General features: G+C 40.7%; 63 protein-coding genes, 2 tRNA genes and 2 riboswitches (2 of these 67 cut by a window edge). Of the genes, 17 read left to right on the forward strand and 48 right to left on the reverse strand.

Annotation, left to right across the window (positions count from 1 at the left end; genetic code table 11):
- Together MOZ64_RS00240 and MOZ64_RS00245 are read right to left on the reverse strand one after the other, a co-directional pair.
- Positions 1-322, reverse strand: the start of a protein-coding gene (locus MOZ64_RS00240) for a Y-family DNA polymerase (protein ID WP_320324616.1). 926 nt of this gene lie to the left of the window's left edge; only the first 322 of its 1,248 coding nucleotides appear in the window; it begins with the start codon at positions 320-322; its stop codon lies beyond the left edge, outside the window.
- Positions 323-428: 106 nt separating this feature from the next.
- A complete protein-coding gene (locus MOZ64_RS00245) occupies positions 429-869 on the reverse strand; it encodes a hypothetical protein (protein WP_320324617.1) in 441 nt (146 codons plus the stop codon).
- An 83-nt stretch (positions 870-952) separates the two neighbouring features.
- Between MOZ64_RS00245 and gltX the strand changes: the two genes are divergently transcribed.
- A complete protein-coding gene (gene gltX, locus MOZ64_RS00250; RefSeq protein ID WP_320324618.1) occupies positions 953-2,416 on the forward strand; it encodes a glutamate--tRNA ligase in 1,464 nt (487 codons plus the stop codon).
- 60 nt (positions 2,417-2,476) lie between these two features.
- Here the strand turns inward: gltX and MOZ64_RS00255 are convergent, their stop codons facing one another.
- From MOZ64_RS00255 to uraA, 3 genes are all read right to left on the reverse strand, one after another.
- Positions 2,477-3,079 carry a flavin reductase gene (locus tag MOZ64_RS00255; protein WP_320324619.1) on the reverse strand — a complete coding sequence of 201 codons (603 nt, stop codon included), beginning with the start codon at positions 3,077-3,079 and terminating at the stop codon, positions 2,477-2,479.
- A gap of 67 nt (positions 3,080-3,146) precedes the next feature.
- The gene (locus MOZ64_RS00260) at positions 3,147-4,814 is read right to left on the reverse strand and encodes a glutamine--tRNA ligase/YqeY domain fusion protein (RefSeq protein ID WP_320324620.1); all 1,668 of its coding nucleotides are present in this window, start codon (positions 4,812-4,814) and stop codon (positions 3,147-3,149) included.
- An 80-nt stretch (positions 4,815-4,894) separates the two neighbouring features.
- Positions 4,895-6,148 (reverse strand): uracil permease, encoded by a 1,254-nt coding sequence (gene uraA, locus MOZ64_RS00265; protein ID WP_320324621.1) that lies wholly within the window; start codon positions 6,146-6,148, stop codon positions 4,895-4,897.
- Positions 6,149-6,235: 87 nt separating this feature from the next.
- Between uraA and MOZ64_RS00270 the strand changes: the two genes are divergently transcribed.
- The 3 genes from MOZ64_RS00270 (at position 6,236) to MOZ64_RS00280 (ending at position 7,029) form a co-directional block, all read left to right on the forward strand.
- Positions 6,236-6,312: transfer RNA gene (locus MOZ64_RS00270), tRNA-Arg, on the forward strand.
- A 14-nt stretch (positions 6,313-6,326) separates the two neighbouring features.
- Positions 6,327-6,962, forward strand: coding sequence for an HAD family hydrolase (locus tag MOZ64_RS00275; RefSeq protein ID WP_320324622.1), 636 nt, complete (start codon positions 6,327-6,329; stop codon positions 6,960-6,962).
- A tRNA-Arg gene (locus MOZ64_RS00280) sits at positions 6,953-7,029 on the forward strand. Before MOZ64_RS00275 ends, MOZ64_RS00280 begins: the two co-directional genes overlap by 10 nt.
- Positions 7,030-7,085: 56 nt before the next feature.
- Here MOZ64_RS00280 and MOZ64_RS00285 read toward each other — a convergent pair.
- The 5 genes from MOZ64_RS00285 to MOZ64_RS00305 all read right to left on the reverse strand — a co-directional run bounded on the left by MOZ64_RS00285 (position 7,086) and on the right by MOZ64_RS00305 (position 10,882).
- Complete coding sequence (locus MOZ64_RS00285; RefSeq protein ID WP_320324623.1) at positions 7,086-7,238, reverse strand: hypothetical protein; 153 nt, start codon at positions 7,236-7,238, stop codon at positions 7,086-7,088.
- A 272-nt stretch (positions 7,239-7,510) separates the two neighbouring features.
- On the reverse strand, positions 7,511-8,008 hold the full coding sequence (locus MOZ64_RS00290; RefSeq protein WP_320324624.1) for a helix-turn-helix domain-containing protein: 498 nt from the start codon (positions 8,006-8,008) through the stop codon (positions 7,511-7,513).
- 121 nt (positions 8,009-8,129) lie between these two features.
- Positions 8,130-9,503, reverse strand: coding sequence for an amidohydrolase (locus MOZ64_RS00295; protein ID WP_320324625.1), 1,374 nt, complete (start codon positions 9,501-9,503; stop codon positions 8,130-8,132).
- Positions 9,496-10,176, reverse strand: a complete 681-nt coding sequence (locus tag MOZ64_RS00300) for a hypothetical protein (protein WP_320324626.1) — start codon at positions 10,174-10,176, stop codon at positions 9,496-9,498. The genes MOZ64_RS00295 and MOZ64_RS00300 overlap by 8 nt, the downstream gene beginning before the upstream one ends.
- Positions 10,177-10,186: 10 nt before the next feature.
- On the reverse strand, positions 10,187-10,882 hold the full coding sequence (locus MOZ64_RS00305; RefSeq protein WP_320324627.1) for a DUF5058 family protein: 696 nt from the start codon (positions 10,880-10,882) through the stop codon (positions 10,187-10,189).
- Between the two features lie 70 nt (positions 10,883-10,952).
- Positions 10,953-11,038: riboswitch (glycine riboswitch) on the reverse strand.
- Between the two features lie 219 nt (positions 11,039-11,257).
- Here MOZ64_RS00305 and MOZ64_RS00310 point away from each other — a divergent pair.
- Positions 11,258-12,535: a peptidoglycan bridge formation glycyltransferase FemA/FemB family protein gene (locus MOZ64_RS00310; protein WP_320324628.1), complete on the forward strand. Its 1,278-nt coding sequence runs from the start codon at positions 11,258-11,260 to the stop codon at positions 12,533-12,535.
- Here the strand turns inward: MOZ64_RS00310 and MOZ64_RS00315 are convergent.
- Genes MOZ64_RS00315 through MOZ64_RS00330 form a run of 4 tightly spaced genes read right to left on the reverse strand, consistent with a single transcriptional unit; the run spans position 12,523 to position 16,258 of the window.
- Positions 12,523-13,251, reverse strand: a complete 729-nt coding sequence (locus tag MOZ64_RS00315) for a hypothetical protein (protein ID WP_320324629.1) — start codon at positions 13,249-13,251, stop codon at positions 12,523-12,525. The two genes, MOZ64_RS00310 and MOZ64_RS00315, sit on opposite strands and share 13 nt — an antisense overlap.
- 23 nt (positions 13,252-13,274) lie before the next feature.
- Positions 13,275-14,570, reverse strand: coding sequence for a hypothetical protein (locus MOZ64_RS00320; protein ID WP_320324630.1), 1,296 nt, complete (start codon positions 14,568-14,570; stop codon positions 13,275-13,277).
- Positions 14,548-15,732, reverse strand: a complete 1,185-nt coding sequence (locus MOZ64_RS00325) for a glutamate-cysteine ligase family protein (protein WP_320324631.1) — start codon at positions 15,730-15,732, stop codon at positions 14,548-14,550. Before MOZ64_RS00325 ends, MOZ64_RS00320 begins: the two co-directional genes overlap by 23 nt.
- On the reverse strand, positions 15,716-16,258 hold the full coding sequence (locus MOZ64_RS00330; protein WP_320324632.1) for a DJ-1/PfpI family protein: 543 nt from the start codon (positions 16,256-16,258) through the stop codon (positions 15,716-15,718). Before MOZ64_RS00330 ends, MOZ64_RS00325 begins: the two co-directional genes overlap by 17 nt.
- A 103-nt stretch (positions 16,259-16,361) precedes the next feature.
- Between MOZ64_RS00330 and MOZ64_RS00335 the strand changes: the two genes are divergently transcribed.
- Positions 16,362-16,946: an HdeD family acid-resistance protein gene (locus MOZ64_RS00335; protein WP_320324633.1), complete on the forward strand. Its 585-nt coding sequence runs from the start codon at positions 16,362-16,364 to the stop codon at positions 16,944-16,946.
- An 11-nt stretch (positions 16,947-16,957) separates the two neighbouring features.
- On the opposite strand, the gene prfB is transcribed toward MOZ64_RS00335, so the two are convergent.
- The 3 genes from prfB to MOZ64_RS00350 form a co-directional block, all read right to left on the reverse strand.
- A protein-coding gene (gene prfB, locus MOZ64_RS00340) for a peptide chain release factor 2 (RefSeq protein ID WP_320324634.1) occupies positions 16,958-18,059 on the reverse strand; the annotation gives its coding sequence in 2 pieces (ribosomal slippage) (positions 16,958-17,986 and positions 17,988-18,059; 1,101 coding nt in all).
- Positions 18,059-20,440, reverse strand: coding sequence for a preprotein translocase subunit SecA (gene secA, locus MOZ64_RS00345; protein WP_320324635.1), 2,382 nt, complete (start codon positions 20,438-20,440; stop codon positions 18,059-18,061). The genes prfB and secA overlap by 1 nt, the downstream gene beginning before the upstream one ends.
- A 63-nt stretch (positions 20,441-20,503) precedes the next feature.
- Complete coding sequence (locus MOZ64_RS00350) at positions 20,504-21,487, reverse strand: A/G-specific adenine glycosylase (RefSeq protein ID WP_320324636.1); 984 nt, start codon at positions 21,485-21,487, stop codon at positions 20,504-20,506.
- A 28-nt stretch (positions 21,488-21,515) separates the two neighbouring features.
- Here MOZ64_RS00350 and MOZ64_RS00355 point away from each other — a divergent pair, with 28 nt between their 5' ends.
- The 3 genes from MOZ64_RS00355 to MOZ64_RS00365 are packed head-to-tail and all read left to right on the forward strand — an operon-like array spanning position 21,516 to position 24,041.
- Positions 21,516-22,304: an HAD-IIB family hydrolase gene (locus tag MOZ64_RS00355; protein ID WP_320324637.1), complete on the forward strand. Its 789-nt coding sequence runs from the start codon at positions 21,516-21,518 to the stop codon at positions 22,302-22,304.
- Positions 22,301-23,107 carry a nitrilase-related carbon-nitrogen hydrolase gene (locus MOZ64_RS00360; protein WP_320324638.1) on the forward strand — a complete coding sequence of 269 codons (807 nt, stop codon included), beginning with the start codon at positions 22,301-22,303 and terminating at the stop codon, positions 23,105-23,107. The genes MOZ64_RS00355 and MOZ64_RS00360 overlap by 4 nt, the downstream gene beginning before the upstream one ends.
- A complete protein-coding gene (locus MOZ64_RS00365) occupies positions 23,085-24,041 on the forward strand; it encodes a P1 family peptidase (protein ID WP_320324639.1) in 957 nt (318 codons plus the stop codon). Before MOZ64_RS00360 ends, MOZ64_RS00365 begins: the two co-directional genes overlap by 23 nt.
- On the opposite strand, the gene MOZ64_RS00370 is transcribed toward MOZ64_RS00365, so the two are convergent.
- From MOZ64_RS00370 to MOZ64_RS00410, 9 genes are all read right to left on the reverse strand, one after another.
- Positions 24,038-24,511 carry a PTS sugar transporter subunit IIB gene (locus tag MOZ64_RS00370; RefSeq protein WP_320324640.1) on the reverse strand — a complete coding sequence of 158 codons (474 nt, stop codon included), beginning with the start codon at positions 24,509-24,511 and terminating at the stop codon, positions 24,038-24,040. The two genes, MOZ64_RS00365 and MOZ64_RS00370, sit on opposite strands and share 4 nt — an antisense overlap.
- A gap of 1 nt (position 24,512) precedes the next feature.
- Entirely contained in the window at positions 24,513-25,652 is a 1,140-nt protein-coding gene (gene nagA, locus MOZ64_RS00375) for an N-acetylglucosamine-6-phosphate deacetylase (protein WP_320324641.1), read from the reverse strand.
- Positions 25,653-25,770: 118 nt separating this feature from the next.
- The gene (locus tag MOZ64_RS00380) at positions 25,771-26,193 is read right to left on the reverse strand and encodes an SHOCT domain-containing protein (protein ID WP_320324642.1); all 423 of its coding nucleotides are present in this window, start codon (positions 26,191-26,193) and stop codon (positions 25,771-25,773) included.
- A 20-nt stretch (positions 26,194-26,213) separates the two neighbouring features.
- Complete coding sequence (locus tag MOZ64_RS00385; protein WP_320324643.1) at positions 26,214-26,567, reverse strand: cupin domain-containing protein; 354 nt, start codon at positions 26,565-26,567, stop codon at positions 26,214-26,216.
- A gap of 10 nt (positions 26,568-26,577) precedes the next feature.
- Positions 26,578-26,943 (reverse strand): PTS glucitol/sorbitol transporter subunit IIA, encoded by a 366-nt coding sequence (locus MOZ64_RS00390; protein WP_320324644.1) that lies wholly within the window; start codon positions 26,941-26,943, stop codon positions 26,578-26,580.
- A gap of 61 nt (positions 26,944-27,004) precedes the next feature.
- Positions 27,005-28,018, reverse strand: a complete 1,014-nt coding sequence (gene srlE / locus MOZ64_RS00395) for a PTS glucitol/sorbitol transporter subunit IIB (protein ID WP_320324645.1) — start codon at positions 28,016-28,018, stop codon at positions 27,005-27,007.
- Between the two features lie 18 nt (positions 28,019-28,036).
- Complete coding sequence (gene srlA / locus MOZ64_RS00400; RefSeq protein WP_128519334.1) at positions 28,037-28,594, reverse strand: PTS glucitol/sorbitol transporter subunit IIC; 558 nt, start codon at positions 28,592-28,594, stop codon at positions 28,037-28,039.
- A gap of 17 nt (positions 28,595-28,611) precedes the next feature.
- On the reverse strand, positions 28,612-29,058 hold the full coding sequence (locus MOZ64_RS00405; RefSeq protein ID WP_128519333.1) for a transcriptional regulator GutM: 447 nt from the start codon (positions 29,056-29,058) through the stop codon (positions 28,612-28,614).
- 19 nt (positions 29,059-29,077) lie between these two features.
- Entirely contained in the window at positions 29,078-29,878 is an 801-nt protein-coding gene (locus MOZ64_RS00410) for an SDR family oxidoreductase (RefSeq protein WP_320324646.1), read from the reverse strand.
- Positions 29,879-30,108: 230 nt separating this feature from the next.
- Here MOZ64_RS00410 and MOZ64_RS00415 point away from each other — a divergent pair, with 230 nt between their 5' ends.
- The 3 genes from MOZ64_RS00415 to MOZ64_RS00425 all read left to right on the forward strand — a co-directional run bounded on the left by MOZ64_RS00415 (position 30,109) and on the right by MOZ64_RS00425 (position 34,155).
- Positions 30,109-32,004 carry a BglG family transcription antiterminator gene (locus MOZ64_RS00415; protein WP_320324647.1) on the forward strand — a complete coding sequence of 632 codons (1,896 nt, stop codon included), beginning with the start codon at positions 30,109-30,111 and terminating at the stop codon, positions 32,002-32,004.
- Between the two features lie 65 nt (positions 32,005-32,069).
- Positions 32,070-32,726: a TMEM175 family protein gene (locus tag MOZ64_RS00420; protein WP_320324648.1), complete on the forward strand. Its 657-nt coding sequence runs from the start codon at positions 32,070-32,072 to the stop codon at positions 32,724-32,726.
- 160 nt (positions 32,727-32,886) lie between these two features.
- A complete protein-coding gene (locus MOZ64_RS00425; protein ID WP_320324649.1) occupies positions 32,887-34,155 on the forward strand; it encodes an ATP-binding protein in 1,269 nt (422 codons plus the stop codon).
- 12 nt (positions 34,156-34,167) lie between these two features.
- On the opposite strand, the gene trpA is transcribed toward MOZ64_RS00425, so the two are convergent.
- The 8 genes from trpA to pdxR all read right to left on the reverse strand — a co-directional run bounded on the left by trpA (position 34,168) and on the right by pdxR (position 42,245).
- Positions 34,168-34,941, reverse strand: a complete 774-nt coding sequence (gene trpA / locus MOZ64_RS00430) for a tryptophan synthase subunit alpha (protein ID WP_320324650.1) — start codon at positions 34,939-34,941, stop codon at positions 34,168-34,170.
- A complete protein-coding gene (gene trpB / locus MOZ64_RS00435) occupies positions 34,934-36,118 on the reverse strand; it encodes a tryptophan synthase subunit beta (protein ID WP_320324651.1) in 1,185 nt (394 codons plus the stop codon). The genes trpA and trpB overlap by 8 nt, the downstream gene beginning before the upstream one ends.
- On the reverse strand, positions 36,115-36,711 hold the full coding sequence (locus MOZ64_RS00440) for a phosphoribosylanthranilate isomerase (protein WP_320324652.1): 597 nt from the start codon (positions 36,709-36,711) through the stop codon (positions 36,115-36,117). The genes trpB and MOZ64_RS00440 overlap by 4 nt, the downstream gene beginning before the upstream one ends.
- Positions 36,698-37,486 (reverse strand): indole-3-glycerol phosphate synthase TrpC, encoded by a 789-nt coding sequence (trpC, locus tag MOZ64_RS00445; protein WP_320324653.1) that lies wholly within the window; start codon positions 37,484-37,486, stop codon positions 36,698-36,700. Before trpC ends, MOZ64_RS00440 begins: the two co-directional genes overlap by 14 nt.
- The gene (trpD, locus tag MOZ64_RS00450) at positions 37,479-38,501 is read right to left on the reverse strand and encodes an anthranilate phosphoribosyltransferase (RefSeq protein ID WP_320324654.1); all 1,023 of its coding nucleotides are present in this window, start codon (positions 38,499-38,501) and stop codon (positions 37,479-37,481) included. Before trpD ends, trpC begins: the two co-directional genes overlap by 8 nt.
- Positions 38,498-39,079: an anthranilate synthase component II gene (locus MOZ64_RS00455; protein ID WP_320324655.1), complete on the reverse strand. Its 582-nt coding sequence runs from the start codon at positions 39,077-39,079 to the stop codon at positions 38,498-38,500. The genes trpD and MOZ64_RS00455 overlap by 4 nt, the downstream gene beginning before the upstream one ends.
- Positions 39,076-40,545 (reverse strand): anthranilate synthase component I, encoded by a 1,470-nt coding sequence (trpE, locus tag MOZ64_RS00460; protein ID WP_320324656.1) that lies wholly within the window; start codon positions 40,543-40,545, stop codon positions 39,076-39,078. The genes MOZ64_RS00455 and trpE overlap by 4 nt, the downstream gene beginning before the upstream one ends.
- Positions 40,546-40,862: 317 nt before the next feature.
- Positions 40,863-42,245: a MocR-like pyridoxine biosynthesis transcription factor PdxR gene (gene pdxR / locus MOZ64_RS00465; RefSeq protein WP_320324657.1), complete on the reverse strand. Its 1,383-nt coding sequence runs from the start codon at positions 42,243-42,245 to the stop codon at positions 40,863-40,865.
- A gap of 106 nt (positions 42,246-42,351) precedes the next feature.
- On the opposite strand from pdxR, the gene pdxS reads away from it, so the two are divergent.
- Positions 42,352-43,218: a pyridoxal 5'-phosphate synthase lyase subunit PdxS gene (gene pdxS / locus MOZ64_RS00470; protein ID WP_370659440.1), complete on the forward strand. Its 867-nt coding sequence runs from the start codon at positions 42,352-42,354 to the stop codon at positions 43,216-43,218.
- Positions 43,215-43,778: a pyridoxal 5'-phosphate synthase glutaminase subunit PdxT gene (gene pdxT, locus MOZ64_RS00475; protein WP_320324658.1), complete on the forward strand. Its 564-nt coding sequence runs from the start codon at positions 43,215-43,217 to the stop codon at positions 43,776-43,778. Before pdxS ends, pdxT begins: the two co-directional genes overlap by 4 nt.
- Here the strand turns inward: pdxT and MOZ64_RS00480 are convergent.
- The 5 genes from MOZ64_RS00480 to MOZ64_RS00500 form a co-directional block, all read right to left on the reverse strand.
- Entirely contained in the window at positions 43,767-44,699 is a 933-nt protein-coding gene (locus MOZ64_RS00480; protein ID WP_320324659.1) for a 3-hydroxyacyl-CoA dehydrogenase, read from the reverse strand. The two genes, pdxT and MOZ64_RS00480, sit on opposite strands and share 12 nt — an antisense overlap.
- 57 nt (positions 44,700-44,756) lie before the next feature.
- Positions 44,757-45,209 carry a low molecular weight protein-tyrosine-phosphatase gene (locus MOZ64_RS00485; RefSeq protein ID WP_320324660.1) on the reverse strand — a complete coding sequence of 151 codons (453 nt, stop codon included), beginning with the start codon at positions 45,207-45,209 and terminating at the stop codon, positions 44,757-44,759.
- A 327-nt stretch (positions 45,210-45,536) separates the two neighbouring features.
- On the reverse strand, positions 45,537-45,668 hold the full coding sequence (locus MOZ64_RS00490; protein ID WP_320324661.1) for a hypothetical protein: 132 nt from the start codon (positions 45,666-45,668) through the stop codon (positions 45,537-45,539).
- Positions 45,669-46,322: 654 nt separating this feature from the next.
- Positions 46,323-46,982 (reverse strand): DNA alkylation repair protein, encoded by a 660-nt coding sequence (locus MOZ64_RS00495; protein ID WP_320324662.1) that lies wholly within the window; start codon positions 46,980-46,982, stop codon positions 46,323-46,325.
- Between the two features lie 34 nt (positions 46,983-47,016).
- Positions 47,017-47,169: a hypothetical protein gene (locus MOZ64_RS00500; RefSeq protein WP_320324663.1), complete on the reverse strand. Its 153-nt coding sequence runs from the start codon at positions 47,167-47,169 to the stop codon at positions 47,017-47,019.
- Between the two features lie 395 nt (positions 47,170-47,564).
- Between MOZ64_RS00500 and MOZ64_RS00505 the strand changes: the two genes are divergently transcribed.
- On the forward strand, positions 47,565-48,443 hold the full coding sequence (locus MOZ64_RS00505) for a LysR family transcriptional regulator (RefSeq protein WP_320324664.1): 879 nt from the start codon (positions 47,565-47,567) through the stop codon (positions 48,441-48,443).
- A 175-nt stretch (positions 48,444-48,618) separates the two neighbouring features.
- Here the strand turns inward: MOZ64_RS00505 and MOZ64_RS00510 are convergent, their stop codons facing one another.
- Entirely contained in the window at positions 48,619-49,635 is a 1,017-nt protein-coding gene (locus tag MOZ64_RS00510) for a YeiH family protein (protein ID WP_320324665.1), read from the reverse strand.
- A 126-nt stretch (positions 49,636-49,761) separates the two neighbouring features.
- Here MOZ64_RS00510 and MOZ64_RS00515 point away from each other — a divergent pair, with 126 nt between their 5' ends.
- A complete protein-coding gene (locus tag MOZ64_RS00515) occupies positions 49,762-50,646 on the forward strand; it encodes a LysR family transcriptional regulator (protein ID WP_320324666.1) in 885 nt (294 codons plus the stop codon).
- Between the two features lie 26 nt (positions 50,647-50,672).
- Here MOZ64_RS00515 and MOZ64_RS00520 read toward each other — a convergent pair whose 3' ends face one another.
- The 8 genes from MOZ64_RS00520 to MOZ64_RS00555 form a co-directional block, all read right to left on the reverse strand.
- Positions 50,673-51,143, reverse strand: coding sequence for a GNAT family N-acetyltransferase (locus MOZ64_RS00520; protein ID WP_320324667.1), 471 nt, complete (start codon positions 51,141-51,143; stop codon positions 50,673-50,675).
- 100 nt (positions 51,144-51,243) lie between these two features.
- On the reverse strand, positions 51,244-52,017 hold the full coding sequence (locus MOZ64_RS00525) for a Cof-type HAD-IIB family hydrolase (protein WP_320324668.1): 774 nt from the start codon (positions 52,015-52,017) through the stop codon (positions 51,244-51,246).
- A 30-nt stretch (positions 52,018-52,047) separates the two neighbouring features.
- Positions 52,048-52,911, reverse strand: a complete 864-nt coding sequence (locus MOZ64_RS00530; RefSeq protein WP_320324669.1) for an SPL family radical SAM protein — start codon at positions 52,909-52,911, stop codon at positions 52,048-52,050.
- Between the two features lie 3 nt (positions 52,912-52,914).
- A complete protein-coding gene (locus tag MOZ64_RS00535; RefSeq protein WP_320324670.1) occupies positions 52,915-53,331 on the reverse strand; it encodes an arsenate reductase ArsC in 417 nt (138 codons plus the stop codon).
- The gene (locus tag MOZ64_RS00540) at positions 53,328-53,555 is read right to left on the reverse strand and encodes a thioredoxin family protein (protein WP_320324671.1); all 228 of its coding nucleotides are present in this window, start codon (positions 53,553-53,555) and stop codon (positions 53,328-53,330) included. Before MOZ64_RS00540 ends, MOZ64_RS00535 begins: the two co-directional genes overlap by 4 nt.
- Positions 53,545-54,606 (reverse strand): ACR3 family arsenite efflux transporter, encoded by a 1,062-nt coding sequence (arsB, locus tag MOZ64_RS00545; RefSeq protein ID WP_320324672.1) that lies wholly within the window; start codon positions 54,604-54,606, stop codon positions 53,545-53,547. The genes MOZ64_RS00540 and arsB overlap by 11 nt, the downstream gene beginning before the upstream one ends.
- Complete coding sequence (locus MOZ64_RS00550; RefSeq protein ID WP_320324673.1) at positions 54,584-54,895, reverse strand: ArsR/SmtB family transcription factor; 312 nt, start codon at positions 54,893-54,895, stop codon at positions 54,584-54,586. The genes arsB and MOZ64_RS00550 overlap by 23 nt, the downstream gene beginning before the upstream one ends.
- A 13-nt stretch (positions 54,896-54,908) precedes the next feature.
- Complete coding sequence (locus tag MOZ64_RS00555; RefSeq protein ID WP_320324674.1) at positions 54,909-55,904, reverse strand: permease; 996 nt, start codon at positions 55,902-55,904, stop codon at positions 54,909-54,911.
- 121 nt (positions 55,905-56,025) lie between these two features.
- A riboswitch (TPP riboswitch) is annotated at positions 56,026-56,130 on the forward strand.
- A gap of 44 nt (positions 56,131-56,174) precedes the next feature.
- On the opposite strand from MOZ64_RS00555, the gene thiM reads away from it, so the two are divergent.
- Positions 56,175-56,783, forward strand: the 5' portion of a protein-coding gene (gene thiM, locus MOZ64_RS00560) for a hydroxyethylthiazole kinase (RefSeq protein ID WP_320324675.1). 213 nt of this gene lie beyond the right edge of the window; only the first 609 of its 822 coding nucleotides appear in the window; its start codon is at positions 56,175-56,177; its stop codon lies beyond the right edge, outside the window.

The raw sequence follows: 56,783 nt of genomic DNA on the forward strand, positions 1-56,783 counted from the left end.
AAAACGATTCATCAATGGAATACACATGAATATCTTCTTTGGCTACATAGTTTAGAAAAATCTTATAGATCCTGGCTGCATATTCCATATACAATCGCATCCGTGGTTTGGCCACGATATAATCCATGCCCTGGGGAATCTCAAAGATGCGACAACGATTTTTCACTCCCAATGTCTTCATTTTTGGTGTGATGGCCATACACAAAGCCCCATTTCCACGCATTGGATCGGCCACGACTAAATTCACCGCAAAAGGGTCCAATCCTCTTTCACTGCATTCTACGGATGCATAAAAAGATTTTAAATCAATACATAAATACATATCTGTGTCCTCTTTATAGCTTTATTATAAGAAAAAAAAGATGGATTTCCATCTTTTTATGCAACTTTTATGCAACTAGAGTAAAAAATAAGACATTTGTGCATTTTTATTTCATTTTATCTTGTATTTTTCCATACAATTGTTTTGTGGCTTTTTCACTATGATCATTGATCACAAAGATCCGTTTTTGGGTTTGAATGATGATAAACGGTTTTTGGTGCACATATACATAACACCGTACGCTCCCATACTTTTTGGTGTCAGCTTCTCCATTAAAATAATCCATTTGAAGCGGATCATCCATGGCTACTTGATCAACAAGATCCAGCTCTTGAATGGATGTATACGCAATCTTATCGGAAGACGCCGTTCCCTTGACGACAAACGTTTCTTTTTCAAAGCGAAATGAATTGGCTGTATGTTCCTTTACTTTTTGATCATGCGTATACGTAATGATAAAAAAGGCAATCACTAATAATGTCGACGCAAATCCTAAGATCAAGGACGCGGTTTTATTTGGTCTCATGGTTCCATTATATCTATCCATCCTGCCAATTTCCAGTTGTTCGGATGGATTGAAAGAATGCGCGTTCTAGAGTAGAATAGAAACATCGAGAGGATGAAATTGATATGAAAAAAACGCGTACACGATTTGCTCCCAGTCCAACGGGATATATGCATATTGGTAATTTACGAACAGCTTTATTCGAATATTTGATTGCCAAACATGACAATGGTGATTTTATTCTTCGAATTGAAGATACCGACCAGGTTCGACAAGTAGAAGGAGCAACCGAAATCATCTATGATACCCTGAAAAGCGTAGGCATGAATTGGGATGAAGGCCCCGATATCGGTGGCAATTATGGTCCTTATATTCAAAGTGAACGATTGCCTATGTATAAAGGCTATGCCGAAGAATTGATCCAATTAGGGAAAGCCCATTATTGTTTCTGCAGTGAAGAAGACATTGAGAAGCAACGACAAGAACAAGGTGAATCTTTTGTTTTTCATGATCCATGCAAGAACTTGACACCCGAAGAAATCCAAGCCAAATTAGATGCAGGTCAACCTTATGTCATTCGCCAAACCATCGATCATGTGGGTTCCCAAGATTTTGATGATGAAGTCTATGGCCATATTGAAGTCGATGGCGATTTATTGGATGAACAAGTATTGATCAAATCCGATGGATTCCCGACTTATAACTTTGCGAATGTCATTGATGATCACCAAATGGAAATCAGTCATGTCGTTCGTGGCAATGAATATTTATCATCTACTCCAAAATACAATCTTTTATATGATGCCTTTGGATGGGAACGTCCCATCTATGTCCATGTGCCACCCGTCATGAAAGATGAACATCATAAATTATCCAAACGAAATGGCGATGCTTCGTTCCAAGATCTAGTTGCCAAAGGCTATTTACCCGAAGCCATCATTAACTATATTGCCTTATTGGGATGGTCACCAGAAAATGATCAAGAAATTTTCTCTATGGATGAATTGATCCAAATATTTGATACACATCGTATTTCCAAGCGTCCAGCCATCTTTGATATTGATAAACTCACTTGGATGAATAGTGAATACATCAAAGCAATGCCAAAGGAAACCTTCTATCAAAAGGTAGAGCCGTATTTAAAGAAAGTCATCACCAAAGATTTGGATCTAGCTTATATTGCGGAATTGATCCAATCTCGAATTGATCGTTTTGATCAAGATGAAATCACCGAAATGATCGATTTCTTTGAAGCTTTGCCAGAAGATTATGATTTGGAGATGTATAAACATAAACGTCAGAAATCAACCAAAGAAAAATCCATTGTTTCCTTAAAAGCCGCTTATGATTTATTGAAAGATTTTGATCAATGGGATAGTGTCGATGCGATTGGTGAAGAAATGATGAAATTACCAACACAATTGGAGGTAAAAAATGGCGTTGTTTTATGGCCGATTCGTACCGCTCTTTCCGGTAAACGTGCCACTCCAGGAGGCGCCTTTGAGATTGCGTATGTCTTAGGAAAAGAAGAAAGCTTACGTCGTATCCAAGTGGGTATCGATCGATTGGAAAAGGATCTACAAAATTAAGCTTGCAGGAGCATCCGCTCCTGTTTTTTTGAAAAAAGGAACTGGAATTTTTCCAGTTCCTTATAATGGTCGGAAATCCGATGCCGGATGCTTACAAACCGGACAAATAAAGTCGTCTGGCAATACTTCGCCTTCATAGATGTACCCACAAATCGTACAGATCCAGCCTTTGCGTTTTTTTGGTTCCGGTTTTGGTTTGATGTTCGAAAAATAATAGGCGTACGTAGCCGAAGGGGTATCGTCCCATACATCTCCATCTTCGATGGTGGCAATAAATAAAGTATGACTGCCCAGATCAATGGCTTGGATCACTTTTCCAGAAAGATATCCATTGGTTTGATCCGTATGAATGATTGCTATGCCATTTTCCGCACGAGAAATAGAAACTTCCGCAAATTTATCGACATCTCGTCCACTTTGGAAGCCAAAATGCGAAAATGTATCAAACTTCGCCTGCTCACTTAAGATGGATACATTAAATTGACCCGTCTTTAGGATCATATCATGGGTATAATTCGCTTTATTGACCGAAATCGAAATGGTGTTGGGTTCACTCGCCACTTGAACAGCCGTATTGATGATACAGCCATTATCTTTTTGACCATCACGAGCTGTCAATACAAACAAACCATAACTGAGCTTTTTCATTACATCGAGATTCATTGTTCTCCTCCTTTCCTCTTTTGTTACTTCTATTGTACCAAAAAAAAGCCAAATCTTTCGACTTGACTTATTTTTTTGGTAACTTAAAGGAACTCTTTAAAGAAACGATGCGATTAAAAACCAAAGCATCGTCTTTACTATCTTTTGGATCCAAATTATAGTAACCAGAACGAACAAATTGGAAACGATCCCCATTGGTGTAATTCTTGATGGTTTCTTCCACGTAACAAGGATGCAATACCGTCAATGAATTTGGATTTAAATTGACCGATCCATCTTCATTGTAGACACCTTTTTCTTCATCCACCAGGTTTTCATACAAACGAACCGTTGCGGGGATGGCATGTCCACAATCCACCCAATGAATCGTACCTTTGACTTTTCGTCCCGTAAATCCCGTACCCGATTTCGTTTCCGGATCATAGGTACCATGAATGATGGTCACCTTGCCATTTTCGTCTTTTTCAAAACTTGTACATTTCACGAAATAAGCATTCATCAAACGAACTTCATTACCAACAAAGAAACGACGATATTTCTTTGGGGGTTCTTCCATAAAATCGTCGCGTTCGATCCAAACTTCACGGGAGAATGGCACTTTTTTGTTACCTGATTCGGGATTTTCCATATTCAATGGAGCATCCAAATATTCAACTTGTCCTTCCGGATAGTTATCGATGACCAATTTGATCGGATCTAAAACAGCCATCAAGCGTGGTGCTTTGGGTTTCAGATCATCCCGTACAAAGTGTTCCAACATGGCATAATCCACACTGGAATTGCTCTTGGATACACCCGCGGCTTCCATAAAATTACGAATGGATTCCGGTGTGAAGCCACGACGACGTAAAGCAGCAATCGTAACTAGGCGTGGATCATCCCAACCATCCACGATGCCTTGGTCAACCAAACGTTTGATGTAGCGTTTTCCGGTAATGACATTGGTCAAATACATTTTCGCAAATTCGATTTGTTTCGGTGGATTTGGAAACTCAGCTTGGGTCACGACCCAATTGTATAGTGGTCGATGATCTTCAAATTCCAAGGTACAAATGGAATGCGTTACGCCTTCGATCGCATCTTCGATGGGATGGGCAAAATCATACATCGGATAAATACACCATTTATCTCCCGTATTGTGATGGGTCATACGGGCTACACGATAAAGAATAGGGTCTCGCATATTGATATTGGGACTGGCCATATCAATTTTGGCACGCAATGTTTTTGAACCATCTTCAAATTCACCATTTTTCATTCGCTCAAATAAATCTAAGTTTTCTTCAATAGAACGATTGCGATACGGAGATTCTTTGCCAGGCTCTGTCAAAGTACCACGATAGGCATGAATTTGCTCGGCCGATAGATCATCGACATAAGCCACCCCTTTTTTGATGTATTTGATGGCAATTTCATACATTTGATCAAAATAGTTGGATGCGAAGCGTACGCCACCAACATATTTAGCGCCTAACCATTCCACATCTTTGACAATCGATTCTACAAATTCATTGTTTTCTTTCATAGGATTGGTATCATCAAAGCGTAAGTGGAAATCACCATGATATTCTTGGGCAAGGCCATAATTTAATAAAATCGATTTCGCATGGCCAATGTGTAAATAGCCATTGGGTTCTGGTGGAAATCGAGTAACCACTTTTGTATATGTTCCGTCAGCAAGATCTTCATCAATGATGCGTTCAATAAAGTTCTTGCTATTGGTTTCTTTTTCCATTTCTTCTCCTCCATAACTTTCTTTAGATATAGTCAATTTTACCATAAATAAAAAGAAAGTGCTTGATGAATCACAAGCACTTATCCTTCTGGATTTAATAGATGGAATTTATCAAAAACATAAAACAATAAACTCAAAAGCATCGCAACCACACATGCCAAGACCATACCAGTCAATTCAACCGTTCCAAAATGAATCGTGACACCCGATAAACCGGTCACAAAGACAACCGAGGTCAAGATCATATTGATACTTTTTGAGTAATCCACTTGATCATCAACAAGAATACGCAATCCGGATGTTCCAATCATACCATACAATAAGAAACTAATTCCACCAATGACCGGTCCCGGAATGGTTTGGATCAAGGCCGATAAAGGACCAATAAACGAACAAATGATCGATAAGACTGCCGCTCCACCAATGACTTGGACACTATATACGCCCGTAATGGCCATGACCCCAATGTTTTCGCCATAGGTTGTGGTAGGAACCGATCCAACCAATCCACTCAAGGCACTGGAAAAATTATCCGCAAACAAAGAGCGATGCAAGCCCGGATCTTTTAATAAATCACGACCAACGACTTCACTGGTTACAATTTGATGACCAATGTGCTCCGAAGTAATGACCAATAATACCGGTAAGATCATCAAGATCGCATGAATGTCGAATTTTGGTGCTTGAAAATGAGGCATCATGAAGAAGGATGCTTCTTGCACAGGACGTAGATCAACAATACCCACGCAAATGGCTGCGATGTAACCACAAACGATCGCAATCAAGATGGGAATCACACTAAAGAATTTACGGAAACAAACCGATCCAACGATTGCCACGCCTAAAGTCACCGCAAATACGATCACATTGGCCGGATCGACCACTTTATCCAACAAACCCGCATTAGAAGCTGCATTGCTGGATAATTCCAAGCCAATCAAAGCCACAACGGGTCCCATGGCTGCACTGGGTAAGACAATATCGATCCATTTGGTGCCTACTTTGTAGATGATAAAGGCAAGAATACACCCACAAATGCCGGTAACGACAAAGCCACCTTGGGCATAGGGAAACCCCCATTTCGCAATAACCAAGGAAGCCGGTCCTAAAAACGCAAAACTACTTCCTAAATAAGCCGGCGCTCTTCCTTTCGTGATCAAAATAAATAATAGGGTCCCAATTCCATTCATCAATAGCACAACGGCTGGATTGATTCCTAAGACAAAGGGAACCAATACGGAAGCACCAAACATCGCAAACATATGTTGCAGACTCAAGGGTGCTAATAAACGAAAAGGAACTTTTTCTTGTACTTGAATAATACGTTTCGCCATTTTTTCTCTCCTTCTGAACCTTCCATGTGTATTTATATCATATTTTTCCTCATGCATTCAATAAAGAGTGTGGTATAATAGCGATGTGCGCCCGTAGCTCAATAGGATAGAGTGTCAGATTCCGATTCTGAAGGTTGCGGGTTCAATTCCTGTCGGGCGCGCCATTTAAGGAGAGAATATGTCAACGATATTATTTGATTTAGATGATACCTTGATTCAATCCATGTATGTTTGGGAAGATGCCATTACGGCATTATTTGAAAAACTACATATTGATATAGACTTTGAACGCGCTAAAAAGACCTTTATGACCAAGCGTTTTAGTGAAGTTCTTGTTTATATCAAGAAATATTATTATCCCCATGCCACCATTGAACAAATGAATGATTTCTGTATGTCCTTTGTGATCGATCAATATCAACATCATGTTCCAGCAACCCAAGGTGCCGTTGAATTTGTACATGAACAAGCTAAAAAAGGAACAACCATGGCCGTTGTCACTTCCAATGATTATCATGTCACAAAATCGGTTTTACAACGATTGGATATGTATGATGCGATGCAAGCCATCTTCTCGGCTGAAGAATTGCATTTGACCAAACGCGAACCAGAAATCTACAACTATGCATTAAACAAGTTACATGCCACACCAAAAGATACCCTTGTCTTTGAGGATTCCATGTATGCGATTGAAACCGCTCGTTCATTGGGAATTCGTTGTATTGGCATTGAAAACGATTGGAATCGTCGTGATTTTATGAGAAATCATGTCGAAACGATCCATGACTTCACTGAACTACATTCGTTTCTGTAGCTCAGTTGGATAGAGCATTCGCCTCCTAAGCGAAGGGTCGGCGGTTCGAATCCGCCCAGGAACGCCATCTATATAAGAAAAACGATAAGACTTAGTCTTACCGTTTTTTTATTGGATCTCGTCTTATAAACCCAACATCTTAAATGCATCTTCTTCCGAATAATTTTCTGTACTAGAACTTCCTTTTTCTAATTCTTTCATCAATTGATTGAATGCATTGATTTTCATCTCTGAATTGCCCCTATCCTCCTTTGGAGCATCTACAATATTACGCATGATTCCATACCCTTTCATGAATAGTTTAAGCCATTCAAACAGAAAAATTGATCATTGTGGGTACATCGTAACTACAACAATTGTATAAACTAATCTGTATTTCGTCTTGAAAAATAGTCACATTGAATCGAATATTTCTTTGAAATACTCCTCTTATTCTTGCTTGATCTACCGTTCATAAACCATGTTTAATTGATTCCATATATAAACATGACTATAATTCGCAACAAAGTGGCCTAAGTCCTTTCCTATAGGGACATTGACCACTTTTTTCATTCTTTCACTGTCAAAGACTTTGCCTTGCATTTTTCAATAAGAGCACGTATCCCAACGCTCACAAATAAGATCAAACCACAAAAGATCGATAAAAATCCCAATGGCAACAAAAAGAAGTTTTCATGTAAGATACCCTGGGCATCCACATATTCGACCGACATCCCTTTAATGACTAACATCAATAAGCCCATCAATAAAAAGATCCCACCAATGATTGAAGTAACCATATTGTATTTGGCCTTTCTTGTTTCACTCCCGTCTTTGATCACTTTTTCTGTTATGTTGTTCATATGATTGTTTTCTCCTTTCAACAACTGGTCCAAGGAGATATCAAAAATATGGGACATTTGGATCAACATCTCAATGTCTGGTAGATTTTTATTGTTTTCCCACTTGGAAACCGCTTGTCGGCTTACATGTAGCTGAGTGGCAAATTGCACCTGTGTCAGCTTTTTCTCTTTACGAATCGTTTTGATTTGTTGTCCAAAATCCATGTCATTCTACCTCCATAATCAAAGTCTAGTTGCATTGGTTCCATGCTTCAAGAAAGTCGTTCTTGCCTTTAAAAAAATAGATAAGCAAGCGTTGCTTGCCTACCTATTTTAACGTAAAATCCTAAGAATCAAAATGATTAAGAATGGATTTATATTGGATACTCTTGTTTTCGTTAAATTCCTTTTGGGCTGCCTGTACATATTCTGGCTCCTGCAAGAAATCAAAAGCTTGACCAGCCAATACATGAGCCGCGTAGAAAGCACCTTTGGCACCCAATGAAGAACCTGCACAAGCAGCGGCCTGCCAAGTATGCGGACCAATCCCAACTGGCCAACAAGCACTAGAAAAAGTGGACATAGGCATATTAAAACTGACATCGCCCGTATCCGTACTGGCTGTCATGAAGACCGTTTTCCAAAAGGAACGATCTTCAACACAAGAATTCATAATTCGTTGGCTAGTTCCATACAAATGATTTTTGTTTTCAACAATTTGAGGATCCACACTCATCTGGATGGCTTTCGCAAAATCCAGCTCTTCTTGCGTAAACGGCGGGAAAGGTGCCTCTTTCAAATTCTCATAACAAATATCCGTCATGATCTTAGCCTTCTTCATTTCCCAACAACCATATTCAACATCGATATCCACTGTTGTCTCGGTCATCATGGCAGCGCCTTTAGCCACTTTTTCCACCCGATCTAAGATCGATAACACATCCGACATATGGGGTGCACGAATAAAATACCAACTCGATGCAAGATCTGGGACAATATTTGGGATATTGTCACATTGCGTACTGTAATGGATTCGTGCTGCATCAATGACATGTTCTCTTAAATAATTGACTCCAACGTTCATTAATTCCACGGCATCCAAGGCACTTCGTCCTTGCCAAGGGGCAACCGCTGCATGAGCGGTTTTACCACGAAAAACAAAACGTACCGAAATATTCGCTAAATACGACTCTTCATAGGCACAATTGATATCCATAGGATGCCAGCTCAAAGCCAGATCACACCCTTCAAACATTCCTAAGCGAAGCATTTTGACTTTTCCCGATAGCAATTCTTCTTCGGGACATCCATAAAAACGAATGGTGCCAGACATGTTTTCTTTTGCCAACCATTGTTGGATGGCCAATGCCGCCACCAAAGCAGCAGAACCCAAAAGATTGTGTCCACAACCATGACCAGCCCCACCGACTTGGACAGGTTCTTGATGCGATATTGGCTTTTGCGATAGCCCTGGTAAAGCATCATATTCTCCCAATATCGCAATGACAGGTTTGCCTTGGCCATATTCGGCATAGAAAGTATGCTCCATCTTTGCCTGATCATGAATTGTAAAACCTGCTGATGATAAAATTTGTCGCAAATAGTTCGCCGAAAATTTTTCATGACCGCCTGTTTCTGGATGCGTGAACAAAGTCGATACACAATCCTCAAAAACGCTTTGTAACGAATCCACTGTCTGAAAGATATCTTGTTTATTCATGGGCATGGAACACTTTCATACTTAAGAAAATCGAAACAAACACACAAGATAAAGTACCTAAATAATTGGCTGAGCCAGGCAGCCAAGTAAACAATCCCGCTTTGATGGCTACATTGATCAAGATGGCAAATACAGTCATGGTGACTCCTAATTTTCTTTGTTTCATGGCAAATTGCATCAACAAAGCACCAAACAAGGCAGGTAACAAATAATTCAAAGCCAATGTAATTGATTGTGGCAATTGAGAAAGAATTCGACTACCTAGAATAACACCGATTGTCAAAACAGAGACATTGATAATAATCGAAATGGCCATACCTAACGTTGCGATGATCGATCCTTGTTCCGTTCCTGGTTCCACATCGGCAGCTACTTGCGCCATACTTGCACAAGGCAAGCGCATATTGGAAATATTACCTGAAAGAAAGGCCATATAAGTACCTACAGGTCCTAAGACGGCAAAATAAGAAATGGGTTCCACAAACCATAAGATACCAAAGGCCGAAATAGCGGCAATCGCAGCCGTCAATAAAGCTGCCCAATCCGGCAATAAATGATAAACGATTGCCAGCAACAAAGCGGGTGTAAACGATAAAAGTGCACCGAGATATCCTGTTGTTTTCCCAATGCGATGCATCATTGGTAAATATTCTTTTTCATAAAAATCTTTCATCTTCTGCCTCCTATAGTAATGCCGTAATGATCATGGATCCCAAGATCGCAATGGTCAAATTCCATTCTTTTAAACGTTTCATTTGAAATTTTTCAGTTATACACATCATAAGAGCCATGATCAAAGCCCCTAATACACAGGCCACTGCATTTTTATCCATCCGAACCAAATGGGTGGCTGACATCGCACTAAATACTCCAATGACTGCCGCCACCGAAATCATTGTCAATCGTTTGGCATTATTTCCCGAAATCTTCGTTTGCACTTTTTCCATCCGATTGGCGGCAAACGTCGCAAATAAGACCCATCCAATCGAACCAATGACCATGGTCCAAAGTGCCATTGTCAAAGCTTGGGGTGTCATCTTATCTACGCCTAAGGTCACACCCACAGCGCTTGTTCCCATATTGGCCGCTGTCGATTCAAACATGACAGCACCAATCAAGGATAAACGCATCCAAGCAATGGGACCACCCACTGTGATCAATAACGACAGCATCCCTGAAAGGATCACGATGGAAGGTCCAATCGAAGTAATCGCACCACTTCGAATGGCTTCTTTCATTTGTCCTTTGCTCAAACCAACCTTATTGCCTGCTTGATAGGCTTTTCTCAGAAAGGTGATTGCTTGCACCAACACCACACAAACCGGAACTCCACAAGCAATCCACATAGGAATTCCATTCGCAATTTGCATTGCATCCATATACTCTCTCCTCCTCGAAAACAAAAAGTCGAATTCCACTTTTACCGTAGAATCCGACCTGTTTTCTTATTCTATACACCCTGTCCTTTTACCTGAGAGTTTCATGTTACCACTTGCCCCTTCGGTACTCCTAAGAGATTCTCCAGAGTTTCTCCATTATCAGTCTTCCTGATAACTTCTACGATGATTCGAGTATACCATTTTCTTTCATTTATTTTCAATATTTTTTCATAGAATATTTTCAATGATTGTTCTGATTCATTTAATATTTTACTTTTTTAATATATATATATATAATTTTAATAAACATTCATTTAAGGTTCTTTTTATGTAAACACTGCATACTATCCAATAGCTTAGGAGGCTTTATACACAATGGATTTAATTGAAATCACCAATGATACCTATGAAAATTGGATCACAAACTATCCCCAACGAAACTTTCTGCAATCGAGCTATGAAGGCAAAAAAATGAGTCAAAATGGCGGACACATCTATTATTTGGCAGGAAAAGAAAAGAATACCATCCAAATTTGTGCCCTGCTTTGTTTACGACCCCTGATGAAACGATTTACCTTTGCGTATCTGCCCAGAGGCCCCATCTATGATGGGTCCCATCCAGAATATCTTCAATCGTTCTATGCCCAACTCAAACCCTTTTTGAAACAAAAAAAGTGCGTCTTTTTAGAAACCGATCCCTATATCCCTTTGCGTCAAAGAGATAAAGATGGCCATATCGTAGACCATGGCTGGGATCACTTTGACATTGTCCAACAATACAAAGACATGCACTTTCAACAACTTCCATGGAAACAAGGATACGATGAAACCAAACAATGTCGCTGGATGTCGGTACTCGATCTTCGACAGAAAACCAAAGAAGAAGTATTTGCTTCTTTTAGCGCCAAGACCCGACAAAACATTCGTAAAGCCATGAGAAACACCATTCAAGTGCGCCCTTTATCCAGAGAAGAACTTCCCATCCTTTACCATATGGTCAAAGAAACAGGACAACGAAGAAATTTTCCTTTTTTTCCCTTAAGCTACTATCAAGAACAATACGATTGTTTCCAAGACCATGCCCAGGCCTATTATGCCTATTTGGATCTAGATGCCTATTTGACAAGTCTCTATCAATCGATGGAAAAAGAAAAAAGCACGATCCAACAAGCCCAGGATGGATTGCGTCTCAACCCCTACTCTAAAAACTCAAAACATCGTTTACAAAAAGCCCAAGCCAATCTTCAGGCTTTGGATGTGCGCATAAAAGAAGCCAAACAACTCGCGCAAACCCATGGTAAGGAATTGGGATTGGCAGCTGCCATGTATATCTTCTATGGCCAGGAAATCATCTATTTAGCCAGTGGCTCCAATGACATCTATAAGACCTATAAGGGACCTTATGCCTTGCAATGGGCCATGATCCAACAAGCCATCGAGAAAGGATATAGCTATTATAATTTCTATGGCATCAGCGGCTATTTCGAACCCGATCAAGAAGGCTATGGCGTCTTTGATTTCAAACGAGGCTTTCATGCCGATGTAATCGAACTCATTGGCAATTACATCCTTACCATTTCACCCGCTTTGTATAAACTCTATGCGATCCGATCAAAAAAAAACGAGCTGAATGGCTCGTTTTACTTTAGATGATTGAATTGATCAGCTTTATCTTCTGGCAAAGCATACTCCATAAAGATATCTTTCTTCATGTAAGACATCTTAGCCATCATTTCCTTACCCATCTTGTCTAGATGTAATAAATCGGTCTTATCTGGATTTTCTGGTGTCACTAAGAACAAAGAAATCATATAGTAATTCTTGCCATCTACATCATAGATGTTGTAGTCGATCTCATATTTTGCTGTTGCATCTTTTTCTTGATGAATGGTTTGTACTTGCTCTAAGTAATTGTTGGTATCGCCACGAAAGGTCAAATAATTCCAATTGGAATATTCACCATTTTCTTTTAAGCCATTGGCCAAGGTATCCAAGGAAACCAATTCACCATCCGCAAACGTACCATTCTTACCACTTTCCTTGGTGGTAATGAGGATGCTCGCACTAAAATTATCATACTTTACAGCACCAAAATTATACGTAATGGCATGCGTATTTTGATCTTCATTTTTGGATTGAACCGTCATGCCCTTTGGCAATAGGACATCTTGATCAATACCATCCAAATGAAAGACAGAACTCTCATTCACATATGTATATTTTGATGTTTTGGTTGTGGTTTTTTCGGTTGTTTTTTGGTTGGAAGACGAATTGCCCGTAAAAATATTGGCACCCAATTCAACCACCATAAAGACAACGATCACGATCGCGATCACACGCATGATCCAAACTCGAACTCGTTTACCCATACAAATTCCCCTTTTCTTGTTCATTATACCATAAATAAAGTAGGTATCGAACGCTCATTGTATTGCGTGGAGATCACACCGCCATCACTACAACGAGAATACACACCCGCAAATTGGCCATTGTATACATATAGCCCTGTCATATTCGCATAGGGTTTAAATTCCTTTTCCCGGACCAGATCAATATTCTGATTTCGATACGGTTGAATATATTCTTGCACCAAATAATTGCGATCCATACAACGTTTGACTTGTTCATCCCATTGGGCTTGATGCAGATCAACACCCGCCCATACACCTTGCGCCCCATAGGAATCTTTCGGCTTGATGATCCAATGATCCTTATCATCTAAATCAATGGGCACGTTTTTGTTTAGATCATACGTTTTTGGTAAATGCTTTTCCATAAACGCATTTTCTTCATCCGTCAGATACGCTTGCATCCATGGATGTCGCAATACTTGATTGATTTGTTTATTATGGATGATCTGGGTTTGAAAACCACCAATCAAAATAACAGCTTGTTGTTTGATGGCCTCCAAAAAATCAAGACCGGCACAACGATCGACGATATCACTGGTCACCACTCGACGATACACCATATCTATTTTTCGATTCGTATAGATCGAATGCAGATGCGTCCCATCAAAAGCCAAATCCCGAATATCTAGGACTTCACATTGACAGCCATGCCGCTTAAAGATTTGTTGGAACACATATAACTCATTCAAATAGGCATTTTCTAAAAAATCAACAATAGCGACCATCGGATGCGGTGGTATCTGATCATCAGCCAAAGATAAAAAGGCATCGACCCAATGATCTTCCAATTCCATTTGTTCATAGGTATGGGGATCCTGTCGATATACATTATTGAACTTTAATAACTCCGCTAACTTCGCATTTTCATGCATAGCGGAAGTGCCATCGGTATTGAACTCACAAAATTTAAAATCTTTGGTCTTTTCATCATAAAAAATATCGATCCGACAAATCGGGATGCTCACATCGTATCGATTCGGCAACAAGATAAAGTCTTCCAATTGCTTCGAAAAAGGAAAGAGAGAGCGAATCTTCTCATCTTCTTTATAAGCCTGAATGACTTTTTCAAAGATGGTATACGTTTGATGAACGATCTGATGGAACCGTTGTTTATCTTCCTGAGAAAAGATCTTCGGAATATGGAGGGTATGCGTATAATTCTGATTGCCCGCATTCAATTCACTTTCAATAATGGCATTTTCCATTTGAAAAGCACTTTTCTTGCTCTCCAAAAAGTGCTTCTCGATATATTCTTTATATTGCTGGTCGATTGACATTTTGACTCCCCAAGGCTTCTAAATATCCTTGTTCTTGTATCAATAGGTTACCTTTTGCGGATTCTTTCAATGCATGGACCAAAGACTGTACTGGTCGACCATAGACATAAGCCTGCCAACCATCCTTCTGAATGGCTCGTTTCGCATCTTGGATCTCATCGATCGAATGCGCCCATTGATTCACATCACGAATGATTGTTTCATCATAGAAAATTCCTTTGATAAAAGCTGCATAGGCCAATAAATTCGGTAAAGGCATACTATCCGCCGAACGAATTTCCATACATTTCTTAACCCGGATATCCGGAAAGACCATCGATAAATAGTGTTCGATTTCTGGTGTACCAAACCCATACGTTTGTGCCACTTCTTTACACGTTTGATTCCCCGTTGGAATGAATTGGTCTTGTGTATGCATTAAGATCAAAGGATCATCCAATACATAGTTTTCATAACTTGCATAACCAAAGGTTGGTGAAAACAAATCCTCAATGATATGACATCTTTGGGGATCGGTATGCTGCCAAATGGAATCCCGTAACAAAATATCCGTATTCGGTTTTCCTGCATAATAGGGTGTATTAAAACTGATCAAAGCAAAAAGCGGGTGCAAGATATTGGCCATCCGATATTTTCGAACAAAATCCAGCTCATCCGCAAAATCAATCGAAGCATGGATCGACGCCGTTCCCTTCATCATTTCTTTCCCACGCGTTCCCGAATGAGCAAAATACGCTTCCATATATTGATAACGATCTTTGTCAATGCGTGGATACGCATCCACCGATACCGTTGGAATGCCCCCGCTATATACGATCGAATAGCCATTGGCTTGTACAAAAGCTTCAATGGGTTTCATTGCTCTTTGATACATTTTTTCAATCGCTTCGATCTGATCGGTATAGTGGAACGAAAACTCCAATTGACAACCGGGTTCTAACGTGATCAAAGTATCTTCATTTCCTAAAGCAACGATATGTCCTTTTTCATAACTTTTTTGCGGATAATTGGATTCAATTTGATGAAACAATCGCTCAATATCCGCATAGGGCATTGGTAAACCCGTTTCTTTATGAATGATAAAATGCTCAATTTCCATACCCACATAGTGCGTTTGTCGATGTTTTTCACCAGAACGAATATAATTAATGATCGAACCCATAATAAACGGACTCCTTTACTTGATCGGCATGGGTCTTACCAATCAAAGCCTCTAAAAGTGCAAAACCAAATTCCACACTGGCTGCAGCAGAACAAGCCGTAATCAAATTGCCATCCCGCACAACATATTGACGATGATAGATACCGCCAAAATCATCATTCAAAGATTCAAAACAAGTATAATTCTTCCCTTTTAATAAGCCTTCTTGGCCAAGAATGGTTGGGGCCGCACAAATCGCACCAAGGATTTTTTCTTGCGCAAAAAAAGGAAGCAATTTTAAGACTCTTTCATCTTTGCGCATCGTCATATGTTGCGGTCCTCCCGGTATCACCAAACAATCAGCCTTTTCAAAATCATAGTCTTCATAAGGAATGGTTGGCGTATATTGTACCCCAAAACGACCGGTCACATCTTCTTTTTCCAAACGAACGATGTCCACATCCACACCGCCACGTCGCAACAGTGCGATGGGTCCCATCGTTTCTAATTCTTCATATCCATTATCGATCAAAACAACGGCTCTCATATTCATACCTCCATTTGTGGTTATCTTTAGTATACTCATCATAAAAAGAATGCGCAAATCGGATAACCTAGGTTATAATGGTTAAAAAAGGAAGGCGTTCATCATGAGAAATTTTTTACAAAAATGTCAACGTGAAATTGTATTCAGTGCCATATTATATGCCATTTTAGGAATCCTTTTACTGGTATTTAACGTAAAAGCATTGGGAACCATCATACAAGTCTTGGGCTGGATCTTCATTGTTTATGCGATCTATAATTTCTATCTATATTTTGTTCGCAGAGACAGCTTATCCAGTGGTCCTTTGGTCATTGCGATCCCCTTTTTATTGATTGGCATCGTCTTGGCCCGCAATCCTGGTTTTGTGATCAGCATGAGTTCGATCTTGATTGGCATCGTGGTCTTATTCAATGGTATTGTCCACATTCAAACCAGTCTGTTTCAAAAAGACCTGGGTTACACCAATTGGGGACTTTCTTTGGTTTATTCCATCTTGATTACCATCGTTGGTGGTATCTTGATCGTCAATCCCATCGATACCGTATCCACCGTCTTAAAGATTGGTGGAATCTTGTTGATCATTCAAGCTTGCAGCGTATTGGTTTCCCAACATCGCATCCACAAATTGTCCAAAGAATACGATAAAGAAAACAACATAGTCGATGGCGATTTCAAAGACATTAAATAAAGGTGCAGTGATTACTGCACCTTTGATTTTAAATACGCAAAGATAAATCCATCCAGATTGCCATCCAAGACATCCTGGACCTGACTGGTTTCATAGCCCGTACGAACATCTTTGACCAAATTGTATGGATGCAACACATAGTTGCGAATCTGGGAGCCCCATTCATTCGCGACTTGTTCGCCCTTGATCTGCGCTAATTTCTTTTCTTGTTTTTCAATTTCCAACTGATACAAACGCGACTTTAAGACCCGCATGGCCTCTTCCCGATTTTCATGTTGCGAACGGCCATTCTGACACGTTGCCACGATGCCGGTTGGCTTATGCACCAAACGCACTGCCGAATCGGTCTTATTGATGTGCTGTCCACCAGCCCCGGAAGCTCGTTTGGTCTCAAATTCAATATCTTCGGGCTTGATATCAATCTCAATTTCATCATTAAATTGTGGCATGACATCCAAAGACGCAAAGGAAGTATGTCTTCTAGCCCCCGCATCAAAAGGACTAATACGAACCAAACGATGTACGCCCTTTTCCGATTTTAGATAGCCATAGGCCTTGTCGCCTTCCACCAAAAAAGTCACACTTTTGATGCCCGCTTCTTCTCCAGGTAGGTAATCCAATACCTTCACTTTAAAGCCATGTTTTTCGGCATATCGCGTATACATGCGATACAACATGCTGGCCCAATCACAAGATTCCGTACCACCAGCACCCGGATGAATCTCCAAGATCGCATTGTTTTGATCGTACTCATGCGACAATAAGACTTCGATCTCAAATTCTTCAAAGGTATGGCTGACTTCTTTATATTCTTCTTCAGCCATCTCCATCAACTCGGCATCAAAATCCGCTTTGAGGGCATCAGCCGTTTCATCCAATGATTTCAATTCTTCCCATAAAGATGAATAGGTTTCGACAATATGACTCAAACTATTCTTTTGCCGAATCACTTTCTGCGCTTTTTTCTGATCACTCCAGAAATTGGGATCCATGGTTTGATCATCCAATTCTTTAATGGTCTTTTTTTTCGTATCTAAGTCAAAGAGACTCACCTAGAGACTCCAACTTCTCTAGGTGAGTAGTCAATCCTTGTTTTAGTTCATAAACTTCCATTAGGCATTCTCCTGTACTCGAACTTTCAATAAGAAGAAAGCAATCTCACGATTGATGCGATGGTTCATCTCATCAAACATCGCAAATCCTTCTTCGACATATTGTTGCAACGGGTTATTTTGGGCATAACTACGCAAATAAATACCACCACGCAACTTATCCATCTGATCAATGTGTTGGATCCAGTTGCGATCGATATTTCGCAATACGACCGTTTTTTCAAAAGGCATAAATTGATCTTTGACCAATTTAATTTCATCTTCATAGCCATTCCACATCTTATTCAAACAATATTCTTTTGTTTCCTGAATATTTTTGCCCTCAATTTCCGAAACATGAATGGCCTTATCCTCTTGAAGTCCCATCATCTCTAAGGACTTCACTAAATTCGTGGCATCCACATTCTTTTTATTTTCGGTCAAATTGGCTTCGATCGTTTGATCCAAGGCATTTTCAAAAATATCATGGACCATTTCATGCACTTCACTGCTTTCCAAGATCTTATTTCGCTCCGCATAAATGATCTCACGTTGACGACGCAATACATCATCATAATCCAACAATTGTTTACGCATATCGAAGTTATACCCTTCCACACGCTTTTGTGCCTGGGTGATCGAACGCGTTACCGCTTTGGACTCGATCTTTTCATCCCCCACACGCTCAAACAATTTTTGAAGCTTGTTGCCACCAAAACGAATCATTAAATCATCTTCCAAAGAAACATAGAAACGGGAGAAGCCCGGATCCCCCTGACGACCCGAACGACCACGCAACTGATTATCGATACGACGCGATTCATGACGTTCCGAACCTAATACAGCTAAGCCGCCCAATTCACGACTTTCTGGTGTCAATTTGATATCCGTACCACGACCAGCCATATTGGTGGCAATGGTCACGCTCTTCGGACGACCTGCCAAAGCAATGATCTCGGCTTCTTTGGCATGATTTTTCGCATTCAACAAATGATGCGGAATACCTTCTTGTTTCAACATGCCACTGATCAATTCAGACGTTTCGACCGCAATGGTACCTACCAATACCGGCTGTCCTTTATGATATAAAGCCTTGACTTCACGTACCAATGCTTCGTATTTATCTTTCTTATGTGCATAAATTTCATCGGGCAGATCCTTACGTTGGATCGGACGATTGGTTGGAATACAAACAACACGCATATTATAGGTTGATAAGAACTCTTCTTCTTCGGTCTTGGCCGTACCGGTCATACCGGCTAATTTTTCATACAAACGGAAAAAGTTCTGATAGGTGATTGTTGCCAATGTCGACGTTTCTTCTTTAATAGGTACGGCCTCTTTGGCTTCAATGGCTTGATGCAGACCATCCGAATACGCTCGGCCTGGCATCAAACGACCGGTAAACTGATCGACGATCACGATTTCTTTATCATCCGTTACGACATATTCCACTTCTTTGGTCATGATATAGTTAGCACGCAAAGCTTGATTGATATGATGCACCAATTGCGTATGATCCGTATCATAGAGATTCGCAATATTAAAATACTTCTCTGCCTTGCTTACACCGGCTTCACTCAACATGATCTGACGCGTTTTTTCATCAATATCATAATCTCCACTGATCAATTTCTTTTCATGGGTAAAACTATCCGTTTCATATTCAGGAGCGGTTAGTGTCTTCACAAACTTATCGGCTTGAATATATAGATTCGCGGTATTTTTCTTACCACCCGAAATGATCAATGGCGTACGGGATTCATCGATCAAGACCGAATCGACTTCATCGACAATGGCCATATGTAAACCACGCATGACGCGCTCATCTACACTGGTGACCATATTGTCACGTAAGTAATCAAATCCCAATTCCGAGTTGGTCGTATAGGTAATATCACACGCATAGGCTTCTCGTTTTTGTTTCGGACTTAATTCGCGTTTATTGACACCGACAGTCAAACCTAAGAAACGATAAATCTCACCCATCCATCCGGCATCACGACCAGCCAAATATTCATTGACGGTAATGACATGGACACCTTGTCCAGCTAACGCATTGGCATAAACGGTCATCGTTGCGGTCAAAGTTTTACCTTCACCAGTCTTCATCTCGGCAATATCGCCTTTATGCATGGCTAATGCACCCATGATTTGTACTTTAAATGGCTTTTCATTGATGACACGATAAGCGGCTTCACGAGCGGTCGCAAAGGCTTCATATAAAATATCATCGACCGTTTCCCCATTCTGTAGTCGATTCCGATATTCACTTGTCTTTTCACGAAGTTGATCATCACTTAAAGCCTGCATTTTGGGCTCTAATGCCATAATTTTATCTGCTTCTTTCGCTAATGATTTAATTTCTCGTTGTTCTTCTGAAAAAACGCTTAAAATTCCCATGTTTTATTTCCCTCCATTCGAAAGGTATATTCCGACTTATATAATATAACACAACTAAATAGCTTAGAACATGAAATCTGATTGAACTTGTTCTAAAAAAGGTGTAAAAGCACTTGGAATCGCATACAATGCATCAATTTCTGTCAATGTATGAAAATTTTCATCTTCCCAATCCACAAAGACTAGACTGGCTTCCATATGCCATTCCACATGGCTGAAAATATGCGTATACGGTCTGAGTGGAATTTCTTTCTCATATTTTACTGGCTTTTGTTCATCAAATCCATACAATCCATACAACAACCCTTTTTCTTTTCGCTTCACGATCCGAAGCTTATTTTGATACACCCAGATATAAAGATGTTTCTGTTCGATCCGTCGCGGTTTCGGTTTGGACAGTACCGGCAATGAACCCGGATCCTCTGTTTGACAATAACTACGAATGGGACATTGTTCACACCGTGGTTTTTTAGGGATACAAACCAAAGCACCCAGTTCCATCAAGGCTTGATTGTAGTCGGAAATATGGTCTTCATCCGGCAAACTGGCTTCTACTTTCGCATTGACTTGTTTCTTGCCCGCACTCTTTTTCATATCGGCATGCAGATCATACAACCGACTAAAGACACGAATCACATTGCCATCGATGGCACTGACCCGTTGATGATACGCAATCGAAGCAATCGCACCAGCTGTATACGGACCAATTCCTGGCAATTGTTCCAATTCGGCTTTGGTCATCGGCAACTTTCCGTCATATTTTTCCATACATACTTGGGCACATTTTTTCAAATTACGAGCCCGACTATAATAGCCCAGTCCTTGCCAAAGTTTATTGAGTTGTTCATCGGCTATCATGGCTAAGGCAGGAATATCCGGCACCTTTTCAATGAAACGCTCAAAATAAGGAAGCATCGCTTCAATACGTGTTTGTTGGGCCATGATCTCACTGATCCAGATTTTATACGCATCGGCATCTTGCCGAAATAATAATGGCCGTTTATGGATTCGATACCAGCCTATCAGATCTTCTTGAAAATTTGTCATGATTCCATCATAGCATTATAATACAAATATGAAAACGAACATACAAACGATATTTATTGATCTCGATAACACCCTTTATGATCACATTTCTCAAAGCGTCCCACCGTTGCATATCCAGGCTTTACATGCTTTAAAAGCCAAAGGCTATAAACTCATCATGTGTACGGGTCGACCGCCGGCTCTGGTCAAAGAGCATCATTTTGAAAACTTGATCGATTGGGATGGCTACATTACTGGTATTGGTTCCTATGTATTTGATCGAAATTTCCATACGCTGATCGATCATTCCCTTGCGGTTGATGATGTGGCCCAGATCATCCAATATGCCGAAAACCATGGATTGGGCATCATTGGTTTTGGCAAGAAAGTAAAATTTGCGACTCGATGGGATCCAAAAATCCAAGAAATGATCGACACCTTTCATTTTAAAGACGTTAAAATTCACCCTTGGCATCCGGCTGATCACTTATCCAATTTATTGTTGCGACCCAAAGATCCGCTTCGCCCCATTCCGGAATTGGATACGATGCCCGGTATTGTCCCCATCTATATGAAAAATTGGGTAGAAATTCGCGCCCATGGTATCTCTAAATATAAAGGTATCGAAACCTTGATGGCTCATTTTCATGAACCCATCAATCAATATCTGGCCTTTGGTGATTCGGCCTTGGATATGGAAATGTTGGATCGTGCTGAAATCGGTGTCGTTATGGCCAATGGCGAATCCCAATTAAAAAGACTACCAGGCATTCAAATTGCACCGAGTTGCCATGATGGTGGCATTTATACATGGTTAAAGGAAAATGAATGGATATGAAAATCGCATTGATACAATCGTATGTGGATAGGGATGTTGAAAAAAATATTCAAAACATGGCCAACCAGCTCAAACAATGTAAAGAAGCCGACATCGTTCTCTTACCAGAAATGTGGACAGTTCCTTATGAAAATAAAGCGATGAAAGCTTCCATTGTTTATCAATCGGAAGCAATGGATCTTTTACAGAAAATGTCCCATCAAAATCATCAACGCATCATTGGTGGAACCATGGCCGAAAAAGCAGGCAGCTCTATCTATAATACCTGTTTTGTGTATGATAAAGGACAATTGGTTACTTCCTATCGCAAGATGCATCTGATGCATTTTCATGGACGAATCGACTATACCGAAGCGGATGTCTTTCGTCCAGGCAATCAATTTTGCGTGGTCGATCATATGGGCATCCTCGTATGTTACGACATTCGCTTTTGTGAACAAGCTCGCATCTTGGCTATACATGGCGCCAAGATCTTATTTGTTCCGGCGGCTTTCAATCAAGCCGTTGGCAAAGCCCATTGGGACATCCTATGTCGAACGCGTGCATTGGAAAACGAAGTCTTTCTTTGTGCGGTCAATCCAGCCTATACGTATCAAAACTATACAAGCTATGGGCATTCGATGATCGTGGATCCCAATGGTCAAAAAATCATGGAAATGGATGAAAAACCAGGCATTGCGATGGCCGATATTGATCTAGACCAAATGGATCGCATTCGTCATCGTATGCCCTTTTGGCAAATTCGCCGAACCGATTTATACACATGTGAGGAGAAAGAAAATGAAATGGATCGAATGGAATGAAATTTCTGGCTTTCGTATTGGCCATAGCCAAGACAAAGAAGGCGGTACAGGGTGCACAGTCATTCTTTGCCCCCAAGGTGCCACAGCCGGTGTAGAAGTACGAGGTGGTGGTCCTGCCACTAGAGAAACGGATTTATTAAATCCTAAAAATATGGTCCAAAAGATCCATGCCGTCACGTTATCGGGTGGTTCAGCTTTTGGTTTGGAAGCCGGCAGTGGTGTCATGCAGTATTTGAGTGAACACCAAATTGGCTTTGATATGAAAGGGATATACATTCCCATTGTTTGTCAGGCTTCGTTATTTGATTGTGGTTTAGGGAATCCCAAAGCGTATCCCGATAAGGCCATGGGATATCAAGCTTGTGTGAATAGTGAATCCATCGATCTATCCCAAGGCAATATCGGTGCGGGCATGGGTGCCAGTGTTGGCAAAGCGTTTGGTTTTGAAAAAGCCATGAAAACCGGGTTGGGTCATGCATGTGTCCAAGTGGATCAATTAAAAGTTGGCGCTATTGTTGCCCTCAATGCGTGTGGCGACATTTATCAAGCCAATTCCACCAAATGGTTAGCCGGTGCTTATGATCGAAAAAAAAGGAAACCCATCTATACAGTGGATGCCTTGATCGATGGGATGGAAAATCAATCCAATGCCCATGAAAATACGACCATTGGTTGTATTTTCACCAATGCGGATCTCAATAAAGCCCAGATGAATAAAGTGGCTTCCCTGAGTCACAATGCGTATGCCCATTGTATTCATCCCGTAGCTACTTCCAATGATGGTGACACCATCTTTGCGATGGCCACCAACGAAGTTGTAGCTGACATGGATCTTGTTGGCCTGCTTGCCATCAAAGCCATGGAAAAGGCCATTGAAAAAGCAGCATTGTATGCCAATGCTGCCTATGATCTTTTCAGTGCAAGCGATGTTTAACCCAAAGCATCGCTTTTTTCTATGGCACATTGTGGTGTGCGGCGAATTTCGAATTCCACACCACATTCTTTTAATTTTCGAAAGACGGCTTGATCATTTTCGTCGATCGCCACCGTTGTGGCAATGCGATGTTTACCTTTGGCCATATGCATATTGCCTACATTGACTGTATGAATCGGTAGTCCACCCTTTACCAGAGTGTATACATCTTGTGGCGTTTCACAAAGAAGCATGACACGCTGATCCGATGTCGACGTCTTTAAGGCTTGGATGGTTTGTGCCAAGGTATAATAGCGCGTAAGGATGGATGCAGGCGCTGCCATCTTCATCAAACTTTGACGCAGACTATCACCAGCTACAGCATCATTGGCTACCAATACGACATCGGCTTGCACATAACTACACCATTCTGTTACGATTTGTCCATGGATCAAGCGATTATCGATCCGGGTCAATACAATTTGTGCCATCTCATTTCCATGCCCTTCCACGTGCATAGGTTTGCACGACATCATAATTATCGGCTAAAACGACAATGTCGGCATCATAGCCAGCACATAATTTGCCTTTGCGATCATCTACGCCTAAGGCTCGGGCTGGATTGATCGTACATGCATTGATCGCGTAGTCAAAAGGCACTTGCGCTTGTTCTACAACCACTTGAAGACCGCGATTGATCCGCAAAGTACTCCCCGCTAAGTTACCGGCTTGTACAAGATGGGCACTACCATCGGGATAGACTTCAATTTCATGGCCACCAAACAGATGACGACTACCGACAGGACAGCCTTTCGCATTTAACCCATCCGAAATTAGAATGATTCCATCGCGTCCTTTGCTCATAAATAAATCATTGATGGCAGCTGGATCAACATGTCGACCATCACAGATCAATTCGGCATAGACATCACGAAAACGCAGGGCTGCACCAACAAGGCCTGGTTGACGATGATGAAAACCCGTCATGCCATTATAAACATGAGTCATCGAACGGGCGCCATTGGCAATTGCCAGACAAGCTTGTTCATAACTAGCACCAGAATGACCTTGCGAAACTAAGATGCCATGGGTTGCACAATAGTGCGTCAGGGCAAAGTCTTCATCGTGTTCACAAGCCATGGTGATAACTTTGATCAAGCCATGGGCATCGGCTTGATAGGCTTTGAACTCTTCCACATTGGGCTTTACACAATATTCTTCGGGTTGTGCGCCTTTGTGTTCCTTATCCAAATACGGTCCTTCAAAATGGATGCCTAAGATTTCTGCACCTTCATAGCCATTTTCAACCACATCGGCTACATTTTTTAAAGCTGCTGATAATACTTCATGACTTTGGGTAATGGTCGTTGGACAAAGTGCCGTTACGCCTTCATCCGTAATTTGTCGGGTCCAATGACGCAATCCTTCGGGATTGGCATCATTGGTATCAAAAGTATACGCTCCATGCGTATGTTGATCGATAAAGCCAGGAACAATGCGTTGATCTTCATAATCGACATCAACGCTCTTTTGTCCATATGCATAAATTTGTTTGATCTTTTGATCTTCGATTTCAATTTGTGCTGGCATGAAAATATTTTGGATCCAGACACGTTTACTTTGAATGATCATAAGAAAACCTCCCTATAATTTCAAGTCTTTTTTGCTCCTGGTTCTATTATAGCGAAAAATGGTCTGGATAGAAAGAGACCAAAAAAAGGAGCAAGTGTATGGTCTTGCTCCTTATGCTTTACTTTTCCAAGTGAAACGCTTCCCTTTTCTTTTCCTCAAATTCTTCTTGGGTGATGATTCCCAAATCCAGCATTTCCTTGAATTTTTTCATGAATTCAAAAGGATCGGTTGGCAAATCATCGAAAACAAAGGTGGAAAAAGAGTTTTTTTTAGGTTGCCTTTGTTTTTCTTTGATTTGATCGACGGCATGTTCCAGTTTCTTTGTATAGAGTTTATTATACGGAATGACGATCGACTTCTTCTGATATTGAAAGGAAAAGGTCGCAAAGTTGGCAAACATTTGTTTATACGATAGTTCAAAATGACTCATATCTGTATAGGCATAAACTTTTTTTGAACCATCTCGTTCTTTGACGACCAATTTTTCATCATCAAAATAGAGCGTAGGCAATTTGAGCGTGCCTTCAATTTCAAACTCCACAATGTCTGCCTCCTTTTCTTTTATAGATAATTCATATCACATGAACTATCGGTGACAAAGAGCACAAGTGCATCTTCTTGATCACCGGCTCCATGCCATTGTTTGGTCTTGGCATCAAACCAGACAAAATCACCTGGTTTATACGAACCTTGATTGGTTTCCAACGTTCCTTCTAGAACATAGAAACCATGGCCACAATGATGCCAATGCCAAGGAATGATCGTTCCTTTATCATAGCGGATCTTTTTTATCAACCCACCATGCCCATCTTCGTGGAAGGTAAACTGATGCATCAGTTTACCTGTTTGTGAATTGTTGTGGGGGAATTGATTGACATCGACTTGGAAATATTCATGGATGCCTTCTTTTTCCATACACTTTCACCTATTTTCTTACAATTTGAATGACGGTACCGACATGGATCTCAGGCAATGGCTTTTTTTCAACATACATACTGCCAGGCATTTCCGGTGTCGTATCACCGCTGAAACGGATCGTGCAGTGTCCTAAGCCTGTCAAAGTAACGGGGGCTTCATCCCCAATGCTCGTGATCGTATATTCTTGATCATCAAAGCGGAGTACATCGCCTGCTTTGATCTGCCCATTGATCGGATTGACATCAACGGCATAGCAGTAGTCTTTTAATTCGGCGGGTGCACTATCACCAAAGATGATCAGAAAGTCAGCTCCTGCAAATGCACCTACATCTTTTCCAATTGATTTTACCTGATTCTTATAAATTTCTTCCATGTCGAATTCCTTCCTTTTCTTCAATATTGTAGTATTTTATTTTTTTTAATTAATTATATCATTAAGCATACAATCCTGCACTAGCTGCAAACGCGATCAATACACGGATCCAACCAGTCAAGAATCTTGAATACATGACACTGACAACACCAACTTCAATGGTTTCTGGCTCAGCTTCTGCCAATCCCAAACCAACAGGGATGAAGTCGCAGGCTGCCTGGGTATTACAAGCGAACAATGCAGGCAATGCCATTTGAGGGGCGATGTTTCCTTTACCGATTTCAGCACCAATTAAAGTACCAACGATCTGTGCGATAACGGCTCCTGGACCTAACAAAGCTGACAAACCTGGAATGGAACAGATGATACCTAGGATCAATAATCCAAAGACGTTACCAGCTAATGGTGTCAAGATTGACGCAAACCAGTTACCAAATCCAGATCCATTGATGATACCGATCAGCAAGCTGACGAATGCCATGAATGGCAGCAATGTTGTGATACATGTCTGGATCGCATCACGTGCCGATTGATAGAAGGTGTTGACAAATTTTCCCATGCCCAAACCAATACGAGTCATCATGGATTTATTCTTTTGGGCAGCCAAGGTCTCAGATACTTTTTGATCCGCATTGAAACCATTGCCTTTTGGTTTTTCTTCTTTGGCTGGAGCAGCTTCCACAGCAGCGGCTTCGCTTTCATCAGCTAAAGAGATCTGTTTAGAAGTAACAGCTGATACATAGATATCTTCCGTGATATATTGCGCTAAAGGTCCGGATTTACCTACTGGCATGACATTGACAGTTGGGATACGTTTTTGCGGATAGATACCGCAGCGAAGGGTTCCACCACAATCGATGATGACCATCGCCAATTCATCTTCCGGTGCCGATCCATGGAAACCGTCGACAGGTTCCATACCGCTCAATTCAACGATCTTATCCAAGCATTCAGGAGGAGTTCCACCGCCTGTGATGTACATAACTTTATTTTTCTTTTCGGTTGGTTTGATCACCAATGGTCCACCAAATCCCTGTGGCCCGCGTTCAATACGAATTGCTCTTAATTTTGACATACTCTTGCTCCCTTGCTATTATTCTTGACCCATTTTGTCAAAGCTACGATTTAACTTGATGCCTTGTTGTTTTTCAACATATTTTGTTGTGAATTCTGTTGCCCATCCAGAGATGAAGTTGGCAACCCATCCTACTAATAGATAACGAACAGCCAATGGCGTTGCATCCAATCCCAATTTAGTGACACCATTCGCAATTCCCAAGTAAATGAACAACTCGGAAGCGTTGATGTGAGGGAAGATACCGCTGTTGGTATGGCAGTGATAACTTGCGGATGCATAATAAGCTGGCTTGTAGAATTCTGGCAAGAATTTACCAATTGACAATGCAACCGGGTTACCTAACATAAATGCGGAAATAAATGGCAATACAAAGTAACGTAATACCGGATTCTTTCCACAAACCTTAGCGACCTTGTCTACCGATTCCTGACCGGCTAAAGCGATGATGGCATTCATCAATACCAACAGCATTACGACTGTCGGGATGATACCGGTAACCCACGATGTAAATTGCTGTCCACCTAATGCGAACAAATTCATAAAACCTTTTGCGAAACTAACAATTGCGTTCATATTTCTCTACCTTTCCGTCAATCTGTTGACTTGTTTCTGGCAAAGGCGAGCTTCAGCTTCTGCGCTGGACTTGGTGCATCCGGAATTGGTTCACCAGCTACATATTTGGAATACGTCAAAGCGGCATCCTCCACGGCTTTTCGCAAATTCCGATGTGACTTGGGTACCATCTCGCGACTTAGATCTCGCACATAGATACCTTCAAATCCAGGAAAATCTTTTACTTTGGCCAGGAACGTTGTTCCCTCGATCTTCTTGCTTTGCTGAATCACACCATTGTCATCTATTTGGAACATGACGATGGCTCCTGCAAAGAATCCGCCCGATTTTCGACCGACAACCACCTTACCTTTTCGTCGCAGAGCTACAAACTCTTTATTGAACTGTGACATTTGTTTTGAGCTCAATACAAACTGAATGACAAATGCGATGCCAATCACCAATGCATATAACCAGATCATCATGTTTCCTCCTTTTTAAATTCTATCCGCGTGATTTACCGCCGGAAATATTGTATGTCGTACCTGTGATATAACTTGCACGATCCGATACTAAGAATGCAACCAGGTTGCCGACTTCATCCAATTTTCCATCACGTCCAAGCGGTACCTGTTTACTGTAATCGGTTGAAAGATCTTCCGGTTTCACACCGCGTGTATACGCTAATGCTTCGTTATACGCTGGAGTACGAAGTCCGGTTGCTTCCATGATACCAGGTGCACAGGCTACGACGCGAACGCCATATTTACCAAGTTCTTTTGCCCAGGAACGAGTGAAGCTGTCACAAGCACCCTTTGTAGCGGAATAAGCACTTTGTCCCTGGCTTCCTTCTTTACCGGATTCACTGGACATATTGACGATGGCTCCATGTCCTTGTTTGATCAATTCACGAGCAACGGCTTGAGCGACCAAGAACAAACCTTTGACATTGACGGCAAACATTTGATCGAATGTTTTCACATCCAGTTCATATTCCGGATGTTCACCTTTGACATCGACCAGCAATCTTGGTTTATTGATACCGGCATTGTTGACCAAGCCATCAATGTGTCCATATTTATCCAATACCGCTTTTGTCATCGCATTGACACTGTCTGGATCAGTGACATTGCATTGTACACAGTAAGCGCCATCTTTTTCTTCACCGGTTTTGACTGTCAAATCAACGATAACCGCTTTGGCACCGGCCTTGACCAATGTAGTGACTACATGGTTTCCGATACCGGAAGCACCACCCGTTACGATAATAACTTTATCCTCTAAACCTAACCAACTTTCTGACATATTCTCCTCCTTTTTGAACGCCTCAGGTTCTGTTTACACGCATATCATAGGCGAGAAACCCCTTTCATTTAATGCGTTCCTTTTCCAAGAAAAAGAAAGAAAATAGGTCACCTCTTTTCCAAATTTGCGAAATTCATTAATACACCTTTTTGCATTTTGGATGAAAAATCCTAATTTAACAACCCACCTTTAGTTTATTATATAGTTAAGTAAGAGAGTGGAGGACTTGTATGAAGAGTTTATTTGGCGATAACCGACAAGCGGATATCTTATCTTTAATGCGTGGTGGTACAAGCCTTTCTATTGATTTATTAGCGCAAAAACTGAGTGTATCGGATCGTACGATTCGCAATGACATCAAGACTATCAATGAAACCTTAGGAGATAGTGGCATCATCGAAACCGATCAGGGCATTTGTAGCTTGCGCATCTTTGATGTGGATTCCTTCCAAACCGCCTATAGTCATATTATTGCGACCGATGATCTGATGAATTCACCATCACGTCGAATGGACTATATTTTTGGTAAATTGATGTTTTCTTTTTCACCGGTATTGACCGATGATCTGGCCTATGAAATGAATGTGGGCCGTACCACATTGATCAAAGACCTAAAAAAATTACGGAAAACGATTGAACCTTATAATTTATCGATCATTGGCAAGACCAGTCAGGGATTGATCCTGCAAGGGAATGAAATCAATATTCGTCGATATGTGATTGAAAACTGTTATGATGCTTTATTTAATGATTATCCCATTGATCTAGAAATATTGGATACTATCCAAAGCAATTTTACTCGTCATCCTTTTTCGGATCGCGTTCAGCAACAATTTAAGAACTATTTTATCTTGATGATGGACCGTTTTCTAAAAGGACATTTTATTGGTCATTTACCTACGTATTATTATGCTTTGGCAGCTCGTGATGGCTTCGGCTTTGTGAATACCGTGGTCGATCAAGTAGGACATTTGCTGCAAGTGGACTTCCCGATTGAAGAAAAGATCTATATGTTGATGCCAATCATTGGTATGCGAACACCAACCAATGCAGAGGAACTCTACAATATCAAATTGGATGACAGGATCACACCATTGACCGAGGAAATCACAAAAGCCATTAATGATCAATTAGATATTCAAATTGATACCTATGAATTCACCGAAGAATTTATGTATCATTTGATGTTTATGATCAATCGCTTGCGCTATGGTATCAAAGTGGAAAATCCACTGATTGAAGAAATTCAGAAAAAATATCCTATTGCGTTTGAAATGGCAACCATTGCTGCGCATGTCGTCTCCAAGAAATTTAATGTTGAGATCCCACAAAGCGAAATTGGCTTTCTAGCTACCTACTTTGGGGTGTTTATCGAAGTCAATAACTTGCATCATCGCAATGAACATATGGCCTTGGTTTGTGGTTCGGGTATTGTTACGAGTCGTTTGATCATGGTTCAATTGCAACATGTTGTCGATAGTGATACACGTGTGGATACATTTACGCCCAATGAGATCGCACCCGATAAATTGAATGCTTATGATGTCGTCTTATCTACGGTACCGATTGATTTTGATCTCAATCGACCTGTCATCTATATTCGTGAAATCTTTGATGAAGATGAATTACGTTCACGCTTAAAGAAAGCTGAATATTGGCAACCCAGCAATACGAGCATGGACGATAACTGGTATGTATTAGCCAATTTATTAAAAGAAGAAAACTTCTTTGACTTGAGTGATTATGATACCTATACATCGGCTTGTGATTTCATGATGGATTGTTTGATTGATGAAGGATCCGTCGATGCAGGCTTTAAAGAACGCATGCATGATCGTGAGAAAAAAGGAACGATGATCTTTGGTCATCTGCTGGCCTTACCTCATACCATTCAAACAATCAGTAATGAATTGGTCATTGCGTTTGGAATTTTCTCGCATCCTGTGGATGATGTTCAAATCATCATTCTATTGGGTCTACCAAAGAATGTTGAAGAAAACGATAAATTGCTGATTCGGATCTATGATGAGATCATGACCATCGTCAAGGATGATGATTTGATCCAAAAGATCACGCAATGCAAGACCCAACCGGAATTATTACGGGTCTTATATAAACGGATTTGAAGCAGACAACTGCTTCTTTTTCTTTGAAAATAAGCTATAATTTTGTCAAGAAAAGAGGGAGTTATATGGCTCAAATCGATAAAAAAAAGGCAATGAATATGTATCGAAAAGTACAAGATGAATTGCCGAAACAAACCAAAGCGCATTTGGAAACATTCAATGATGGTGTGATTGCCATATATATCACCATCATGGCCCTGGAACTTCCCTATCCGCATGGCGATGTATCGTTCCATTCGTTTCTGGGCACCATCTTGATCTTTTTTATCAGCTTTTTTGTGATTGCGAACTTCTGGTACGATATCCATCGCACCTTTTTGACCTTGGATACAGCCGATCATAGCATCGTCGTCGTTGATTTCATCTTGTTGGCATTTTTAGCCTTGATCCCGGTCATGACCAAATGGGTCATGCACACTTCTACAGAAGCATCCGTGATTGGTTATGGCATCTTATATCTTTTGGTTTCGTTGCTGGAATTGTTGCTTTTTTATATGGCACACCACCAACGATTCAATGAATATATCCACTATTTCCGTACATTTTTATTTCTTCGTACCGGTAGTGTCCTTTTGATCAATCTCGTCTTGATTGGTTTGGCCACACAATATCCAAAAGAAGCGATGGTTCTCTATTTATTGTTGCCTATCATTTCTTTCTTTTTTCCCCAATTTCGTTTGAAACGAAGAGTTCATAACCACATCACAAAAAAAGGCGGATGATAATGATGTACCCGCGATTGAATGGCCGCATTCATGGAACTCATGATTGCAGACCTTTTTTCTATTCGAAGTAAATTTGTCGAATATAATCGACAAATTTACTTTATTTTTGTCGATTATATTCGACAAATTTCATATAATAAGAGAAGAGGTATATATCATGAATCACGAAATACTAAAACGAATCATTGCGGAACAACATGTAGTCATTTCTCATGCGACGATCATCCAAAGAGAATATCGATTTGAAGAAAATGCAAACTATATATTAACGGGTATGCGTCGAGCTGGAAAATCAACATTAATGTATGATAGGGTCCAAGATTTGATTCAAAAGGGGGTGAAATGGAATCAAATTATCTATATCAACTTTGAAGATGAACGTCTTGCAGAATTTCGCATGGAAGATTTTAACGATATTGTTGAAACGGCTGCCGAACTAACAACACGAACCCCTTACTACTTTTTAGATGAAATTCAGAATATCGAAGGTTGGGAACGTTTTGCACGAAGAATGGCAGATATGAAAGCACATATGTATATTACCGGAAGTAATGCAATCATGTTAAGTCGAGATATGGAAGCACGATTAGGCGGTAGGTATCTATCCCAAAATATCATGCCTTATAATTTTCGAGAATATGTAACCGCAAGAAATATTTCTTATGATATGGCATTGTATACATCGAGTGATATTGGTAAGCTTCGTCAATCGGCCAATGATTTTATGCATGAAGGAGGATTGCCTGAATCGCTATTATATCTGGACAAACGGCCATATATAGAAGGAATTTATCAAAAAGTTCTACTTGGTGATATTGCCGGAAGAAATGGGATTCGAAATGAAATGGGGTTGCGGATCCTGATGAAAAAGATTGCAGAAACCGTATGTAGTGAAATGTCCTATACAAAACTGTATAATACCCTAAAAAGCATTGGTCTTCGTATGAGTAAAGATACTGTTATTTCTTATATTCAATATGCGAAAAATGCATATTTGATTTTTTCTGTACAAAATTATTTTGCACGATTTGTTGAAAAAGAAAGTATTCAACGATTCTATTTTTTGGATAATGGCTTTTTAAATTTATTTGTAGATGACAACAATACCGCTCTTTTAGAAAACTTGGTTGCGATTACTCTTTTACGAATGTATGCCCATCCTATTTATTACTTAAAATCTTCTAAAACGGGTATTTATATTGACTTTTTTGTACCTTCAACACAGACTGCAATCCAAGTGGCTTGGAGCATTCAAAATCTAGATACACGAAAAAGAGAAGTCGATAATTTAGTGAAATTGGTACAGCATTTTCATGAAGCTCAATCTTACTACATCATCACTCATGAAGAGGAAGAAACCATTCAAGTGAAAGGAATAACGATCCAAGTGATCCCTCTCTATCGTTTTTTGCTCAAAAAAAGGTAGAGAATGACTTCTCTACCGTATGGCCTCAACCATGGAATGCACATAGGCTTCCACCTGATCGGGGGCTTCTTTTCCATATTTCGCAATGATCTTGATGATGGCCGAACCGACAATGGCCGCATCTGCTTTTTCGGTCATCTTTTTGGCTTGTTCCGGCGTTGAAATACCAAAACCAATCCCACAAGGAATATCACTCACATGACGAACAATATCGACCATTTCATTGACATTGGTCGTGATCTTAGAACGCGTTCCTGTCACACCTAGACTGGATACACAATACAAGAAGCCTTGGGCATCTTCGGCAATCATCTGGATACGATCATGACTGGTTGGTGCAATCATGCGGATAAAATCCAATCCATATTGATGACATACCGTTTCAAATTCATCTTTTTCTTCATAGGGTACATCCGGTAAGATGATCCCGCTCATATCCGTATCCACCATCTTTTGACAAAATTTTTCGGTACCATAATGGAAAACCACATTGGCATAGGTCATGAAGACCATGGGAATGGATGTTTCTTTACGAACTTCTTTGATCATTTCAAAGACATCATCGGTCGTACATCCGTTGGATAAGGCTCTTTCATTGGCTTCCTGAATGACCGGGCCTTCTGCCGTTGGATCGGAGAAAGGAATACCCAATTCAATCAGATCACATCCTCCTTTTTCTAAAGCTTTGATGATCTTTTTGGTGGTGTCAAGATCTGGATCGCCACAAGTCACAAAAGCCACAAAGGCTTTGCCATGATCAAAGGCTCTTTCTATATTTTTATTCATAAATCTCCTTTCCGCGATAGCGTGCCATCGCTGCGACATCTTTATCCCCGCGACCCGAAATCGTAATGACCACGATCTTATCTTTTGGCAAGGTTGGAACCAATTTTTGGGCATAGGCTACGGCATGTGCACTTTCAATGGCAGGAATGATTCCTTCGGTGCGTGATAGATATTCAAACGCATCAACCGCTTCATCATCGGTGATCGGTACATATTGTGCTCGACCCATATCGTGCAGCATCGCATGTTCCGGACCAATGCCAGGATAATCCAAACCAGCACTGATGGAATAAACCGGTGCAATCTGACCATATCTATCCTGACAGAAATACGACTTCATACCGTGGAAAATACCTAAACTTCCGGTTGCGATGGTAGCTGCTGTATCTTTGGTATGTATACCACGACCCGCTGCTTCACAACCAATCAATTGGACTTGTGGATCATCAATGAAATGATAGAAAGAACCAATCGCATTGGATCCACCACCGACACACGCAATGACAGCATCTGGTAAGCGTCCTTCTTTTTCTAACATCTGTGCTTTGATTTCTTTGGAGATAACCGCTTGAAAATCACGCACGATTGTTGGGAATGGATGAGGTCCCATGACCGAACCCAATACATAATGCGTATCATCAATGCGTGAAGTCCAATCACGGAAAGTTTCATTAACGGCATCCTTTAACGTTCCGGTTCCAGATTTAACAGGATGGACTTTGGCACCCAATAATTCCATACGATAGACATTCAATGCCTGTCGTTCGGTATCTTTTTCACCCATAAAGATTTCACATTCCATGCCCATCAAAGCAGCAACGGTTGCAGTTGCGACACCATGTTGACCAGCACCGGTTTCGGCAATGACACGGGTCTTTCCCATTTTCTTTGCCAACAAACACTGACCTAAACAATTGTTGATCTTATGGGCACCGGTATGATTGAGATCTTCTCGTTTCAAATACACTTTGGCACCACCGAGATCTTCAGTCATATGTTTCGCATAATACAAACGCGAAGGTCGTCCGGCATATTCATTCAACAAGGTTTCCAGTTCTTGATTGAATTCTGGATCATCTTTATATTTATTGTAGGCTTCTTCTAATTCAATAACGGCATTCATGAGGGTTTCCGGAATATATTGTCCTCCATGAATTCCAAATCGTCCTTTACTCATAATTTTCTTCCTTTCTGTACACACATTCGTATTTTATTGGCATCTTTGACTCGATTGGTTTCTACCCCACTCGATATATCGATGGCATAAGGGTGAACCGTTTGAATGGCTTGTTCAATATTGGTTTCATCCAATCCACCCGCTAGAAAAAAGGCACGATCCATGGCTTGGATCATTTGCCAATTAAAGGTTTGGCCACTTCCCTTGCCACTATCTAATAATACATAATCAGCACTGCTTTGCGCGGCTTTTTCTAGATCCTCTTCATTATGGATCTCAAAGGCTTTGATGATGGGACCAAAGGATTTGAGATATTGAATATCCGCTTCCGTTTCCTGACCATGTAACTGGGCCATTTGAATGACTTTTCGTGTCAATAAATCACGAATGACTTCGTTGTCTTCATTCACAAACACGCCAACGGAAATGATATCTGGATCCAATTGTTTGGTGAGTTTCTCTACTTCTTCTATATCCAATGAACGAAAGCTTTTGGGAAAGTCAATGATAAAGCCACCATAATCCGGCTTATAGGTATTGACCATTTCAATATCGGCTTGTCTACGCAAACCACAAATTTTAATCTTGGCCATACTTTAACCTTTCCAACATCGCTTTCTTGTCGACTGCTTTCATCATGGTTTCCCCAATCAATACCGCATTGACTTGGGCATCTTCTAATTTTTGAATATCCACATGATTTTTGACGCCGCTTTCAGCGACAAATAAACAATCGGAACCCACTTGTTGGCGCAAACGCAAACAATTGGTCGAATCCACGGAGAAGTTTCTTAAATTCCGGTTGTTGACGCCAATAATCTTGGCTCCTACCGCTTTCGCAATTTCTACTTCCTTTTCATCATGACATTCTACCAATGCATCCATGCCTAAGGATTCTGCCAATTCGAAATACGCTTTGATTTCATCCGGATCCAAAATGGATACAATCAATAAAACAGCACTCGCCCCATACATCTTGGCTTGATAAATCATATACGGATCGATCGTAAAATCTTTTCGTAAACAAGGAATAGAAACAGTCGAACTGATTTCTTGTAGATAATCTAATTTTCCTTTAAACCATTGGGGTTCGGTCAAGACCGAGATCGCATCGGCGCCGGCTTGTTCATAGTCTTTCGCAATCTCTACATAGGGAAAGACATCCACAATTTGTCCTTTGGATGGAGAAGCTTGTTTACACTCACAAATAAAGGATATGTCCGGTTTGGCTAAGGCTTGATAAAAGGAATGATTTCCCATCGGCATGGCTTCGGCCTGGGCTTTAACTTGATCAAGGGAAACTTCGGCTTTTTCTTTTTCGACTCGTTTTCTTGTCGCTGCAGCAATTGTTTCTAAGATATCAGGCATTGGAAACCTCAATCAATTTCTCTAAGGTTGCCAATCCTTTCTTTTCGGTAATGATCTGATCCGCCAATTGAACGCCCTCTTCCATGGAAGCGGCTTTTCCATAGATATAGAAACCAAGACCAGCATTCATACAAACGATATCACGTTTTGGTCCTTGGATCTGATTTGCTAGGATATCCTTGGTCAATTGCGCATTTTCAGCTGGCGTACTACCGACAATGTCTTCTTTGGAAGCGCGTTGGAAGCCAAATTGTTCCGGAGTAATGGTGCTGGTTCGATAGAAGCCATCGCGAATTTCACAAACCAGTGTAGGCGCCGAAATGCTTATTTCATCCAATTTGTCCATACCATAAACGACAAAGCCGCGTTCAACGCCTAACTTGGTCAACACTTTTGCGACCGGTTCGACTAAATATTGATCATAGACGCCCAATAAGAAATAATTTGGTTTACTTGGATTGGTCAATGGACCTAAGATATTGAATACGGTACGGAATCCTAATTCTTTACGGATGGCACCGACATATTTCATCGAGGTATGATATTTCTGCGCAAAGAAGAAGCACATGCCAACTTTTTCTAAGAGTTCTTTGGCCTTGGCTGGATCTTGTTGGATATTCACACCCAAAGCTTCTAAACAATCGGCCGTACCAGATAAGGAACTAGCGGCACGATTGCCGTGTTTAGCTACCTTGACACCACCGCTAGCTAAAACAAGTGCAGCCGTAGTAGAAATGTTGAAACTATGGGCCCCATCTCCTCCGGTTCCGACAATATCCATCACATCCATATCGCCGCGATCAAAGGGAATGGCTTTTTCCCGCATGGCTTGGGCACAACCACTGATTTCATCGATGGTTTCCATATGTGCACTCTTGGTGGATAGGGCAGCCAAGAAGGCGGCATTTTGAACTTGTGACGTTTTTCCTGACATGATCTCATTCATGACGGTATAGGCCTCGTCATAGGTTAAATCTTCTTTTCTTACAATTTTTTCAATCGCTTCTTTGATCATTTTGTTTGTCCTCCAATCATTGAAATAAACTGTTTGATAAATAAAGGTCCGTCGGGTGTCATCACACTTTCGGGATGAAATTGAAATCCATATAGTGGATAGTTGACATGTTTGATAGCCATGATCTCGTCATCCTCACTTTTGGCTAAAACTTTGAGTTCTTTGGGCAAGGTATCGGCTTGGATCGATAAGCTATGGTATCGAGCCGCAGGAAATTGTTTCAATCCACCAAATATCGGATCCTCTTGGATCACATGGATGGTGTCCTGTTTACCATGCATGAGTTGTTTGGCATACGTGATCGTGGCGCCAAAGGCTTGGGCAATGGCTTGATGTCCTAAACAAATGCCTAAGATGGGAATGTTTGGATAAAAGGTTTGGATCATATCGATACAGATTCCGGCATCTTCGGGTCGTTTGGGACCGGGGGATAACACAATGGCATCGGGACGGTCCGCTTTGATCGCATCCAGGGTGATTTCATCGTTTCTGGCCACTTGGATATCCGAACATTCGGAACCGATCCATTGATACACATTGTAGGAAAAACTATCGTAATTATCGATCAATAAAATCATTCAAATCCCTCCTGTGCTTGTTGGATTGCCTGAACAACGGCTTTGGCCTTGTTTTGGCATTCGCGATATTCGTTTTCAGGTATACTGTCGGCAACAATACCCGCTCCTGAACGAATACAAATTTCGTGATCTTTTTTATACACCAAACGAATGGCAATGCAAGTATCTAAGTTACCAGTAAAATCGATGTAGCCGATGGCTCCTCCATAGATGCCTCGTTTGGAATGTTCCAATTCATCGATGATCTCACACGCTCGAAATTTTGGGGCTCCTGATAAGGTGCCAGCGGGCAAGATGGAATCGAGTGCATCTAAGGCATCGAGATCTGGACGAATGGTACCGGTCACGGTTGAACCAATGTGCATGACTTGACTAAAGCGTTCAATGGCCATGTATTTATCGACCGATACACTGCCAATTTTGGCAATGCGACCAATATCATTACGACCAAGATCGACCAGCATATTGTGTTCGGCTCGTTCTTTTTCATTCGCTAAGAGCGCTCGTTCCTTGGCTTTATCTTGAGCGGGTGTCTTACCGCGTGTGGTAGTACCGGCTAAGGGAAAAGTAAATAAGGTATCATTTTCTAATTTCGCCAAGGTTTCTGGACTGGCTCCCGCCATTTCCATATCTTCACTGGAAAAATAGAACATATATGGGCTGGGATTGGACGTGCGCAAGACGCGGAAGGTATCAAATAAAGATCCAGTGGCTTTGGCACGCATGGGATTGGACAGCACAACTTGGAAGATATCCCCTTCGTGAATATAGTGTTTAGCCGTATTGACCATGTCTTCAAATTCACGTTCGGTACATTCGCCATGAATGTCTTCTTCCAAATGAATGGGGGCAAATTGTTTTTTCTTCCCTGTTTTTAATACCTTTTTCATGGCTGCCAATTTCTGGATGGCTTGTGAATAGGAGGCTTCCAAATCCGAGGTAAAGACACCGGTCATCAAGATGATCTTTTGTTTATAGTGATCAAAACAGATGACCGAATCAAACAACATGACGTCCATATCTTTAAAATCGGTATCGTGGTGATGGAGCTTCAATTTGGGTTCACTATATTTGATATAGTCATAACTGAAATAACCGACCAGTCCGCCGCTAAAGGGTGGCAGCCCTTCAATTTTGGGACTGGTATATCGTTCCATGATCTTTCTTAATTCATTTTTGGGATGAGCTGTTTGAAATTGCTCATCTATCGTTCCATCGAGGGAGCGAATATGCATATTTCCATCGGTGCATGTGATTTCCATGGTGGGATCATAGCCCAAAAAAGAATAACGACCCCATTGTTGATCTTGACTTGCACTTTCAAGTACATAGGTATGCTTCGATACATTACGCAAAATTTGAAGAACTTGAACAGGGGTATACATATCGGCGAAGATCTCGGTGCATAAAGGAACGCGTCGATAGTCTTTCGCATACGATTGAATTTGTGCAAAGCTAGGATACATTGGTTTTACCTCCTAAATAAAAAACTCGTCCGATAGAAAAAAACTATCAAGGACGAGTGAATAGACCCGCGGTGCCACCTTGTTTTACAAGTTATCACCTGTACACTTAGAGAATCCCAACAGATTCTTGATCGTTGACGCCGATCCTACGTCATAGAATACTCAGCATTGCTTTTGACTATGCCCTCAGCGGTCCATTTGCGAAATTGTTACCATCTGGCTTGCACCGTCCCAGACTCGCTTTGGCACATCTTTTCGTTTGATCTCCGCCTCATCGGTTTCTTTGTGAAAATATCGTAACATATTTTCAATGATTTTCAAGAATTATTTTCAGAAATAATGTAAAGAAATGCTTTACACACTTTTTGCATCTTTTCTGGTGTCAATTGGGCATAGTTGATCAAAAACGTATGGGTATCATAGGGTTTTTGATAATAATCCGATAGCGCATGGATCTGAATCGAGGCCGCATGCATGTGTTCGATGATCTGCGCATCGGAAAGGTTTGTTTTTAATTGTAAAAGAAAATGCAAGCCGGATTCATTTTCAATGATGGCAACGGGTAGGTCCGATTGTTTGATCGTGGTCATGATTTGTTTACGTAAACGACCATAATACAATCGCATGCGATTGATGTGTTTTTCAAAATAGCCTTCGTTTAGAAAAGCCGCCAGAGTATATTGTTCAAAATTGGATACTGTACACGCATAAAAGGATAATTCTTGATAATACCGTTTGGCTAAAGAGAGTGGTAAGACCATATAACTGATTCGAATGGTTGGACTCAAAGATTGCGAAAAGGTATTCATATAAATGACGCGATCACTTTCGTCCATACTGAATAAGGTAGGTAATGGTTTGCCATGACGGCGAAATTCACTATCGTAATCGTCTTCAATGATGTAGCGATGAGATTGTTGATTGGCCCAGGCTAGAATTTCATAGCGACGAGGTGTAGGCATCCGAATACCGGTTGGAAATTGATGGTTGGGAGAAATATGAACAATATTGGCTTTGGTTTTCTGTAATTGTTCCATGGATAGGCCTTGATGATCCAATCCAGCATAACAGATAGAAACATCTTGTTTTTGATAGATCTGGGATAAGCGAGGATAGCTTGGATCTTCCAAACAAATGGTTTGATTTCTTCCCAACAATTGGATCAATAAGCCATAGAGATATTCCGTTCCCGCGCCGACAATGATTTGATTGGGATCGACCATCATATTGCGAAACGACTGTAGATGGGAGGCAATCGCCTTTCGCAAAATCAAGGTACCGGCACTTTCTGAGCGTTTCAATAAAGCATCCGCTTGTTCATTGTAGATGCGACGCGAAAGTTTCGCCCAATTGGACATAGGAAAATGCATGGTGCCATTCCCGGATAGATCGATCTCATAAACAGGAGATGGTTTCACCAAATGATAGTCTAATGAAACCGGGCTGGCATGAGGAACATTGGAAAGGGGTGACACAAAATAGCCTCGTTTGGGTTGGGTATAAACATATCCTTCACTAATCAACTGGTCATATGCATTTTGGATCGTAATGGTACTAAGACCTTGTTGGCGGGCAAAGGATCGTTTGGATGGTAATTTTTCATGAGGTTGGAGTTTTCCTTCTACGATATCTTTTTTGATGCATTGATAGATTTGTATATACAATGGGATATTGGCTTGTTTTAAATCATAGGTCAGCATATTTGTCTCCTATCTGGTATTTTAAAATAATTATAATTTGAATATTTTTATATATCCAGAATGATAGTACCATGGGAACCATGAACAAACAAGGAGGCAGAAAGAAATGAATGAAACAATCAATCGTGGACTTGCACAAATGTTGAAAGGTGGGGTCATCATGGATGTCACAACACCGGAACAAGCCAAGATCGCGCAAGAGGCCGGGGCTTGTGCCGTCATGGCTTTAGAACGTATTCCCGCCGATATTCGTGCAGCGGGTGGTGTATCGCGAATGAGTGATCCCAAGATGATCCAAGGCATCCAACAAGCCGTTTCCATTCCAGTCATGGCCAAGTGTCGAATTGGTCATATTGCCGAGGCCCAGATCTTGCAGGCATTGGATATCGATTATATCGATGAATCCGAAGTCTTGAGTCCGGCGGATGATACCTATCATATTGATAAAACCCGATTTCAGGTTCCTTTTGTATGTGGAGCCCGCGATTTAGGAGAAGCTTTGCGGCGCATTGAAGAAGGAGCTGCCATGATCCGTACCAAAGGCGAACCTGGTACGGGCGATGTCATTCAGGCCGTTCGGCATATGCGCAAGATGCAGGCACAGATCCAATGGGTGGTCAGTAAACGTGCGGATGAATTGTTTGATTTGGCCAAACAACTGCAAGTCTCGTATTCTTTGTTGCGATATGTGCATGCTCATGGCCAATTGCCCGTTGTGAATTTTGCGGCGGGTGGAATTGCCACACCAGCGGATGCCGCTTTGATGATGCAATTGGGGGCCGAAGGTGTCTTTGTGGGATCGGGCATTTTTGCATCTGGTAATCCAGCCAAACGAGCCAAAGCCATCGTGCAAGCGGTCACCCATTATAATGAGCCAAATATCTTAGCGGAATTATCCAAAGATCTTGGCCCAGCAATGGTGGGCATCAATGCTGATGAAATTGAACTGATCATGGAGGAAAGAGGACAATGAAAACAGTGGGTGTCTTAGCGTTACAAGGAGCTTTTATCGAGCATGAAAAGGTATTAAAACAATTGGGGGTGCGCCCTTTAGAAATCAAGCACAAAGAAGACGTAAACCAGATTGATGGCATCATCTTACCGGGTGGCGAAAGCACCACCCAAGGCCGTCTTTTAGAAACGGAAGGAATCTTACAGCCCTTAAAAGAAAAGATTGAACAGGGATTGCCCACCTTAGCGACTTGTGCGGGAAGCATTTTATTATCCAAAGAAATTGAAGATCAAAACGAAGTGTATCTGCAGACGTTACCGGTTAGGATTCGACGGAATGCGTTTGGGCGGCAAAGTCATAGTTTTAAAAGCCGTGGACCATTTTTGTCCACGGCGGTTGAGATGATTTTTATTCGGGCCCCTTTTTTTACACAGGTCGATCCCGAAGTGCAAATTTTATCGAAAGTAGAGGATCACATCGTTGCCGTTCAATATCACAAGCAAATCGCTTTGTCGTTTCATCCGGAACTGACACAGGATCCCAAGATCCATTCGTATTTTATTGATTCGCTACTCGTATGAATAGAATCCTGCTTTGGCTTGTACACCGGTCTTTCCTTGGTCGATATAGGATTTCAACATATCGGCCACTTTTTTCATGGCAGGATCCATGCGGGCAATATTATAAGCTGTTTGAAGTCCAACAATATCTAGGATCTGCATTGGTCCATATGGAGCCCCGGTTGCTTTGCGCCATGTCTTATCAATGGTTGGTACATCAGCAATGCCATTGGCGTATAAATTCAAAGCGGCATTGAGGAATGGCACCAATAAGGAATTGAGCACATAGCCAGGTTGTTCTTTTTGTAAGCAGATGGGTTCCATGCCGATTTCCTTTCCAAAGGCAACGGCTTGTTCAAATACATGAGGATCGGTATGAGGATGTCCCATGATCTCAACGATATTGTATTTCCAAATTTCATTCGCAAAATGCATGTTTAAATAGCGTTCGGGATGTTTAACATGATCGACAAATTGGCTCGGTACCATGGTCGATGAATTGCTTGCCAGAATCGTATCGGGTTCTAAATATTGTGATAATTTTTGATAGATATCGATCTTGGCTTCCAAATCTTCGGACATGGCTTCAATGACGATCATGGCATCTTTGCATGCCTTTTCCATATCCAGTTCTAAGACAATGGAATCATAGGCTTTTTCGACTTGGGCTTGTTTGGCTTCGATATCGGCTACACTTGTCTGGGCAAGATCTGCCACAAGGCCATGCGGATAATACGGATAGTCCGTTCCACAATACGGTTTTAACGCTTCCAAGGATGACAAATAAATGGATTTCAATCGGTCCAATTTTGGTTGCGTGCGTGTCTTGGAACTTTCCATTCGTAACCAGAATGTAACATCAAATCCTTGATAGGCAGCTTGGAAAGCTATTTGGGAGCCTAAGACTCCACCACCGACAACGACTACTTTTCGTTTATTCATAATAAACCTCCTTCTCTGTATGATTGATTTCATTATATCGAGTTTTTTTATAAGCTGTTAGTCATATGCATCTGCCATGACAGATAATTGTTTCAACCGATATAGACACCCTTCTCGTACATCTTGATAGGCGGTTTCAAAATCATCGGTCCACCAGGGATCGGATACATCGCGATCGGGCAATAAACGTTGGACTTTGTGTTGAGGATCCGATCCAAGAATACGTAAGATATCCCTTCGATTTTCCGCATCCATATAATAAATATGGTCGTAGTTTTGATAATCGGATTGAGTGAGGATACGTGCTTGCCGCCGAGAAAAAGGAATGCCCTTCTCTTTTAATTTTGCCCGAGCCGGATAGTACATATCATTCCCAATTTCTTCATACGTAGCCGCGACGGAATCCACTTTCATCGGAATACCTTGTTTGCGACATAGATCTTTCATGATGAATTCAGCCATTGGACTTCGACAGATATTGCCATGACAGACAAATAGGATTTTGATCATAGAGCCTCCATTTCTAATTCGTATACAAAACAACATAAACAATCATTATCAAGATTTAAACCGATACTTTCCCTTACCAAATCCCGAAACCGATTCAATGATTTTTTTTCTCTCTCATTTCCTTCAACAACTCCGATACCCTGGATGGTTTTATATCCAATGCATACATGATATCCAAACGGCCAAAAATGGACTGACTTGTAAATTTCTTTCGAAGATTTGATTCGTTGATTTTGGTGTGAACATACCATCAATGTCCGGTTTTGAAGGGAATTGTGTTCACCAAGTAAAAGATTTCTCAAAAACAACTCTAGATATTCAGTGGTCTCATGGATTCCCTTTTTTGTAGTTGGCGACCACGAGTACATTACGAAAATACCATGCATTCTCAGCGAATATATCGTTTGTTGCATCCAATCCAAAGGTTCGTAAATATTTAATAAAAAATACAGCTGTCATACGGTATTTCCTTCCTCAAATACATGGATCTGCCATAATCTTGAAACAAAAAAGGCAAGATGATGAATCATTTCATCTATCGATAGATTCCGATAGGAGAATTTTCTTTCTTCTTACAAATATTGATTATTCTACGCCTAAAGCCTTAAAGACGGCATCTTCTGCACTATTGAAGAAAATCAATTCATTCGGATGGTACACTTCCTAGATCAGCTGTCGATGGAATTGGAAACCATACCTTTACTTTATAAGGAAAAATCCTATATTTCTCATTCCAAAAGATAATTCTTCTTTTATAGCATTCATTCAGCAAACCCTTGATCTAATTTCTTTTTAATATCTTCAATAGCCATAATAAACTTCTTGAAAACCATAAAACAATACACTACAATAGCTTCAAAACCAACTTGTGTGGATATAGCTGGGCTGGCTGTGCCAGTAAGACAAATGTCGAGATGCCTTTGCTCCTAGGGTTGGTTTTTTTTTACAATTTTTTAATTCGCGCCCTTTATTTGGCATATAAATTATATGTGATTCTTTTTATCTCTACCAACATTTATAGTGAATTTAAGTCCATTTTTATCATAACTTCCATAGAAGCATAAGAAAACAGCCTTGTAACTTGTAGGAAATATAGGCTGTTGTATTCAAACATTACAAATATTTACTTGCTTCACGAATGCTCAATGCATCCATTTGATCTTTGTATGTTTCTATGAAATGGCGGACCCATTCGGGATTGGTCTTGGAATAATCGCGTAAACTCCAGCCAATGGCTTTATTGATAAAGAATTCCGAACTACCAAAATTATTGAGTAATATTTGTTCCAATAATTGGGTATTGGTTTTCGCTTTTCTACCCAATTGATGATTAATGGCCATACGTCGTATCCAAAAATCATCATCTTTTGACCATATCAGCATCAAATCATGGATGCGCGCATCCTTTAAGCCCATATGACCAATGATTCGAGTAAAACCATCAATGGTATCCCACCATGGCTTTGTTTTGATGTATTTCATGAGATGTGGAAGATCATCATAGGTAAGAAACTTCTTCATGGTTGTCAGATAGTCCACCACAAAGTATTGAAATTCTCGATATTCATCGGCATAGCATGCATCCAACAAATCCCAGTCTATTTCTTTTTTCTGTTTTTCAGCTTTTAAAAATCCCTTATATATCGCTTTTCTTTTTGGAGAAGGTATACCATAAAAAGGAAACAAATAGCGCATATAAGCTGTCATTTTTACCGCTTTTTTTGAATCTCCATTGATTTCAAATTGTTTCTTTAATCTAAGATATGCATCCATTTCTCTTCTCCACATTCTAGTAGCACGATTTGAATCATTGTCGTATAAATATTCCATCAATGTCTTCTTCATCATAGGGACGAAAGATCGGCTTGATCGTATCTAGTGGGAATGGTGCTTCTTCGGCTGGATGATATTCTATGGATTCGATACGAGCAAGAGCTTCGTGGTTATCCTTTCCCGCCAAAACAATGACTAAGTCGCCTACATCGTATTCTCATCGGCTTGGTAACAATATTCTTTCCCACCATCCTCGAATACAACGTTGCAGAAAATCAATGAATGACTCAACAATGACTGAAAACATTTTTATCGTTTATTTATGTATTGTTATTGTACCATCATCAGCGAATCGGAATGATGCTTTCTTTCCTTTTCAAAGATGGACGTAACTCGTTAAGATTCATTCTAGATCTTTACAAAATCATGCCTTTTGTAAAGCATTTAGCCATTTTCAATGGAATAATTTTATGCATGTAAAATTCATGTAAATATATAAATTATTATTAATTTTAAATAACTTATTATTATTGATTATTTATTTTTGTTGTTATATCATGAGGGCCAGAAAGATGTTTTTATATGCTCGATTTTCGCGTACGTACTTTTCTTTGTGTTTGTCAAACTTTAGATTACACGAAAGCTGCTAACCTATTACATATCACGCAACCAGCTGCACACATACGTTATTTAGAATCGTATTATCAAACGCAGCTCTTTCGTTACCAAAATGAAAAATTGAAACTGACCCCAGCTGGACAACGACTCTATCAACGACTGCGTACGATGGCCAATGATGAAACCCAGCTCCAAGCGGAATTGCTGGCTCCTCACCAAGAAATGGAACAATTTTCTTTGGGTGTGACCATGACCATTGGTGAATATGGTATTGTCAAACCCATCGTCAAACTTCTAAAAGCCTATCCCCATCTCAATTTACATGTACGTTTTGAAAATACGGACCAACTCTTAGACTTATTAAAAGAAGGTACGATCCAAATGGCACTGATTGAAGGCTATTATCCAGAAGACATCTATATGCATAAACACTATCGCAAGGAAGCTTTTATTCCCATTTGTGCCACGAATCATGTATTTAAAAATGCCCATCCACATACTGTCAAGGACTTAATGGAAGAACGAATCCTGCTCCGGGAAAAAGGATCGGGTACGCGTAATATCTTGGAACATGATTTGGCTGTGCGAGGCATGCATCTCGAAGCTTTTCATCAATATGTCGAAGTGGAAAATATGCATACCATCATTGATTTATTGTGTGAAGACTGTGGCATTTCGTTTCTTTATCGCATGACTGCACAAAAACAAATAGAAGCGGGTATCCTCAAAGAAATTCCCTTGGATGATTTTTCCATCCAACATGATCTTGATTTCATCTGGGAACAAGGAAGCCTCTATAACGAGCGCAATGAAAAGATCAGTAACTTATTAGCTTCCGTATGATCATAAAAAAATGTGACCTCTTTTTAGCTCCACATATTCGGAAGCAGGGTCACATTTTTATTTTGTTTCAGATAGTTCAAATAGTTTGTCGTTCCATCTATCATTTTCTTCATATAAATACACTGATCAGATGAATAAAAAAGACGTAAGATCCATCTCACGTCTTATCTATCATCTACCAAATCTGCATGATATGTTGCAAAGCTAAACTTACAATGGTAATACCAACCCAACACGAAACACCGATCAAGAGAGGTTTTCCTCCTGTACGAATCAATTTGACAATATCGCTATTTAAGCCAATGGCTACCATGGCCATCACGATAAAGAATTTGGATATCGTTTTAAATGGCATAAACACTTCTGCTTGTACACCGGCATGTACACAAATCGTTGTAAAAATGGCTGCCAGGATAAAATACAGAATGAATAAAGGAAATGCTTTGCGAAAATGAAATCCTTCCCCTTTGTTTTGGCTATTACTCTGTTTTGTGGCAAGCACCAATGTAATTGGAATGATTGCCAACGTACGCGTAAGTTTCACCGTTACCGCCTTATCCAAAGTTGCACTGCCCAGATGCCACATACTATCCCAAGTCGAAGCCGCTGCCGTGACCGAAGATGTATCATTGATTGCTGTTCCGGCAAAGATGCCAAAAGCTTCGCCACTCGTTGTACTAAAGCCAAGAGCATGCCCTAATATAGGAAAGAAAATAGCAGCCAACACATTAAAGAAAAAAATAACGGAAATGGCTTGGGCTACTTCTTCGTCGTCAGCGCCGACAACCGGTGCGGTAGCGGCAATCGCAGATCCCCCACAAATCGAAGATCCAACCCCAACCAAAGTAGCAATATTTCCCGAAATATGCATTTTTTTATGTAACAAATAAGCAATGCATAAAGAGGTCGTAATGGTACAAACAATGATAGGTAATGACTGCTGCCCCGTTTGTGCAATCACGCCTAGATCCATACCAAATCCCAATAAAACCACGGCTGCTTGTAATACATATTTTGCAGTCCATGAAATACCATTTTGTGCTTTGCCTTTTGCTTTCCAAAATACCGTAATCATCATTCCTGCTAGAATGCCGATAACCGCGCCACCAATCACTGGAAAATGTATACCAATGAACCAAGATGGAATTGCAAGCAAAAGGCACAACAATATACCGTAGATGTTTTTCTTCATATTCCTATCCCTCTCTTGACGGGTTTGATTATAAAAGGACTAAGCAAAAATGTAAAATTATATATTTTTATTTATTGATAATATATTTTTATCGTTATATTGTAAAAAAAGAGGAGGATTTTCCATATGCTGGATTTTCGCGTACGTACATTTCTTTGTGTTTGCCAAACGATGAATTACACAAAAGCCGCTCAACAATTACACATTACCCAACCAGCGGTTTCTGCTCACATTCACTATTTAGAATCGTATTATCAGATTCAACTTTTTCATTATCAAAATCGAAAATTGGAACTGACTTCAGCAGGAAAATTACTGTATGAACGACTTCATACGATGGTCAATGATGAATCCCAACTTCGAGCTGAATTGCATGCTCCGCAACAAGAAATGGAACAATTTTCTTTGGGTGTGACCATGACCATTGGTGAATATGCCATTGTGAAACCCATCGTCAAACTTTTAAATACATTTCCCCATCTTAATTTGCATCTGCATTTTGGAAATACGGCCCAACTTTTAAATCAATTAAAAGAAGGTACGATCCAAATGGCGTTGGTGGAAGGTTATTATCCAAAAGATATCTATGTGCATACACACTATCGAACCGAAGCCTATATTCCTGTTTGTGCCACGAATCATGTTTTTAAAAACGTCCATCCACATACTGTCAAGGACTTAGTGGAAGAACGAATTTTGCTTCGTGAAAAAGGATCGGGCACGCGTAATATTTTGGAACGTGATCTAGCCGTACGCGGCATGGATATTGAAGATTTTCATCACTATGTGGAAGTAGAAAACATGCATACCATCATTGATTTATTGTGTGAAGATTGTGGTATTTCCTTTCTTTATCGTATGGCCGCACAAAAACAAATAGAAGCCGGCATACTCAAGGAAATTTGCTTAGAAGACTTTTCTCTCCAACATGATCTTGATTTTATCTGGGAACAAGGAAGCCTTTATAACGAGCGCAACGAGAAGATCAGTAGCTTATTAGCATCCGTATGATCATAAAAAAATAGCACAGTGATGTGCTACCATTCCTTGATCAAAAAGCGGTTCATGGTACTATGAACAACACCTTCGGGTTTTTCAATATCGGTAAAGCCTAGTTTTTGATACAAACCCAAAGCTTCTTGGAGATGATCATGTGTTTCTATATAACAACGTTCATAGCCGGCTCTTTGGGCTTGTTCCATGACATACACCAACAATTGTTTGCCATATCCATGTCCCCGAATGTCTTTACTCAAATATAATTTCTGGATCTCGCAACAATGTTCAAACCCATCAAATCGATCATAACCAGCACCACCTAGTACTTGATTTTCTTCTACAAGTACATAATAGGCACATCCTTCATGATCATACGATGTACTTATTTTTTCTAAGTTTTCATCATAATACACCGTTCCTGGCAATGCCAATCCATAGGCTTCTAGACTGGCACGAATCAGCTGTACCATCGCTAAATCTTCTTTTCTGGTGATCTTTCTTATTTCCATAACATTTCCTCAAACCCTTCACTTTTCATGGATTTGTTTTGAGCATAACACAAACTGTATCACAAATCGATTTCAACACCGAGCGATTCAAAGGATCCATCTATAAAAGCTTAAAATGATGGATAGCTTGTGATATAGCGTCGCTTTGATCTTTGGGACAAATATAATCAGCCACTGCCTTTACAGATTCTATTGCCTGATGCATCGCTACTCCGATCTTAGCGGCTTGGATCATACATACATCCGAATAGGAATCTCCAAAAGCCATAAAATCATTCATTGGTTCTTTCCAATGATACATCAAAGTCTGAATGCCGGTTAATTTGGTATAGCCTTTGGGAAAAATATCAATATTGAAAGGTCCACCCTTCACAATATGATATTGTGGAAATTGTATTTTCAGCTTTTGATAAAAAGCTTCCACATCTGGGGTGATATACGTGATCAACTTTTGTTTTTCACCTTCATAGGGTTTGCACTGATAATCAACCACATCATATTTTTTCATGAATAAACGAACAGTGGGATCGATTCCCGTCAACATTTCGATCTTTCCTACGGAAAATATAGGAACTTGGTGCGCCTGTCCAAACGCAAAAATCACATCCAGATCGTCTGGTTGGAAGGAATGATCTTCCAAATGGCAAAATGCAGGATCATACACTTCCACCCCATTGGTCGTGACATAGCCATCCCAATCGATTTCATTCATATGTGGAATCCCCGTTATTCTTTCCAAGGGACGACTCGAAGCAATGCCCAATCGATATCCTTTTGTGTGCAGGGCTTGTAACGTTTCAATGGAAGAAGGATCAATTTGTTTCTTATGCACATCCAATAATGTGTCATCTAAATCAAAAAAAATCGTTTTCATATGTTTATTCTACGCTTTCCAATCGATCAATCAAAATAAGGTCAATGGTTCATAGGATGGATACAATGTGGATGTATAATGAAAAATTTCTTGGGGATCATCCATGATACCAGCTGCCTGACACGTTTTATGAAACCTGTCCATCAACGCTTTATCACGTGGACTGATGACTTCATACGCATTCCCATAAACTTTTTTATAGCGTTGTTTCAAGCCAGGAAACGATGCATCCAACATGCGATAGTAATAGTCTCGACTCCCCTTTCTTAGTGTCATTCCTGCGTGGAAACAAATGATGCCTTTGACATCCGCATCGATACACCAATCCAAGATTTGTTTCATATTTTCATAAGAATCTGTCAAATACGGCAAGACAGGCGTTAACCAAACCACCGTTGGGATCCCTTTGGCTTGACAGGCTTTTAATACGTCATAGCGCCGTCGACTCGAACATACACCTGGCTCGATGATATGACTCATTTCATCCGAAGCACACGTCAAAGACATTTGGACCACAACTTTGGATCGTTGATGAATATCACCCAATAAATCCAAATCTCGAAGAACCAGATCCGATTTAGTAATGACCGTAGCTCCAAAACCATACCGATCGATCACTTGTAGGCAAGCTCTTGTAAGCTTTAGCTTCTTTTCGATGGGTAGATACGGATCACTCATCGAACCGGTACTGATCATGGTCTTTTTGGTTTTGGTTCGCAAACACTGTTCTAAAAGAAGGGGTGCATTTTCTTTCACTTCCACATCGGTAAAGTCATGATCAAAATGATAACAGTCACTTCGACTATCGCAATAGATACAGCCATGGGTACAACCTCGATAGATGTTGATCGCATTCCATTTGGTCAAAAGCGATCTTGCTTGCACAACATGCATAACTCAACCTTCACGACTTCTTTCTGCCAATCGTTGCTTTAACAAGCCAGTGCGTGTCTTGATTTCTTCGATGACTTGGATGAAGACTTCATCGGACTGTCCTGTCGGATCTGGTAAGCCCCAATCTTCGCGATACAAACAGGCCATGGCCGGGCATTGTACCCCACATCCCATCGTGATCACGATATCTAATGGAGGAAGCTGATCTACTGTCTTATTGTATTGGCCATTGGCAATCATATCGATTCCATATTTTGTTTTGAGGATACGCAACGCGTCGGGATCGATCTGATCTTTGATCTCAGTCCCTGCCGAATAACTTTCAAAAACATCACTCGCGAATGCTTTGCCGAATGCTTCTGCCATCTGGCTGCGACACGAATTATGTGTACAAATAAAGCCTACTTTCCACTTTTTCATAGCAATCTCTCAATCTGTTTGGGTTTCAATACACGTCCTGTGGCCACCACTTTGTCATCAATCATCAATGCCGGTGTTTGCAGGATGCCTAAGCTGGCAATGATCGAAAAATCCGTAATGTATTCGATCTTTGCATCGATATGTTTGTTTGCGACGGCTTCTTTCACATTTTTTAATAAAGTCTCACACTTACTGCAACCGCCACCTAATACTTTAATATTCATTCGTTTCTCCTCCTTTTTGAAACTTCTGTTTTGTATGATTCGCTATCTTCACTAAGGTCAACATGACGGGTACTTCCGTCAATACGCCAACTGTCGTTGCCAAAGCTGCAGGACTGGTCGTGCCAAATAACGCAATCGCTACGGCTACCGCTAATTCAAAGAAATTCGATGCGCCAATTAGACCAGCGGGTGCCGCAATCGCAAAGGGTAAATGAGCCAGATAGCTAGCGCCATACGCAATCCCAAAGATCAAGAACGTTTGGATGATCAAGGGAACCGCAATCAAAACGATATGGAAAGGATTGGAAACAATCACTTGAGCTTGGGATGCAAAGATCAAGACCAAGGTCAACAATAAACCTATGGTCGTCACGCCATCAAATCGATGAAGAAAAGTCGTTTCCAAATAGGTCTTCCCTTGTTTTTTCGTAATTGAAATGCGAGTTAAAATACCAGCCACAAGCGGAATCACCACAAATAAGAAGATACTGACAAATAATGTTGAATACGGCACGGTTACTTGGGAAACGCCCAATAAAAACTTCACAATGGGAACAAACGCAATCAAGATGATCAAATCATTGGTTGCGACTTGCACGATCGTATAGGCAGGATCTCCATGTGTCAAGCTACTCCATACAAAGACCATGGCGGTACAAGGGGCAGCCCCCAACAAAACGGCTCCAGCCAGATATTGTCGGGCCAAGTCCGGTGCGATCCAATGTTTAAAGATCACGAAAAGAAACACATAGGCCAAGCCATACATGGTCAATGGTTTGATCAACCAATTGGTGATCCACGTGATCAAAATGCCTTTGGGATGTTTTCCAACTTCTTTGATGCGTTGAAAATCCACTTTGATCATCATGGGATAAATCATGATCCAGATCAAGATCGCAATGGGAATGGAAATACCTGCTATCTGTAATTTTCCCAATACATGGGGAATAACGGGAAGAAAATGGCCTATCAACACACCTGCAACCATACATAAAAACACCCATAGTGATAAATAGGTTTGAAAAAAACTAATCCCTTCCTTTGATTTCATCTGTCTTATCCTCCTTACAAGTGCAATTCAAACGATCGATATAGGCTCGAAATGTCATCAATGTTTCGCAATTTAAAGAATAATACGTATTCTTCCATTCCTTTCGACTGACAACCAAACCACATTCGGATAATACTTTCATATGATGGGATAACGTGGGTTGCGTAATTTGAAAATGTTCCAACAACTTACACCCACACAACTCTCCATCTGTCAATAACTCTACGATTTGTATTCGATGGGAATCTCCCAATGCCTTACAAATCAGTGCTGCATCCATCGCATTCATAACAAGAAACCTCCTAGATCAATAAACCTTGGCATAGATTGAATCCATAGCCAACCAAAACAATGCCTACCACACATACACCAATAAAAGTACCTAATAGTTTTGGCTTTACCGCCTTGCGCAATAAGATCAATGAAGGCAAGCTCAATGTGGTCACTGCCATCATAAAACTCAATACGGTACCTAATAAAGCGCCTTTTGATAATAACGCTTCGGCGACTGGAATGGTCCCAAAAATATCGGCATACATGGGGACTCCTACTAATGTTGCCAGGATCACACCAAAAGGATTCGAGTGGCCAAGAATGTGTTCAATCATGGATTCGGGTATCCAATTATGGATCACAGCGCCAATGCCAACGCCCACCAAAATATAAGGAAAGACCTTACGAAACGTCGAAACAACTTGTTCTTTGGCATAGGCCAAACGATCCAGTAAGGTCAAAGTGGGAGATTCGATCGATGTCGATACTGCATTGCGAATCAGATCTTCCACTTGATCTTCCATATGGGCTCGTTCGATCACACTGCCTCCAAGTACCGCAATCAACAAGCCCACGATCACATATGCCAAGGCAATGCGATAGCCAAAAATACCCATCAACAAGACCAAGCTACCCAGATCGACCATGGGGGAAGAAATCAAAAACGAAAACGTGACGCCAAGTGGTAAACCCGCACTGGTAAAGCCCATAAAAATGGGAATCGAAGAACAGGAACAAAACGGGGTTACGGTGCCTAAGAGAGCACCAATGATATTGGCACCCAACCCATGAAACCGACCCATGATCGTTTTACTGCGTTCGGGTGGAAAATAACTTTGAATATAAGAAATCAAAAAGATCAATACACACAATAGAATGGTGATCTTGATCACATCATAAAGAAAAAATTGAATGGACCCGCCCATTCGAGTTTGCACATCCACACCCAACCACATCAAAAGTTGACCCATCCAACGATGGATCCATCGCATGCCCAATAGTTCATTTTGAATCCATGATCCCATATGTCTTCTCCTCACATCGATTTCTATCTATGTGATAGTATATCATCACTTCGATATTTGTCAATGTGATAATTCAACTTTTTCTTGATGAAACCAACCATTCGGCGTATGATGAATGTGTTATAAAAAATGGGAGCTAGCGAAACTGGCTGAGAAAAGACTGTATGGTCTTGACCAATAACCTGATTTGGATAATGCCAACGTAGGGAAATACGCAAATATCGTGGGATACCCTTGTTGGTATGCCACTTTTTTTATAAGGAGGATTTTATGTTAGAAACTTGTTTAGAGAATGTACGTAATCACGGTGCATTGGTACACAACATCACCAATTATGTCACGGTCAATGATGTGGCCAATGCCATTTTAGCTATTGGTGCCAGTCCAATCATGTCGGATGAGCCCGAAGATGTCGAAGATATCCAGACCATTTGTCAAGGTTTAAATATCAACATTGGTACATTAAATAGGCATTCCATTGAAGGCATGAAACGTGCAGGAAAAAAAGCCAATGAAATGGGGCATGTCGTTTTATTGGATCCCGTAGGTGCAGGGGCTTCTCACTTACGAACCCAAACTGCTTTGGATCTCATCAAACAAATTCATTTTGATGTCATTCGCGGTAATATTTCCGAAATCAAAACCTTAGCCTTGGGCACTTCAACGACACAAGGTGTGGATGCCAATGCCGCTGATGCCGTGATCGAAGAAAATTTAGGTGCGATGGTTACTTTTGCCAAAAACTTTGCCAAAAGTCAAGAATGTATCATTGCCATTACCGGTGCCATTGATCTGGTTGCCGATGCCAATACGTGTTATGTGATTCGCAATGGCAAGCCGCAAATGGGCCAAATTACCGGAACCGGTTGTCAATTATCA

Origin of the sequence: Absicoccus intestinalis (assembly GCF_033971885.1) — a bacterium.
GTDB lineage: Bacteria > Bacillota_I > Bacilli_A > Erysipelotrichales > Erysipelotrichaceae > Absicoccus > Absicoccus intestinalis.

Bases quoted from the DNA above. Each gene is read 5' to 3' on its own strand.
- MOZ64_RS00440 (WP_320324652.1), bottom strand. From the start codon at position 36,711: ATGGCCAAGATTAAAATTTGTGGTTTGCGTAGACAAGCCGATATTGAA.
- MOZ64_RS00420 (WP_320324648.1), top strand. From the start codon at position 32,070: ATGGCTCAAATCGATAAAAAAAAGGCAATGAATATGTATCGAAAAGTA.
- MOZ64_RS00330 (WP_320324632.1), bottom strand. From the start codon at position 16,258: ATGAGAGCCGTTGTTTTGATCGATAATGGATATGAAGAATTAGAAACG.
- MOZ64_RS00350 (WP_320324636.1), bottom strand. From the start codon at position 21,487: ATGACAAATTTTCAAGAAGATCTGATAGGCTGGTATCGAATCCATAAA.
- MOZ64_RS00255 (WP_320324619.1), bottom strand. From the start codon at position 3,079: ATGAATCTCGATGTAATGAAAAAGCTCAGTTATGGTTTGTTTGTATTG.
- MOZ64_RS00405 (WP_128519333.1), bottom strand. From the start codon at position 29,058: ATGATGATCTGGTTATATGCATTGGTGATTGGCATCGCATTTGTCATT.
- trpB (WP_320324651.1), bottom strand. From the start codon at position 36,118: ATGAGTAAAGGACGATTTGGAATTCATGGAGGACAATATATTCCGGAA.
- MOZ64_RS00490 (WP_320324661.1), bottom strand. From the start codon at position 45,668: ATGACAGCTGTATTTTTTATTAAATATTTACGAACCTTTGGATTGGAT.
- MOZ64_RS00550 (WP_320324673.1), bottom strand. From the start codon at position 54,895: ATGAATGCGATGGATGCAGCACTGATTTGTAAGGCATTGGGAGATTCC.
- MOZ64_RS00555 (WP_320324674.1), bottom strand. From the start codon at position 55,904: ATGGGATCATGGATTCAAAATGAACTATTGGGCATGCGATGGATCCAT.
- MOZ64_RS00285 (WP_320324623.1), bottom strand. From the start codon at position 7,238: ATGCGTAATATTGTAGATGCTCCAAAGGAGGATAGGGGCAATTCAGAG.
- MOZ64_RS00525 (WP_320324668.1), bottom strand. From the start codon at position 52,017: ATGAAAACGATTTTTTTTGATTTAGATGACACATTATTGGATGTGCAT.
- trpD (WP_320324654.1), bottom strand. From the start codon at position 38,501: ATGATCAAAGAAGCGATTGAAAAAATTGTAAGAAAAGAAGATTTAACC.
- MOZ64_RS00260 (WP_320324620.1), bottom strand. From the start codon at position 4,814: ATGGAAAAAGAAACCAATAGCAAGAACTTTATTGAACGCATCATTGAT.
- MOZ64_RS00485 (WP_320324660.1), bottom strand. From the start codon at position 45,209: ATGATCAAAATCCTATTTGTCTGTCATGGCAATATCTGTCGAAGTCCA.
- MOZ64_RS00530 (WP_320324669.1), bottom strand. From the start codon at position 52,911: ATGCATGTTGTGCAAGCAAGATCGCTTTTGACCAAATGGAATGCGATC.
- pdxS (WP_370659440.1), top strand. From the start codon at position 42,352: ATGAATGAAACAATCAATCGTGGACTTGCACAAATGTTGAAAGGTGGG.
- MOZ64_RS00535 (WP_320324670.1), bottom strand. From the start codon at position 53,331: ATGAAAAAGTGGAAAGTAGGCTTTATTTGTACACATAATTCGTGTCGC.
- MOZ64_RS00425 (WP_320324649.1), top strand. From the start codon at position 32,887: ATGAATCACGAAATACTAAAACGAATCATTGCGGAACAACATGTAGTC.
- trpE (WP_320324656.1), bottom strand. From the start codon at position 40,545: ATGTATCCTAGCTTTGCACAAATTCAATCGTATGCGAAAGACTATCGA.
- trpA (WP_320324650.1), bottom strand. From the start codon at position 34,941: ATGAATAAAAATATAGAAAGAGCCTTTGATCATGGCAAAGCCTTTGTG.
- MOZ64_RS00320 (WP_320324630.1), bottom strand. From the start codon at position 14,570: ATGTCAATCGACCAGCAATATAAAGAATATATCGAGAAGCACTTTTTG.
- MOZ64_RS00315 (WP_320324629.1), bottom strand. From the start codon at position 13,251: ATGGGTAAACGAGTTCGAGTTTGGATCATGCGTGTGATCGCGATCGTG.
- trpC (WP_320324653.1), bottom strand. From the start codon at position 37,486: ATGCCTGATATCTTAGAAACAATTGCTGCAGCGACAAGAAAACGAGTC.
- MOZ64_RS00335 (WP_320324633.1), top strand. From the start codon at position 16,362: ATGAGAAATTTTTTACAAAAATGTCAACGTGAAATTGTATTCAGTGCC.
- uraA (WP_320324621.1), bottom strand. From the start codon at position 6,148: ATGGCGAAACGTATTATTCAAGTACAAGAAAAAGTTCCTTTTCGTTTA.
- MOZ64_RS00480 (WP_320324659.1), bottom strand. From the start codon at position 44,699: ATGAATAAACGAAAAGTAGTCGTTGTCGGTGGTGGAGTCTTAGGCTCC.
- secA (WP_320324635.1), bottom strand. From the start codon at position 20,440: ATGGGAATTTTAAGCGTTTTTTCAGAAGAACAACGAGAAATTAAATCA.
- nagA (WP_320324641.1), bottom strand. From the start codon at position 25,652: ATGATCATTCAAAGTAAACGTGTCTGGATCCAAAATATTTTCATGCCA.
- MOZ64_RS00370 (WP_320324640.1), bottom strand. From the start codon at position 24,511: ATGGCACAAATTGTATTGACCCGGATCGATAATCGCTTGATCCATGGA.
- srlE (WP_320324645.1), bottom strand. From the start codon at position 28,018: ATGTCAAAATTAAGAGCAATTCGTATTGAACGCGGGCCACAGGGATTT.
- MOZ64_RS00385 (WP_320324643.1), bottom strand. From the start codon at position 26,567: ATGGAAAAAGAAGGCATCCATGAATATTTCCAAGTCGATGTCAATCAA.
- MOZ64_RS00245 (WP_320324617.1), bottom strand. From the start codon at position 869: ATGGATAGATATAATGGAACCATGAGACCAAATAAAACCGCGTCCTTG.
- MOZ64_RS00365 (WP_320324639.1), top strand. From the start codon at position 23,085: ATGAAATGGATCGAATGGAATGAAATTTCTGGCTTTCGTATTGGCCAT.
- MOZ64_RS00310 (WP_320324628.1), top strand. From the start codon at position 11,258: ATGGATTTAATTGAAATCACCAATGATACCTATGAAAATTGGATCACA.
- MOZ64_RS00295 (WP_320324625.1), bottom strand. From the start codon at position 9,503: ATGAATAAACAAGATATCTTTCAGACAGTGGATTCGTTACAAAGCGTT.
- MOZ64_RS00515 (WP_320324666.1), top strand. From the start codon at position 49,762: ATGCTGGATTTTCGCGTACGTACATTTCTTTGTGTTTGCCAAACGATG.
- MOZ64_RS00505 (WP_320324664.1), top strand. From the start codon at position 47,565: ATGCTCGATTTTCGCGTACGTACTTTTCTTTGTGTTTGTCAAACTTTA.
- MOZ64_RS00410 (WP_320324646.1), bottom strand. From the start codon at position 29,878: ATGTCAGAAAGTTGGTTAGGTTTAGAGGATAAAGTTATTATCGTAACG.
- MOZ64_RS00275 (WP_320324622.1), top strand. From the start codon at position 6,327: ATGTCAACGATATTATTTGATTTAGATGATACCTTGATTCAATCCATG.
- MOZ64_RS00325 (WP_320324631.1), bottom strand. From the start codon at position 15,732: ATGGGTTCGATCATTAATTATATTCGTTCTGGTGAAAAACATCGACAA.
- MOZ64_RS00495 (WP_320324662.1), bottom strand. From the start codon at position 46,982: ATGGATGCATATCTTAGATTAAAGAAACAATTTGAAATCAATGGAGAT.
- srlA (WP_128519334.1), bottom strand. From the start codon at position 28,594: ATGAACGCAATTGTTAGTTTCGCAAAAGGTTTTATGAATTTGTTCGCA.
- gltX (WP_320324618.1), top strand. From the start codon at position 953: ATGAAAAAAACGCGTACACGATTTGCTCCCAGTCCAACGGGATATATG.
- pdxT (WP_320324658.1), top strand. From the start codon at position 43,215: ATGAAAACAGTGGGTGTCTTAGCGTTACAAGGAGCTTTTATCGAGCAT.
- MOZ64_RS00540 (WP_320324671.1), bottom strand. From the start codon at position 53,555: ATGAATATTAAAGTATTAGGTGGCGGTTGCAGTAAGTGTGAGACTTTA.
- arsB (WP_320324672.1), bottom strand. From the start codon at position 54,606: ATGAAATCAAAGGAAGGGATTAGTTTTTTTCAAACCTATTTATCACTA.
- MOZ64_RS00290 (WP_320324624.1), bottom strand. From the start codon at position 8,008: ATGGATTTTGGACAACAAATCAAAACGATTCGTAAAGAGAAAAAGCTG.
- MOZ64_RS00300 (WP_320324626.1), bottom strand. From the start codon at position 10,176: ATGAAAGATTTTTATGAAAAAGAATATTTACCAATGATGCATCGCATT.
- MOZ64_RS00510 (WP_320324665.1), bottom strand. From the start codon at position 49,635: ATGAAGAAAAACATCTACGGTATATTGTTGTGCCTTTTGCTTGCAATT.
- MOZ64_RS00520 (WP_320324667.1), bottom strand. From the start codon at position 51,143: ATGGAAATAAGAAAGATCACCAGAAAAGAAGATTTAGCGATGGTACAG.
- MOZ64_RS00360 (WP_320324638.1), top strand. From the start codon at position 22,301: ATGAAAATCGCATTGATACAATCGTATGTGGATAGGGATGTTGAAAAA.
- MOZ64_RS00390 (WP_320324644.1), bottom strand. From the start codon at position 26,943: ATGGAAGAAATTTATAAGAATCAGGTAAAATCAATTGGAAAAGATGTA.
- MOZ64_RS00455 (WP_320324655.1), bottom strand. From the start codon at position 39,079: ATGATTTTATTGATCGATAATTACGATAGTTTTTCCTACAATGTGTAT.
- MOZ64_RS00305 (WP_320324627.1), bottom strand. From the start codon at position 10,882: ATGGATGCAATGCAAATTGCGAATGGAATTCCTATGTGGATTGCTTGT.
- pdxR (WP_320324657.1), bottom strand. From the start codon at position 42,245: ATGCTGACCTATGATTTAAAACAAGCCAATATCCCATTGTATATACAA.
- MOZ64_RS00415 (WP_320324647.1), top strand. From the start codon at position 30,109: ATGAAGAGTTTATTTGGCGATAACCGACAAGCGGATATCTTATCTTTA.
- MOZ64_RS00355 (WP_320324637.1), top strand. From the start codon at position 21,516: ATGAAAACGAACATACAAACGATATTTATTGATCTCGATAACACCCTT.